Consider the following 57,044-nt stretch of genomic DNA (forward strand, 5'->3'; position numbering starts at 1 on the left):
CGACAGCACGCGCAAGATGTCGTTTTCGCCGGATAGCGGCACGAAAGTACGCGACTTGCGATCGTGGAGCAGATAGCCGAGGATGTGCCGATCACCCTCCCCGGACGGGAGAACGTGCAGGGTCAGCACCTCCAGCGAGGAAAGGGCCTGCGGGAGATCGGGCAGCGACGCGAAGGCGCCGAGCGTCGTCGAGGATACCTGGACCCGTTCCACGTCCAGATCGTGAGGCCAATGGAGCAGCACGCGCGCGGCCAGTCCCGGACGGCGTTCGCGAAAATCACTCCAGTGCATCGGTCCGGCGGCGTCGCGGTGTTGTCCGGTCAATTGGCCCACCCGATCCTGACAGCAATATACCTTGAGCTTGGCAACAGGATAGCTGCAAAACTCTGCCGTGTCATCCACGATACCTGTGAGAACGACACTTCATCGCTTCACCGGACGGTCTATTGTTCCTCGCTGCAACCGTGAGGTTGCGTCGAGATGCCGTGCCCTCCGGCGGATCATTCCTGCAAACTGCCTCTTGAGCCGGACCATGCGTCATACCTTACAAGGGTTTGCGTGAGGAGAACGTCGATGAGCGAACACGGTGAAGATGTCTGGCTGACCGCCGCCGAATGCGCCGGCCGCATGGGGCTGACGGTGCGCGCCCTGCGTCTCTACGAGCGTCTCGGCCTGCTTGCGCCGCGGCGCACGCAGAAGAACTGGCGGCTTTACGGCCCGGCGGATATCGCGCGGCTGGGCGAGATCGTCGCGCTCAAGCGGCTCGGGCTCAGTCTGTCGCGGATCGCGGCGCTGCTGTCCGGCCGGGACGCCGATCTCGGCGGCCTGCTGGCGATGCAGCACCAGATGCTGCTCGATCTGCGCGAGCGCACCGAACGCGGCTTGCGACACGTCGAGACCATGCGCGCCAAGATCGCCGCCGGCGCTCTCCTTTCCACGGATGAACTCTTGCAACTTGCGAAGGAGACGGACATGACCGATGCAGCACAGGACGCCGCCGCGTGGCGGCGCTACGAGCAGATGAGGCCGCGCGTCGAGGCGCGGATCAATCCCGCGCTCCTTTCGGATTACGCGGGCCACTACGAGTTGCCCGACGGCTCGGGCCTCGTCGTGGCGCACAGGGGCGAACGCCTGTTCGTGCAGGTGACGGGGCAGCCGGAGGTAGAGGCGTTCACGGAAGCCGAGGACAAGCTTTTCCTCAGGGTCGTGCCGGCGCAGCTCACCTTCACGCGGGACGCGAAAGGCGCGGTAACAGGCCTCGTCCTCCATCAGAACGGCTTCGAACAAGCGGCCCCGCGTGTCGACGAAGCCGTCACGCAACGTGCCGAGGAAACGCTTGCCGAGCGCGTCAGAAACCGGTCCCCGTTCCCGGACAGCGAGAACCTGCTTCGGCGCGCCATCGCGGACTATCAGCGGGGAGAACCGGACTACGGGCACATGACGTCGCCGCTGGCGGATGTCGCGCGCGCGCAGACGGAAGCCATCCGCGACGAGCTCGCCCGGCTGGGCGCGTTGCGCGCCATCGCCTTCCGGGGCGTGAACCCGCAGGGTTGGGACGTCTATGAGGTGACGTTCGAAAACGGCAAGCAGGAATGGGCCTTCACGCTGGCGGCCGACGGCCGGTTCAGCGGCCTTTATGCCCGGCCGACGCTGTAGACGCGGCACTCCGGGGTTCCTGCGAAAGAATTTCAGTGGTACTGGCCTTCCGGCGAGATTACCGCCGCCGGGCGACGACATGTCGTCCGGCCATTCTTCCGCATAACCGGAGTATCGTCCATGCCCAACGCGACCGGCTCCAAAGCGCACGGCATCGAGCCTGACGGCATCGACGCGACCGGCGCACGAACGATCGCCATCGTCGGCGGCGGGTTCACGGGCGCGGCCGTCGCGCTTCATCTCGCCGCCGCAGCCCACCCAGGCGGGCGCCGGATCGTCGTCTTCGAGCCGCGCGCGAAGCCGGGAGCCGGGCTTGCCTACGACACGCGGGAGCCGACGCACAGGATCAACGTACCGGCCGGCAACATGAGCCTTTACCCGGACGATCCCGAAAGTTTCCTGCGTTACGCGGAGGAAAGGGTCACGCCCGCAACCGACCCGGACGCCGGCAACGCCGCCGGGCAGCTCTTTCCGCAACGTTCGGTTTTCGGCGATTACGTCGCCCATGAACTCGCGCCGCATCTCGCATCGGGCGCCGTCGAGCACCGGCGGGCGCTTGTCACCGCCATCGTCCGGCGCGGACGCGGCTGGCAGGTGGAAACCGAAAGCGGCGCGCTCCTTCATGCCGATATCGTGGTGATCGCCGTCAGCCATCCCGCGCCCGCCCTGCCTCGCGTGCTGGCGGGACTGGCCGGACACGGCGGCCTGATCCCGGAGGGCGCGCGCACGGAAAAACTCGACACCATCCGCCGCGACGACCGCGTGCTGATCGTCGGCAACGGGCTGACCGCTGCCGACGTGATCGCGACGCTCGACCGGCGCGGACACAAAGGGCCGATCCTCGCCATCTCGCGGCGCGGCCTGCGCTCGCAGGGACATGCGCGCGTCGTTCAGGACCCATACGGCGATTTCGTTTCACCCGCCCCGGAGGAGCGCGCGTCGCAACTGCTGCGGCGCATCCGCGCCACGCTGCGCGAGGCGGCCGCGCAGGGCATCGGCTGGCATGCGGTTTTCGACGCCGTGCGCAAGCAGGGACAGGACATCTGGCGCGCGCTGCCGGTGGCCGAAAGGCGGCGGCTGATCCGCCATCTGCGCCCCTATTGGGACGTGCATCGTTTTCGCATCGCGCCGCAAGTGGAACAGGTGCTCGACCGCGCCATCGCCGAGGGGCGGCTGACCATCCTCGCCGCCAGCCTGCGCGACGCTTGCGCCGACGCCGACGGCATCCATGTCACGCTCAGGCGGAAGGGCCGGGCCGGAACCGTGGAGAAGGTCGTCGACGCGGTTGTCGTCACCACCGGGCCGGCCCACGGCGGCATTCTCGATTCGCAGCCCTTTCTCCGCCGCCAGCGCGACGACGGCCATCTGCGGCTCTGCGACTCCGGGCTCGGGATCGCCTGCGACCGCCGGTCCCGCGCGCTCGACGCCGCCGGCGCGCCGCAGGACGATCTTTTCATCGCCGGCCCGCTGGCGCGCGGCACCTTCGGCGAGCTGATGGGCCTTCCGCAAGTCAGCGAGCACGCTTTGGCCGTGGCCGGCGAGGTGGCGGCCGTTCTCGCGGCAGCCGGCGACGATCCCGCTCCCCGATCCGGCGCATGATGAGAAAACCGCCGATTTGCGCCGGATAAAGCGCCGGGCTCGGGTCAGAAGTAGATCGTATGATCTATGCCGAACGCCTCGATCTTGCGATACAGGGTCGAACGGGCGATCCCGAGCGCCGCGGCGGCCTTGTTCGCCTTGCGATGGAACTTGAGCGCGGCGATGATGCGCTCCCGCTCTCCCGCTTCGCCGTCATCCTGCCAGGCGGACAGCCCGTCGTCCGGCGCCGCCCGTATGTCGTCGGGAAGGTGCTCCGGGCCGACGACGTCCTCGCTGCTCAACGCAGCGAATTCGATGGTGTTGCGCAACTCGCGCACATTCCCCGGCCAGCCGTAGCTTTCGAGCAGCCGCAGGGTTTCCGGCGCGAGCGTCATGGGGCCGAAACCGTGGCGCACCGCCGCATTGTCGAGAAACAGCCGCCCCAGCAGGGCAATGTCCTCCCGGCGCTCGCGCAGCGGCGGAACCTCGAGCCGCACCACGTTGAGCCGATAGTAGAGGTCCCTGCGGAATTTCCCGTCAGCCACTTCCCTGAGAAGATCGCGGTTCGTGGCCGCGATGATCCGGCAATGCGCGCGCCGGGTCTCATGCGAGCCGACACGGTGAAAGGTGCCGTCCTCGAGAACCCGCAGCAACGCCGCCTGAATGTCGAAGGGCAGTTCGCCGACCTCGTCGAGGAACAGCGTGCCCGCCCCCGCGGCCTCGAAGTAACCGCGCCGGCCCTTGGGATCCGCGCCCGAGAACGCGCCGCCGACATAGCCGAAAAACGTGCTCTCCAGAAGACTGCGGCTGATGGCGCCGCAATTGACCGCGATGTAGGGCTCCGCGCGGCGCGGACTGATGTCATGAATATGACGTGCCAGCAGTTCCTTGCCGGTGCCGGTTTCGCCCGTCACCAGCAGATTCACGTCCAGGCCGGCGAAACGCGGCAGCCCCTGAAGCAGCTTGACCGTCGTGGGGTCGGCGCTGACGAATTTGCCGAAGCGCCCGCTTTCGTCGCCATCCGCCTGCCCCGGCCGGTTCGACGCGCGCCCGCGCCCGTCCCCGCGCAGGACGACGATCGTGCCGACCGGCACGCCGTCCGGCCCCACGGCCTCGATTTCGGCGGCGACCAGCTCCGGCGCCGGGCGTCCGCTGCCGGATGCCGGTTTGGCGGGCGACGGCTCGTCCGCGTCGCCGCCGGCAAGCGGCTTTCCCCGCGCATCGAGCGCAATGAGCCTGTCATGCGGATATTTCTTCAGACACTCGTTGAGAAACGCCGACAGCGCGCTTCTCTCCAGTTCGCGGTGAAGGGCGATCTGCGCCTGGATCGTCGTCGCCAGCGACGCCGCAAGCGCCAGCGCCTGGTCGCGATAATCGACGGCGACGGTGGTGAAGTCGACGACGCCGAGCAGTTCCTCCCCGCCCGGTTCGAGAATGGGCGACGCCGCGCAGGTCCACAGGTGCCAACCCTCGCAGAAATGTTCCGACGAGAAGACATGCACGGGCTGCCGCAGGGCAAGCGCGGAACCGATGCCGTTGGAGCCGGCAACCTGCTCCTGCCACACGGAGCCCTCGATGATGCCGGAGCGCGAGGCGGCCATTTCCTGCACGTCGGCGTCGCCTTCGATATGCAGGATCGTGCCTGTGCATTCGGTCAGGATGAGAATGCCCGGAACATCCCGCAGATATTCCCCGACGCCGCGCAGGATAGGTTGCGACTTTCTCATCAGCAACGCGCCCGCCTTGCGGCGGCGCTCATACTCGGCGTCGCTCAGGCGCAATCCGCGGTTCAGGGCGACATCCACCCCGAGCGCGGAACACCGCTGCCACTCGCGCACCAGCAGTCTCTGGTACGGGTCCCGCAGCCCTTCGATGTCCAGCACGCCGGCGTTGTACCGTTCCCATAGTTCCGTCGTGCAGCGGTTGTCCTTCTTGTACCCGATATACGGGTTTATCGAGGCCATACCGTCTCCTCCCAGAAAACGGAATTTTTAACGATAACAAACCTTATCGCGAAACACCATGGCAATACGACCAAGGTGCCGTTTCCGCGCCGGCCTCCGGCCGCGTTCCCGCGGGAGCGACGGGACGTAATTGTTTCTCCGTTCGGACATTTCAGTCCCGCCGGCTCGCCCGGCCTTGCGGGCGGCGGTGACGGAACGGACCTGAATTTCGTTCATGATCAATCGGATAACCATTCTGCGGGGCGGCCGGCGGCGTCTGGCACGTCCCTTGCTGACTGTTTCCGCACCGGCTGCCTGCCGGCAAGAGGGACCGCCGGCGAAAGCGCGTCCCGATAAACGAACACAGGAGGAAACAATGGGTAACAGCAGCGACACCGCCGCCCGGCCGACGGAAACGGGCGCGACCCGCAGTCTCGACGCGCTCATCATCGGCGCCGGCGTGGCCGGGCTCTATCAGCTCCACCAGCTCCGCGAGCTGGGCCTTGACGTGTGCGCCTGCGACGCCGCCACCGACGTCGGCGGCACGTGGTACTGGAACCGCTATCCCGGCGCGCGTTTCGATTCCGAGGCCTACATCTATCAATACCTGTTCTCGGAAGACCTCTACAAGGGATGGAGCTGGAGCGAGAGGTTTCCCGCCCAGCCGGAAATCGAACGCTGGCTGCATTACATCGCGGACCGGCTGGATCTGCGCCGCAGCATCCGGTTCTCCACCGCGATCGTCGAGGCGGTCTACGATGAGAGCGCGCGCCGCTGGCGGGTTCGCACGGATAGCGGCGAGATCATCGACACCCGGTTCCTGATCACCTGCTGCGGCATGCTTTCCGCCCCGCTGTCGAACGTGTTCGAGGGGCAGGAGACGTTCGGCGGGCGCATCTTCCATACCGCCCGCTGGCCGAAGGAACCGGTCGACTTCGCCGGCAAGCGCGTCGGGGTGGTCGGCATCGGCGCGACCGGCATCCAGGTGATCCAGACGATTGCCGACAAGGTCGGCGAACTCAAGGTTTTCGTGCGCACGCCGCAATATGTGCTGCCGATGAAAAACCCGAAATACGGCCCCGAAGACGTGGCCGCCTACAAGGGCCGGTTCGAGGAATTGAAGGCGACCCTGCCCCATACCTTCACGGGGTTCGAATACGATTTCGAGCACAGGTGGGCGGAGCTCGATCCCGCGCAGCGCCGGCAGGCGCTGGAGAACATCCACGACAACGGATCGCTCAAGCTCTGGCTCGCCGGCTTCGCCGAGATGTTTTTCGACGAGGAGGTGAGCGAGGCCGTGTCGGAATTCGTGCGCGAGAAGATGCGCGCCCGGCTGAAGGACGACAGGCTGCGCGATATTCTCATTCCGAAGGAATACGGCTTCGGTACGCATCGCGTGCCCCTCGAGACGAACTATCTCGAAGTCTATCATCGCCCCAACGTCGAAGCCGTGCCGGTGAAGGACAACCCGATCCGCCGGATCGTGCCGGAGGGCGTCGAACTGGCCGACGGGAGCCTCTACGCCCTGGACGTCATCATACTCGCCACCGGCTTCGACGCCGGCACGGGCGCGCTGACGCGGATCGACATCCGCGGCCGCGGCGGGCGGTCGCTGAAGGAAGACTGGGGCCGCGACATCCGCACGACGATGGGCCTGCAAGTGCACGGCTATCCCAACATGTTCACCACCGGCGTGCCGCTGGCGCCATCGGCCGCGCTGTGCAACATGACCACCTGTCTGCAACAGCAGACCGAGTGGATCACGCAATGCATCCGCCATCTGCGCGACACCGGCCGCACGGAGATCGAGCCCACCGCCGCGGCGGAGAACGCATGGGTCGCCCACCATGACGAGGTAGCGGCCGCCAATCTGATCTCGCGCACCAATTCCTGGTATCTCGGCTCGAACGTGCCCGGCAAACCCCGGCGCGTGCTCTCCTACACCGGAGGCGTCGGGCCATACCGGCAGAAGTGCAGCGAAGCCGCCGCCGGGGGATATGCCGGTTTCTCCATACGATGAGCCGGCGCCCGCCGGAGCGGAAGGCCGCCGGCGGGATCGCCGTCATCGCGCATCATGCACTTCGGAGGAGGAAACAATGATGGATCTGTCCCCAATCGACGACATCCTGAAAGGTGTCGAGACATCCGGCCCGCGCGTGCCGGGCGTCGTCGCCATGATCACCGACCGCGATCGCAACATTTATGAAGGCGCCGCGGGCGTGCGGAGCATCGCCGCCGGCGCGCCGGTCAAGACGGATACCGTCTTCGCTCTTTTCTCGACCACCAAGGCGATCACCGCGACGGCGGTACTCCAGCTCGTCGAGGAAGGCAAACTCGATCTTGACGCGCCGGCGGCGCGCCACGCGCCCGGGATCGGGAAGCTCAAGGTCATCGACGGCTTCGACGCCGCCGGCGAACCGGTGCTCCGCGCCCCCCGGCGGGAGATCACCACGCGGATGCTGCTGCTCCACACGGCGGGCTTCGGCTACGATTTCTTCAACGAAACCTACAGCCGCCTCGCCGGCGAAAAACGGCAGCCCAGCGTGATCACTTCATCGCGCGCCGCGCTGACCACGCCGCTGCTGTTCGATCCCGGCGACAGATGGGAATACGGCACCAGCATCGACTGGGCCGGCCAGGTCGTCGAGGGGATCACCGGCAGGCGGCTGGGCGAGGTGTTCAGGAGCCGCATATTCGATCCGCTCGGCATCGCCGACATGACCTTCGGGCTGGGCGACGGTCAGCGCGCCCGCCTCGCCGCCATGCACGCGCGCGGGGCGGACGGCGCGCTGACCGCGCTCGACTTCGAGCTGCCGCCGGACCCGGAGGTGCACATGGGCGGCCATGGCCTCTACGGCACCGTGGGAGACTACATGCGCTTCATTCGCATGTGGCTGAACGACGGGCTGGGGCCGCACGGGCGCGTGCTCAGGCCGGAAACCGTGGCGCTGGCGGAAAGAAACCACCTTGGAGACCTGAAGATCTCGCCTTTGCCGGGCGTCATCCCGTCGCTGTCCAACGATGCCGAATTCTTCCCCGGGCTGTCCAAATCCTGGGCCTTCAGCTTCATGGTCAACGACGAGGAAGCGCCCACGGGCCGCCCCGCCGGCGCGCTGGGCTGGGCGGGCCTTGCAAACCTGTTCTACTGGATAGACCGGAAGAACGGTTACGGCGGTTACTGGGCGACACAGATCCTTCCGTTCGGCGATCCGGTATCCTTCACGGGATATCTGGACTTCGAAACGGCGTTCTACACGCAGCTCGCAAACCGGAAGCGCGCCTGAACGCCACCGCACGCGGCGGCGCGCGGCCGCCGCGTGCGGACACACCGGGAGCGCTTTCCGATCCATGTCTCACGTTTTTCCGACGATGCGGCACGCGAATCAAACGGGCAAGCGTCTTTCGGCGCGATGATCCGGCATATCCCGCCCCGCGACCTTGGTCGTATGTCGTTCCTGGCCTGCCGGGTCTATCGTTTCGGCCGGGAGTGTCGGCGGCGAAAAAGAACCGGCGGCGGAGAATCCGGCTCCTCAAGCAATCCTCGCGAAGGCGAACGCCGCTTTCGCGTCCGAAATTGCGGCAATACGATGATATAACGCGTCGCTTCGTTTCAGCGAAACGGGGAAACGCTCCGGGGGAAATGGCCGATGGGGGGAAAACTGGCGAAACCGCTGGTTGCGGCGGCATTCGCGTTGTGGGCCGCCGTCTCGTGCGCGCTTGCCGCGCCGCTGTCGCGGGAAGCGCTGGAGCCGCTGATCGTGCCGCCCTACGCGCTCGGCGAACCGGTGAACGACAGCGGCGTGTGGAGCCTGCTGAACTCGGGCGGCGCCGGGGCCGGTTACGTGTTCCGGACCGGGCCGCTCGCGCCGCTGCCGGGCTTTTCCGGCGCGCCCATCGACATGCTGGTGATGCTCGACCTCGGCGGCCGATTTCTCGACGTGCGGCTCATCGCCCACAACGAGCCGATCTTCGTATCCGGGCTGGGGGAAGCGCCGTTCCGCGCCTTTCTGGAGCAGTATCGGGGCCGTTCCATCCGGGAGCCGCTCGTCGTCGGCACGCCCTACGGCACCGGCGGGAGCGGCTCGGAACAGGTCCATCTCGACGGCGTGACCAAAGCCACAGCCTCGGTGCGCATCGCGCACGATTCGATCATGGCCGCCGCCTTCGCCGTCGCCCGCGAAAAGATGACCGGCATCGGCAACGCCACACCCGTGCGCCCCGACCCGGCGGCGGACGAGGCGCTCGACTGGCGGATGCTGGTGGAACAGGGGCTTGCCCGGAATCTGCGCGTGACCAACGGCGAAGTCGACGCCGCTTTCGCCGGCACGGTCTGGGCCGACGACGACCCCGAGGCGTCGGCAGACCCCGACGCGCTCTATCTCGATCTGTGGGCCGTGGATCTCGGCCCGCCCGCCATCGCCCGCGCGGTGCTGGACGACGCCGGCCTCGCCGAGCTGCGGCGCTTCCTCGACGTCGCGGGCGAGGACGAGCCGCTGCTGTTGATCGACGCCGGTCGCCACGGCCTCGTCTCCGAAGACTTCGTGCGCAACACGGAGCCCGACCGGCTGCTGGCGGAACAGGGCGGGCTGCCGCTTGCGCTGCGCGACGCCGATCTCCCGGTCTCGACGCGCCCCGGCGTTCCAGAAGGCACGGCGATGATCCTGCGCATCGACCGCCGCCTGGGGTTCGACCCGACGCGCGACTGGACGCTTTACGCGCAGGCCGTGCGCGCCCACGGCATGCTCCGGCCCGAGACCGGCACGATGCGCTTCGGGCTCGTCCTGCGCACCGACGAGCGCTTCTACACGCGCATCGAGGCGGCGCGGACGCTGCCCCCCTGGCGGGAGGCGATACGCAACCGCCAGTACGATCTCGCCGCGCTCGCCCTCCTCCTGCTGCCGCTGCTGGCCACGCTCGGCCCCGCGATGCGCGGCCTCGCCGGCCTGCGGCATTTCACGCCGGTGCGGCTCGCGGTGCTGGCGCTGGTGATCTGCCTTGTCGGCTGGTGGGGACAGGGACAGCTCTCCATCGTCACCGTGCTCGCGACGCTGCGGGCCGCCACCGGCGGCGGCTCCCTCGCGGTGCTGCTTTACGATCCTTTCTCGTTGATGGTATGGGCCGCGGCGATGCTCGGTTTCGTGCTCTGGGGCCGGGGGCTGTTCTGCGGCTGGCTCTGCCCCTTCGGCGCGATGCAGGAATTCGCCCACCACGCCGGGCGGCTGCTCCGCCTGCCGGAATACAATCCTCCGCCCCATTGGGACAGGCGGCTGAAGGCCGGCAAATATGCGGCGCTGGCAGGGCTGATCGCCGTCGCCTTCCTGCTGCCCGGCGAGGCGGAAAAGGCCGCCGAGATCGAGCCGTTCAAGACGGCCGTCACCACCGGCTTTCAGCGCGAATGGTACTATGTCGCCTATGCGGCGGCCTGGCTCGCGCTCGGCCTGGTGACGTTCAAGGGTTTCTGCCGCTATGTCTGCCCGCTCGGCGCATTGATGGCGATCGGCGGCCTGTTGCGGCTGCGCGACTGGATTCCCCGCCGGGCCGAATGCGGCTCGCCCTGCCAGCTCTGCAAGGTGCGCTGCCGCTACGGCGCCATCGGGAAATCGGGAAAGATCGCCTATTCCGAATGTTTCCAGTGCCTCGACTGCGTGGCGATCCATGACGACGCAACCCGCTGCGTGCCGCTGGTGCTGGCCGCCAGAAAACGCACGACGGAGAAGCACAGGGAGCCTTCGATGCGGGAGCCTTCGATGCAAACGCGGGACGCCACGACATGAATCGCCGACGCTTCATGGCCGTTTGCGCCGCTTTCGCCGCCGCCCCCGCCAGTGCGGAAACCCACCGCTGGCAGGCCCCCGCGCTCGGCGGCGTCGTGAGCGTCGACCTGCGCGGTCCCCGCGCGCTGGCGGCGGAAACGGCGCGGGCGATTGCCGCCGCCATCGCGGAGGTGGAAGCGGCGGCGAGCCTCTTCCGGCCCGATTCCGCCCTCTCGCGGCTCAACCGCACCGGCCGCCTCGACGATCCGCCGAAGGCGCTGCGCGATCTGCTGGCGCTCGCGGGGCAGTTGCATGTCGCGACGGACGGCGCGTTCGATGCAACCGTCCAGCCGCTCTGGCGCGCGCTGGCCGAAGGCGCGGACCCCGCCGCCGCCCGCGCCCGCGTCGGCTGGAGCCACGTGCATGCCGGCGCAGCCGCCGTTCTCGGCCCCGGCCAGGCGCTGACGCTGAACGGCATCGCGCAGGGCTATGCCGCGGATCGGGTGCGCGCGATATTGCGGTTGGCGGGCTATGAGCGGGTGCTTGTCGACATGGGCGAATACGCCGCGCTCTCCGGCCCGTTCCGCATCGGCGTCGAGGACCCGGAACTCGGCCGGATCGCCATCCGCGACCTGCTCGGCGACGCCATCGCGACATCGAGCCCCGGCGCGATGCGGATCGGCGCGGATTTCCACATTCTCGGCCCGCACGGGCAGCGGCCGGTGTGGTCCACCGTCTCGGTGCAGGCCGCGAGCGCGGCGATGGCGGACGGGCTTTCCACCGCCTTCTGCCTGATGGAAATGCCGGCGATCCGCGCCGCGACGGCGCGGCTGACGGAAGTGTCGGCCGTCACGCTCGCCGGTTTCTCGGGCGACGTGACGACCTTGCAGATCGCTTCCGCTTTTCAATGAAACGGAGGAAACGGGATATCAGCGCGTCGGCGGCTCGAAGGTGAGGCCGTTCTTCGCGAAGATCGCGGCGATGCGCCCGTCCGCGAGCGCGGCCTCGATGGCCGCGTCGACCGCATAGGCGAGGTCGCGATGCTGGAAGTTCACGCCCACGCCGATGGTCCAGCGGCCTCGGGAGAAGCCCACGAACGGCGGTTCATGAATCCTGATTCCGGCGTCGGCGTGCAGCGCGGCCCCCGCCTGCAACTCGCCGCGCGGCCCCATCGCCGCCTTCGTTTCGCCGGCGGCGAGCGCATCGACGGCAAGCAGCGTGCTGCGGAAGCGGTGGATCTTGTCCACCGGGCCGATCAGCGACGTCAGGTAGAAATCCGAAATCGAATCGTTCTCCACCGCCACCGGATCGAAGCGGAAGAACGGCGCTGTCGGCCCCTTCTCGGGATAGGCATCGGCGCGATAGGCGATCGCGATGGCCTCGGTCGCGTACTGGCCGGTAAACACGACCTGCTCTATCCGGCAGGTCAGCAGGCTGTCGTAGGGAACGTGCAGCATCACGTCGCTGACGCGCCCGCCGACGACCGCGCCCTTCCAGACGTAATTCAGCAGATCGGCGTCGAGATTCTCGCCCGCCTGCACCAGCCGGAATCGGGGCTCGACGCCAAGTTCCGCGGCGATGACGCGGCCGATCTCGACATCGACCCCCTGCGCCTTGCCGCGCTCTTCCCAGGACCACGGACGGAAATCCGCGTAGACGGCGAACTCGATCCATCCGTCATCGACGATGCGGTCGAAGGTGCGCCCCACATCCTGCGGAAACGTGTTCTGCGGTTTGGGCTGCGGCGCGAAATCCTCGCACCGCGCGAGGGCGCCGCCGTGAAAGGCCGTGCCGACCGCCAGCGCCAGAACGGCCGCCGACAACAGGGACGCAAACCCCGCCATGCCTCACTCCATGTCCGGAGCATTCGCTTTTCGTCAAGGCGCAGAATGCTCCAACTTCCCGTCCCGACGCAATGCCGGACGCCGGAGCGGCAGGCGCTTCCGCCGCAGGCGCTCCGGCCGCGCGCCTCACTCCGTCGCCGACAGACCGACGGTCAGGATTTCGCCGGCCCTCTTCCAGCTATCGGGCGCATCCGACAGAACGCGCGCCGCCTCATAGGCGATGCTGTCGGCCACGGGCGCGCCGGAGGCGGTCTTGACTTCGCCGGCAATGCTTTCCAGCTCCGTCTTCAGCGCCGCCGGGTCCGCCACCGTGCCGGAAGCAAGCTCGTTGCGGATGGCGTGCAGGCGGTCCGCGTGATCATCGAGCGCGCCGTCTTCCGGGCGGCTCTCGATGTAGGTGCGGATCGCCCAGGCCGCCTTCTGGCCCAGAATATCGCCGAAAGCCGGCATCTTGGTGACGCCGTCCTGCGTGTAGCCCTGACGGAAGCGCTCGACGTACCACTCGTCGCCGACCTCCTCGGCCTCGATGAAGCGCAAGTCCGGCGCGAGGCCGCCCGAAACCGCGCCCAGCCCATGGCAGCGGGCGCAGTTCTGCGTGTAGCCGGAAGCCCCGATCTCGACGGCCTTGAGCCAGACGTCGTGTCCCGCCTTGGCTTCGCGGTAGGGGTTCTCGGTCAGCCATTCCTCGCCCGTGTCGGGCAGGGCGTCCGTGTTCATCGGCTGCGGCGCCACGTCGCCATGCGCGATCGCCGCCGTGGCCGCCGCCAGAAAAGCCAGCGCGGCGAGGCCGCCGCGAATGCGGTTCCTGGACATCCTTCCTCCTCATGCACCGTATTCTTGTGTTGCCGTTTTTACTTGCTCAAAAATGTAGAGCCGCTCCCCTTGCGCGCGATATGCGACCTTGGTCGCGATCAGCATAGGACCTTGGTCGTATTTCGGCCGGCGGCGCTCCAACCCTATTCTTTCGTCAGGGGGAGGAAACAATCATGCGGAAAGCGTGCAGGCGGGGGGCCGCAAAGGCTTCCCTGATCGCGGCGTTGTGGGTCGCGGCGTTCGGAACCGGCGCATATGCCGGGACCGTCGTTCCCATGACCTATCTCCGGCAGGAGGTGGAGGCGCCGCCCGTTCTGTCGAACCTCGACCCCATCCCCGACGATCTGGGCATCGCCGGCGCCGAGGTGGCGCTGGCGGACACGAAAACCACCGGCCGCTTTCTCGGCCATGCCTACAGTCTGGAGGTGGTCTCGGTGGAGCCGGGCGGCGACCTGACAGCGGCGGCCAGGGCGGCGCTCGCGGCCTCGCCCGTGCTGTTCGTCGACGCGCCGGCCGGCGACATCCTCACCATCGCCGATCTGCCGGAGGCCGCGGGCAAGCTCCTCTTCAACGTCGCCTCGGGCGAGCGGCGGCTGCGCGACGCCGACTGCCGGGCGAACCTGCTGCACACGATCCCCGAGGACGCGATGCGCGCGGACGCGCTGATGCAGGTGCTGAAGGCCCGGCGCTGGACGCGGACGGCGCTGATCGTGGGGCCGAAACCGCAGGACGAAGCCTTCGCCGCCGTCCTGCGCACCTCGGCCGCGAAGTTCGGCGTGGAGATAGCGGCCGAAAGAAAATGGACGTTCGACACCGACCTGCGCCGGGCGGCGGGACAGGAAATTCCGCTGTTCACGCAAGGTTTTCCCGATCACCATGTGCTGCTCGTCGCGGATGAGGCCGACGATTTCGCCCGCTATGTGGAACACAACACATGGTTGCCGCGTCCGGTGGCGGGTTCCGACGGGCTGCGCGGCGAGGGCTGGGCGCCGGTGCTGGAGCAATGGGCCGCCGTGCAGCTCCAGAACCGCTTCGAGAAAACCGCGAAACGGGAGATGCGCAGCCGCGACTATGCCGCGTGGACGGCGCTGCGCACCATCGGCGAGGCGGTGACCCGCACGAACTCCGCCGATCCGGCCGCCTTGCGCGGCTACATCCTGTCGGACGCCTTCGCGCTCGACGGCTTCAAGGGCCGGTCGCTGACATACCGCAACTGGAACGGGCAATTGCGGCAGCCGATGGCGGTGGTGAACGCCCGCGCGCTGGTCGAGCTCACGCCGCTCGACGGCTTCCTGCACCAGAACAACGAGATGGACACGCTCGGCCTCGACCGGCCGGAAAGTGCCTGCAAGGCCTTCGGAGGATGACATGAAAACCAGCACCGGCCTCGCCGCAATCCTCATGATCGCCGCATTGCCGATGGCGGCGAGCGCCGGCGAAATCTGGATCACCAACGAAAAGGACGACACGATATCGGTGATCGACACCGAGAAGCTGGAGGTGTTGCGCACGATCGAGACGGGCGAGCGCCCGCGCGGCATCACCTTCAACTCCGACCACAGCCGCGTCTACATCTGCGCCTCCGACAGCGACACCGTGCAGGTGATGGATCCGGTCACGGGCAAGATCCTGCACGACCTGCCCTCGGGCGAGGACCCCGAGCAATTCGTGCTCGCGCCCGACGACCGGCATCTGTGGATCGCCAACGAGGACAACGCGGTGACGACGGTCGTCGACGTCGAGACGCGTCAGGTCGTGGCGCAGATCGATGTCGGCATCGAGCCGGAGGGCATGGCGATCTCTCCCGACGGCAGGATCGCCATCACCACTTCCGAAACGACGAACATGGCCCACTGGATCGACACGGCCACCCACAAGGTTTTCGCCAATACGCTCGTCGACAGCCGGCCCCGCCACGCGGAGTTCACCAAGCGCGGCGGCGAGCTGTGGGTGTCGGCGGAGATCGGCGGCACCGTCACCGTCTTCAACGTCGCCGACCAGAGCGAGAAGGCGAAGATCCGCTTCGCCATCAAGGGCGTCAATCCCGATCTCATCCAGCCGGTCGGCTTCGAGTTCACGCCCGACGAAAAGACAGCCTTCGTGGCGCTCGGCCCGGCGAACCACGTCGCCGTCGTCAATGCGGAAACCTTCGAGGTCGAGGACTACATCCTCGTCGGACGCCGGGTCTGGCATCTCGCCTTCTCGCCCGATCACCGCAGGCTTTTCACGACGAACGGCGTTTCCGGCGACGTGACGGTGATCGACGTCGCGACGCGCCAGCCGCTGAAATCGATCAAGGTCGGCCGCTTTCCGTGGGGCGCGGCGACACGGCCCTGATATCGCCTTCAAACGGAGCGGATGCCGCTTTGCGTGGATAAAGCAGGTTGAATCAATAAGACAGAGCATTGCGGCGTTTCAACGGAATGCTCTTGCGGCGGAATTCATGACACAAGGGAGGACCGGATGAAACGCATGATCATATTCGCGACGGCGCTGCTGGCGATGGCGCCGCTCGTGACAACGCCGCTCTCGGGCGCGCTGGCGAACGACGACGGCAAGGACGGGGCGAAGGGCAAGCTCGGGCTCGCGGGCCTTCTCTCCGCGCAGAACCGCGAGACCCTGCCGAAACTGACCCTTTCCGCCGGGACGCCTCTCGCCGCCGCGCCGCTGACGCTGAAGTCCGGCAGATATTACAAGCTGTCGATAGAAGCCGACGGCAGTCAGGAGCTGGCGCTCGAGGGACCCGGCTTCTTCCGCGCGATCTGGGTCAACGAGATCGTCATCGAGGGCATCGAGATCCGCCCGCTCGGCGTCGACTCGCTGGAGTTCGACGAGGCCGGCGAGGCCGAGATCAGCTTCATCGCCATCAAGCCGGGCAGCTACCATCTGAAGGTGCCGGGCACGACGGGAGAATTGCAGACCGTCGCCATCACCATCGAATAGGCCGCAACATGCGAACGGGCGGCGACCCGGCCGGGCTGAGGGCCGAGGGGCTGACGCATGACTGGGGCGGCAAACGCGCCCTGCACGATGTCGGCTTTTCCGTGGAGCCGGGCCGGTTCTGCGCGCTGCTCGGGCCGAACGGCGCGGGAAAATCCACGCTGTTCGGCCTGCTCACGCGGCTGTTCACGCCCCGCGCCGGCCGCATCGTCATCGACGGCCGCGACCTGGCGCGCGAGCCGCTCGCCGCGCTCGCGCGCATCGGCGTCGTCTTCCAGCAATCGACGCTCGACCTCGACCTGACCGTGCGGCGCAACCTGCTCTACTTCGCCGCGCTGCACGGGCTTGCGGGGCGTGAGGCCGAAGCGCGCGTCACGGCGGCGCTCGAGCGGCTGGGAATGGCTGAGCGGGCCGGCGAGCGCGCCGGCGCGCTCAACGGCGGCCACCGGCGGCGCATGGAGATCGCGCGCGCCCTGATCCACCGGCCTTCCGTGCTGCTGCTCGACGAGCCGACCGTGGGCCTGGACGCCGCCTCCCGCCGGGCGATCACCGACCATGTTCACGCGCTCGCCCGCGACGGGGGCCTCACCGTGCTCTGGGCCACGCATCTCGTCGACGAGGTGGCGGCGGGCGACCGGCTGGTGATCCTGCATCGCGGCCGCATCCTCGCCGATGGCGAGGCGGGCGAGATCGGCGGCCGGGATCTCACGGCCCGGTTTCTCGCCCTCACCGACGGAGTATCGGCATGACGTTTTCTCCACCGGACGCCGCCGCGCGAAAAACCGCGCGCCATGCGCTCGTCGCGCTCGGCGCCATCCTGCACCGCGAGGCGCTGCGCTTCCTCGGCCAGCGCGGGCGGCTCGTCGCCGCGCTGGTGCGGCCGCTCGTGTGGCTCGTCGTCTTCGCCTCGGGTTTCCGCGCGGCGCTGGGGCTGTCGATCACGCCGCCCTACCAGACCTACATCACCTACGAAATCTACATCGTTCCCGGCCTCGTCGGCATGATCCTGCTCTTCAACGGCATGCAGTCGTCGCTGAGCCTCGTCTACGACCGGGAGATGGGCTCGATGCGCCTGCTGCTGACCGCGCCGCTGCCGCGCTGGTGGCTGCTGTTCTGCAAGCTGGTCGCGGGCAGCCTGATCTCCGTCCTGCAAGCCTATGCCTTCCTCGCCGTCGCCGGCGCGTGGGGGGTGCGCTTCGCGTGGCCGGGCTATCTGTGGGCCCTGCCGGCGATCTTCGCGGCCGCCCTCATGCTGGGAGCGCTCGGGCTGCTGCTGTCCTCGCTGATCCGGCAACTCGAAAACTTCGCCGGAGTGATGAACTTCGTCATCTTTCCGATGTTCTTCATGTCCTCGGCGCTTTATCCGCTGTGGAAGATGGCCGAGGCATCGGCGCTGCTGCATGACGTCTGCGCGGCCAATCCCTTCACCCATGCGGTGGAGCTGATCCGCTTCGCGCTCTACGGACAGGCGAACTGGCTTGCCGGCGCGGTCACGCTGGGCGCGCTCTGCCTGTTCGGGGCGGGTGCGATATGGGGCTACGATCCGGCGCGCGGGCTGGCCGCCCGCAAGGCGTGACGCGGCGTCGAAGGCGCGCGGCGCGGGGCAGCGCAAATCCGTGACGGTTCCATTTTTCGGTGTATTCTGAACAGGGCGCCGCGGCGGCATCGCTCGCCGGAAAACGCGGCCATGGCCGGAAGTTACGACCAAGGTGCAATATACCGCCGGGCGGCGCAAACCAATAATGAAGGAAATGGCCTGCGACCTCCGGTGGAATCCGGCGGTCAGCGCCATGATCCGAGGGAGGAAACACAATGAAACGTTTCATGCTGGCCGCGGTCGCGGCCGCGGCGTGCGTCGGGCTGGCGCAGGCGCAGGTGACGGAAGAAGACCTGGCGAGAGACGCAGAAACCGTGGGCGACGTCCTGACGAACGGCCTCGGCCGGGGGCAACAACGCTATTCGCCGTTGCAGACCCTCAACAAGACCAACATCAAGAAGCTCGTGCCGGCTTGGGCCTTCAGCCTCGGCGGGGAGAAGCAGCGCGGGCAGGAAAGCCAGCCGCTCGTCTATGACGGCGTCATGTACGTCACCGGCTCATACAGCCGCATCTTCGCCATCGACATCGCGACCGGCAAGGAACTCTGGCAGTACGACGCCCGCCTGCCGGAGGGCATCCTGCCCTGCTGCGACGTGGTGAACCGGGGCGCGGCGATCTACGGCGACAACGTCTATTTCGGCACGCTCGACGCGCGCCTCATCGCCCTGAACCGCAAGACGGGCCGCGTCGTGTGGAACAAGAAGCTCGCCGAATACAAGGAAGGCTACTCCTACACGGCCGCCCCGCTGATCGTGAAGGGCCTCGTCATCACCGGCAACTCCGGCGGCGAGTTCGGCGTCGTGGGCGAGGTGCAGGCGCGCGACGCCAATACGGGCGAGCTGGTGTGGTCCCGCCCGACGATCGAAGGCCACAAGGGCACCTTCCAGGGCAAGGAATCGAGCACGACCGGAACGCTGAACGCCACATGGCCGGGGGACGCGTGGAAGACCGGCGGCGGAGCGACTTGGCTCGGCGGCTCCTATGACGCGGATACGGATACGCTGGTCTTCGGCGCCGGCAACCCCTCGCCGTGGAACAGCCACCTGCGCGGCGCGGGCACGCCGCTGGAAGGCAACAAGGGCGACAATCTCTATGCCGCCAGCCGGCTCGGCATCGACCCCGCCAACGGCGAGATCAAATGGTACTTCCAGACCACGCCGCGCGAGGGCTGGGATTTCGACGGCGTCAACGAGGTCGTGCCCTTCGTCGCCGCCGACGGGTCGAAGCGCTTCGCCACCGCCGACCGGAACGGCTATTTCTACATCCTCAACCGCGCGGACGGCAAATTCGTCAGCGCCTCGCCGTTCGTGAAGAACATCAACTGGGCGAAGGGCATCGACAAGGACGGCCGCCCGATCTTCGTCGAGGAGAACCGCCCCGGCAACCCCGCCGCGGCGGCCGACGGCGCCAAGGGCCAGCAGGTGTTCGCCGTGCCGTCCTTCCTCGGCGGCAAGAACTGGATGCCCATGGCCTACAGCCGGAAGACGGGGCTGTTCTACGTGCCCTCGAACGAATGGGGCATGGACATCTGGAACGAGCCGATCAACTTCAAGAAGGGCGCAGCTTTTCTTGGCGCGGGCTTCACCATCAAGCCGCTGTTCGACGATTACATCGGCAGCCTGAAGGCGATCGACCCGAACACCGGCGAAATCAAGTGGGAATACAAGAACGGCGCGCCGCTGTGGGCGGGCGTGATGACCACCGCCGGCGGGCTCGTGTTCACCGGCAACCCGGAAGGCGAGCTCCTCGCGCTGGACGATGAAAGCGGCGAGGTGCTGTGGAAGTTCCAGACGGGCTCGGGGATCGTCGGCCAGCCCGTCACCTGGGAGCAGGACGGCGAGCAATACGTCTCGGTCATCTCCGGCTGGGGCGGCGCGGTGCCGCTGTGGGGCGGCGAGGTGGCGAAGAAGGTCAACTACCTCAACCAGGGCGGCATGATCTGGACCTTCCGCCTGCCCAGGGAAGTGGCCGCCGCCAACTGACGCCCCGGCGAAGGGGCGGGCCGCCCTGCCCCCGCCTCCTTCGTTCCTTCGATCAGGCCGGGACCGACCGGAGTATGCAAGATGTCCGGCATTTACGGATCTTTCCGGGAAGCGCACGCGCCGCCCCGCACGGAACCGATGCCCGTCGTATCCGACCTGCGCTCGGTGCTCATCATCGACGATCATCCGCTGTTCTGCGACGCTCTGGCCATGACGCTGACGCGCCTCGTCGGCATCGAGACCGTGGAAGCCGTCGGCACGCTGGAGATGGCGCTGCTGCGGCTGGAGGCCGGCGCGCCGCCGGATGTCGTGGTGCTCGACCTCAACCTGCCCGACGTGAGCGGGCTCGACGGCGTGGTGCGCCTGCGCAAGGCGATTCCCGCCACGCCGATCGTCGTCGTGTCGTCGCTCGACGAGCTGCGCGTGACGCGCGCCGCGCTGCGGGCGGGGGTCAACGCCTTCGTGCCCAAGCATGCCGATCGCGAGGAATTCCGCGCGGCCTTCGCGGCGATCACCCGCGGCGACATCCATGCCGCGCGCATGGCGCTGGAGGTTTCCGCGCCGTCGCCGTCGGAACAGGTGCTCTCCCGCCTGGCGTTGCTGACGAGGCAACAGGCGAAAATCCTGGAGATGGTCTGCGCGGGCCTCATGAACAAGCAGATCGCCTATGAGCTGTCCATCGCCGAAACGACGGTGAAGGCCCATCTGACGGCGATCATGCGCAAGCTCGGCGTGCAGACGCGGATGCAGGCCGTGCTGTTCGTGCGGGAGGCGAGCTTCGCCGCCATAACGCCGGAAGGGTGAGCCATACCCGTCCGCGCCGGACCGGTTTCCCGTGAGCATCACGCATTGGAAATCGGCGAGGCCCGTGCAACTCTCCCGCGACGATCACCGGCGGCCGGTCGCCGGCCGGAGACGCCGCCATAACGGGTTTCAGGGGAGAAACAGCAGATGACACTGGCCGGTCGGCATGCAGATGCGCATGCGTCGCTCGTCCGGCGCGCCTCCGTGCCGGCAAGGAAGCCGCGCGCCGCCGCGGAACTCGCCGACCGTCTCGGGCCGGGGCCGTTCGCGCTCGTCATGCTTTTCGCCTCTCCCGAAGCCGATCTCCCGCGGCTCGGGGAACAGGCGGCGCAGATGTTCGCCGGGGCGCGGATCGTGGGCTGCACGACGGCGGGGGAGATTTCCGGCGCCGGCTACGACGAGGACAGCATCGTCGCCGTGGCGCTGCCCGCCTCGCATTTCGGCGCGGAAACCCTGACCATTCCCGACCTGTCGCGGCTGGAGCCGCGCGACCTGACGACGGCCGTGGTGCGGGCGCGCGAGGCGCTGACGCACGACCATCCCGCCTTCGCCCACGAATTCGCCATGCTGCTCGTCGACGGGCTTTCGGTGAAGGAGGACGAGCTTACTTCGGCGCTGGCGGCGGGGCTCGGCCCCATGCCGCTTCTCGGCGGCTCCGCGGGCGACGGGACGCGCTTCCGGCAGACGCTGGTGATGGACGGCAACCGGCTGCTGCGGAACGCCGCAGTGCTGACCTTCGTGCGCAGCTTCTGCCCGATACGGATCTTCAACCTCGATCATCTCGTTCCCACCGCCCGGCGCATGGTGGTGACGCTGGCCGAACCGCGGCGGCGCATCGTGCGGCGCATCAACGACGAGCCGGCGGCGCAGGAATACGCGCGCCTTCTGGGCAAGGACCCGCGCCAGCTCACGCCCTTCAATTTCGCGGCGCATCCGCTGGCCGTGCGCATGGGGAGCCGGCACCACGTGCGCGCCGTTCAGCAGGTGGCGGAAAACGGCGATCTGGTGTTCTTCTCGGCCATCGACGAGGGCGTCGTGCTGACGCTCGCCGAGCCGCAGGATCTCGCGGCGCATCTCGAACGCGAACTCGACCGGCTCGGCGATCCGGCCCGGCCGGCGGCCATCCTCGCCTTCGACTGCGTGCTGCGCCGGCTGGAGGCGCAGGAAAAGCAGCTCACCGGCCGCGTGTCCGACATCCTGCGCCGGCACGGCGTGACCGGCTTCTCGACCTATGGCGAGCAGTTCGGCGCGATGCACGTCAACCACACGATGACGGGCATCGCCTTCTATCCGCCGGGCACGGCGCTGCCGGAGGAGGAGTGATGACGCGCATCTCCGAATGGCTGATCGACCCCGCCGACACGCCCGAACGCACCATCGAGAAGCTCCTGACCATCACCGAGGTGCTGATGCGCCAGGTCGAGCAGGCCTCGGGCGAACGGGGCGCGGCCTACGAGCAGTTCCGCCGCGCGGCCATGCTCGAGGACCGCGTGCGCCAGCGGACGCGGGATCTGGAATACGCCCTGCGGCTTCTGGGCGAGACCAACAGCCGCCTCACCGCCGCGAAGCGGACCGCCGAACGGGCGCAGCGCGATCTCGCCAACGCCATCGACGCCGTGCAGGAAGGCTTCGCGCTGTTCGACGAGGCGGACACGCTGGTGCTCTACAATTCCCGCTTCTGCCGCGACATGCCGGATGTCCGCCAGCATCTGCGCGCGGGCATGGCGTTTTCCGAATATGTGAAACTCGTCAGCCTGTCGACGGCGCTTTCCCCGCCGGCGGGCCAGACGCGGCAGGAATGGATGGCCGCGCGGATGCAGCGCCACCACGACCGGCAGGTATTCAACGTGGCGCTCTCGGGCGACCGCTGGTTGCAGGTCAGCGCCCAGCACATCGACGGCGGCGGCACGGTGATGTTCCAGACCGACGTGACGGACATCATCCGGCTGGAGCGGATCGAGCGCGGCAAGATGCTCGACGATCAGGCGCAGCTCATCCGCGCCACGCTGGAGCACATCAATCAGGGCGTGTGCATCTTCGACGCCGATCTGCGGCTCGTGGGCTGGAACGGACGCCTCGGCCAGCTTCTCGACATGCCGGTTTCCTGGCTGCGCCACGGCGCGAGCTTCGACGGGCTGCATCCCCGCTTTCGCCACGACAGCATCTATGGCGAGCACCTGTCGTTCGAGGTGCTGGTCGACTGGGCGCATCAGACGCCGCCGCGCCCGCCGCTGTCCTTCGAGATACACCGCACCTCCGGCGTCATCCTGGACGGCTTCGCCCGTGAAACCCCCGAAGGCGGCTTCGTGATCTCGTTCAGCGACGTCACGCGCGAGCGGCTCGCCGTGCAGGCGATGCTGCGCGCCAACGCCTCGCTGGAGGCGCGGGTGGCGGCGCGCACGCTCGATCTGGAGGCGGCGCTGGAGGAAGCGGAGCGGGCGAACGCCTCCCGCGTGCGCTTCGTCGCGGCGGCGGGCCACGACCTCCTGCAACCGCTCTCGGCGGCGAAGCTCTTCATCGCCTCCGTGCGCGACGACGCCGATAACCGGCAGGCGCGCGCCACGCTCGAAAAGGCCCTCAACGCGCTGGTCAGCGTGGAAGGGATCTTGCAGGCGCTCCTCGATATCTCCCGGCTGGAAGCGGGCGAATCCGCCGTCGAGATAGCGCCGGTGAGACTGGAGCCGCTGCTCGCGCAGCTCACGGACGAATTCGCGCCCGTCGCGGCCGGCAAGGGACTGCGGCTGACGATCCTGCCCTGCCGCCTCACGGTGGCGAGCGACCCCGCCTACCTGCGGCGCATATTGCAGAATCTGATCGGCAACGCGATCCGCTACACCCGTGCCGGGCGGGTGCTGGTCGGCGTGCGGCGCGCGGGCGGAAGGATTCGGATAGAGGTGCACGATACGGGCCCCGGCATCGCCCCGGAAAACCAGCAGGAGATATTCCGCGAGTTTCACCGCCTCAACGGCTCGGCCTCCGCCTCGGAAGGAATGGGGCTTGGCCTCGCCATCGTCGAACGCGCCTGCTCCCTGCTCAACCACCGGCTGAGACTGACCTCGGAGCCGGGGCGCGGCACGTCGTTCTCGGTCGAGATGGCCCTCGCCGGCGCCGTCTCCCTGCCGCCCTGCGCCGGCCTGATCGCAGCCGCGGAAGACGAACCGCAAGAGGACGGCGGCCGGATCGCGCTTCTGGTCGGCAGCGCCCCCGAGGTGCGGCGGGACATCGGGCGGCGGCTGGAGAAGCGCAACATCGCCGTCTGGGAAGTCGGCGGCAGCGAGGAAGCGCTGGCGCTGCTGGGGGAAATCGGCATCGTGCCCGATTTCTATCTCGTGGATCACGAACCCGGCGAGACGCTGGGTTGCATCGGCACCGTGCTGGCGCTACGCGCGAACCATGGCGAGCGGCCGACACGGGTGCTGACGGAAGACCCCGATTGCGGCGCCTGGGCCGCGGCCGGCCTCGACTGCATGCGCAAGCCCGTCGACGACGCCGCGCTCGACGCCTTCATCGCCGGTGTCTCCCCGGCACCGTGACTACGACCAAATCGCGACCAAGGTCGCATTGTTTGCAACCCCGTTTCAATGTCCTCTGTCAGCAACGAATAATTGACGGAGGAAGGAATGCGCGCAAGTCTGGGGATCGTGCTCGCCGCCTGGCTGGTGGCCGGCGGGGCGGCGGCGGCGGAACACGAGGTGAAGATGCTCAATACGGGCAAGGAAGGCGCCATGGTGTTCGAACCCGCCGCCGTGAGAGCCGAACCGGGCGACACCGTCCGCTTCGTTCCCACCGACAAGAGCCACAATGTCGAGAGCATCAAGGGAATGTTGCCGGAAGGCGTGGCGCCCTTCAAGAGCAAGATCAACGAGGAATTCGTGCTGACGCTGACGCAGCCCGGCATCTACGGCGTGAAATGCACGCCGCACTTCGCGATGGGCATGGTCGCCCTGATCCAGGCCGGCGAAGCCCCCGCGAACCTCGACGCGGCGAAAGCGGTGAAGCTGCCGAAGAAGGCGGCCGAACGCATGGAAGCGGCCTTCGGCACGCTGCCCTGACGTCCGATACGGATACATCCCTCCCAACCGATGCACGGATGAAGTCAACCGGCGCAACAGCGCAGTCTATCACAGTCAAGCCAAGCTTAATAGAACTGCTTTACAATGCCGGAACGAAGATATATGGTAATGTCATCGCCCGGAAAAGGGTTGGTGAAAAGCATAAACCATCAACAACAAGGAGGAAGAACATGACCTGGAATACGCCTTACATCGTTGAAATCTGCGTCGGCCTCGAGGTCAACGCCTATTTTCCGGCCGACATCGAAGTCTGACGGAAACCCGGAACGGGGCGGGCGGTGACGATGCCTGAAGGATCCTTCGGCCTGCGGCTCGTGGTGCTCGGCTCGGCGGCCGGCGGCGGCTTTCCCCAGTGGAACTGCCGTTGCCCGGTCTGCTCTCTCGCCTGGGACGGCGACCCGCGCGTGCGCAGGCGAACCCAGACATCGGTGGCGGTGAGCGCGGACGGCGAGCGATGGGCGCTGGTGAACGCCGCGCCTGAAATCCTGTCCCAGATTCAGGCCGTGCCGGCCTTGCATCCGCGGGGAAGCGGGCGGCATACGCCGGTGGCTTCAGTGCTGTTGACCAATGCCGACATCGATCATGTCGCGGGATTGTTGAGCCTGCGGGAAGCGCAGCCGTTCTCCCTGCACGCGACGCCGGCCATCCATGACGTGATCGGCGCGAACGGCGTGTTCGACGTTCTCGCGCGCGGCATCGTCGACAGGCTGCCCGTGGCGCCGGGAGCGCCCTTTCCGCTGGTGGACGGCGTCGCCGCCGAGATTTTTCCGGTGCCGGGCAAGATCGCGCTCTATCTGGAACGCGGAGAGGTCGAGACCGCCGTGGAGGGTGAGCAGACCGTCGGGGTCGAGCTTCGCGACGGCAGGCGCCGCATCCTGTTCATTCCGGGCTGCGCGCTGATGACCGATGCCCTGCGCGCGCGCATCGACGGCGCGGATGCGGTGCTTTTCGACGGCACGGTCTGGCGTGACGACGAGATGATCGCCGCCGGCGTCGGCGCGAAGACCGGGCGGCGCATGGGCCACATGGCGATGTCGGGCGCGGACGGCTCGATGGCGGCGTTCGAGGGCCTACGCGTCGGCCGCAAGGTCTATCTGCATATCAACAACACCAATCCGGTGCTCATCGACGGGTCGCCGGAGCGCCGCGCGGCGGAACGCGCGGGATGGGAAATCGCCGAAGACGGCATGGAAATCGGGACGGAATGGAGCTTGCAGGATGACCGGATCGCTCTCCCCGCAGGAACTTGAGGCGACGCTGCGCGATGTCGGCGCGCGGCGCTATCACAATCTGCACCCGTTTCACCGGCTGCTGCATGGCGGCAAGCTCGATCTCGGGCAGGTCCGGGCCTGGGCGCTCAACCGCTATTATTATCAGGCGATGATTCCGGTAAAGGATTCCTCCATCCTCGCCCGCATGGAAGAGCCGGAACTGCGGCGCAACTGGCGCCAGCGCATCATCGACCACGACGGAGAGCGCGAGGGCGAAGGCGGCATCGCCCGCTGGCTGAAGCTCACGGACGGGCTCGGGCTCGATCGCGACTACGTCACCTCGCTGCGCGGCCTGCTGCCGGCCTCCCGCTTCGCGGTGGAAGCCTATGTGCATTTCGTGCGCGAGAAAAGCCTTCTCGAAGCCATCGCCTCCTCGCTGACGGAGATGTTCTCGCCCAACATCATCGAGGAACGCGTCGCCGGCATGCTGAAGAACTACGATTTCATTGCCCCGGAAACGCTGGCCTACTTCGACAACCGGTTGACACAAGCGCCCCGCGACGCCGATTTCGCGCTGGACTACGTGAAGACCCACGCGCGCACGCCCGAGCAACAGCAGGCCGCGATCCGTGCGCTGGAGTTCAAGTGCGATGTGCTCTGGGTGCAGCTCGACGCGCTCTACTTCGCTTATGTCGACCCGAAGGCGGGTTATCCCGGTGCTTTCGCGCCATAGAGCAGTTTGCGTTCAAGTGTGGAATGTGGAGCGGGGCGGCGATTCAACCTGATCGCATCCCGCTCCGGAGACTCCCGGGAGGAACAATGAGCGCTCCGTTGTCGTCCACTGACATTCCGAAACTCGCGCGCGGCGTGCGCCTGCGCCACGACGAGGCGCGCGGGCTGTGGGTGCTGCTCGCGCCGGAGCGCGTGCTTCAGCCCGATCCGGTCGGGGTCGCGATTCTCGGCAAGGTCGACGGCGTGCGCTCCCTCGCGACCATCGTCGACGAACTGGCGGACAGCTTCGCCGCCGACCGCGCCCGCATCGCGACCGATGTCGGCGCCTTCCTCGCCGGCCTCGTCGAAAAGGGACTGGTCGAGATCGGCGCGCCTTCGTCGGCACGGGCTGCGCCGTGAGCGCCGTCGCGGACAGCGCGGCGCGGGAAAACGCGCCCGTCAGCCCCCCATTGCCCGTTCCCTACGGCATGCTGGCGGAATTGACCCATCGCTGTCCGCTGCAATGCCCCTATTGTTCCAATCCCGTGGAGCTGGAACGGCGCGGCAACGAACTCGACACCGAAACGTGGCTGCGCGTGTTCTCCGAGGCGGCGAAGCTCGGCGTGTTGCAGGTCCATCTCTCCGGCGGCGAACCGACGGCGCGGCGGGATCTCGAACCGATGATCCGGCATTGCGTCGAGGTCGGGCTTTACACCAATCTCATCACCGCCGGCGTCGGCGTCACGCCGGAGCGCCTGCGGGCGATATCGGACGCGGGCGTCGACCACGTTCAGCTTTCCTTCCAGGGCGCGGACGCACCGACGACCGACCGCGTTTCCAACTTTTCCGGCGCGCATGAGCGCAAGCTCGCCGTCGCCCGCGAGGTGCGCCGGCTCGGCCTGCCGCTGACCGTCAACGCGGTGGTGCACCGGGCCAACATCCACCAGATCCCGACCTTCATCGAGCTGGCGCTGGCGCTCGACGCACGGCGCATCGAGATCGCCCACGCCCAATATTACGGCTGGGCGCTGCGCAACCGTGGCGCGCTCATGCCGACGCGCGCTCAGGTGTTCGAGGCGCTGGCGGTGGTCGAGGAAGCGCGGGATCGCCTGAAAGGGCGGCTCTCCATCGATGCCGTGGTGCCGGATTACTACGCGAAATATCCCAAGCCCTGCATGAACGGCTGGGGCCGGCAATCGCTCAACGTCACGCCATCCGGCAAGGTATTGCCCTGTCACGCGGCGGAAACCGTTCCGAACCTCGATTTCTGGAACGTGCGCGAGCACGATCTGCGGGAGATATGGGCCTTGTCGCCGGCCTTCAACGCCTTTCGCGGCACGGCGTGGATGCCGCATCCCTGCCGCGGCTGCGAGCGGCGTGAAATCGACTGGGGCGGCTGCCGCTGTCAGGCGATGGCGATCGCCGGGGACGCCGCCGCCACCGATCCGGCCTGCCACAAGTCGCCGCTCCACGCCCGCATGCTCGCGCTGGCCGAGACGGACGCCGCCGCGACGAGCGCCTACGACTACCGGCGTTACGGCTGATACGCGAAAAGCCGCCGCCGCGAACCCGGATCGACATGCCATCAAGCCGAAAAGCGTATGCACTCTTCGGCACGATACCCTATCGCCGCTCGCTCCGGAGCAATCCGCCGGCCGAACGCGAAGGCGCGCCGGCCGCATCGGAAGATGGCCGCGACGGCGCGGCTCTGCCCACGCGGGAGAGCACGACGACAGGCAATATGCCGATCACCACGATCAGCAGGGCGGCGATCGATGCCTCCTCATAGGTGCCCCGCGCCGCCTCGCCGTAAAGATGCGTTGCCAGCGTCTCGAAATTCAGCGGGCGCAGCAACAGCGTCACGGGCAGTTCCTTCATGCAGTCGACGAACACCAGAAGGCCCGCGGAAACGAGCGCCGGCCGCGACAGCGGCAGATGCACGTGCCGGAACACGCCCGAGGACGTCCGCCCCAGCGTGCGCGCGGCGTGATCCAGCGAGGGCGAAATGCGGCTGAACCCCGCCTCGATGCCGCCGGTGGCGATGGCCATGAAACGCGCGCAATACGCAAGAACGATGGCCGCGCCGGAACCGAGCAGCACGAGACCGACGGACAGGCCGAGGAATGTTTCGGCGCCCCCCGAAAGCATGCGGTCGAACGCGCCGATCGGCATGAGCAGGCCGAGCGCCAGCACGGTGCCGGGGATCGCGTAGCCGAGAGTCGATACCCGGACGGCAACGGCGGTGAGACGCCCCGGATAGGTGCGCGCGGCATAAGCCACGACAAGCCCGCAAAGCAACACCAGCACGGTCGCGGTGAAGGCGACGGAGACCGTGTTGACGACCTCGCCGAGCAATCGCTGCGAAAGCCCCGCGAAACGGTAACGCTTGTAGGCTTCGACGCACAGATAGATGGCGGGCGCGATGAAACCCAACGCCACGGGAAGGAAGCAGATCGTGAAGGCTCCCGCCGCACGCAGGCCGGCCAGCGGCGCGGGGCTCATCGCCCGCGGCCGCTGGGCGGCCGCCGTGTAACGCTGGTTGCGGCGCGCATGGCGCTCGATCAGCACGAGCCCCACCACCATCACGAGCATGGCGAGAGAAATCTGGGCGGCGCCGGGCATGTCCGACCGGCTGACCCAGGTGGTGTAGACGGAAACCGTCAGCGTGCGGACGCCGAGAAACTCCGACGCGCCGATATCGTTCAGGGTTTCCATCAGCGCAAGGCTCACGCCGACCGCGATGGCGGGGCGCGCGAGCGGCAGCGCCACCCGGCGGAACACGTCGCCCCGGCTGCTGCCCAGCGTGCGCGAGACCTCGACGAGACTTGCAGCCTGCGTCAGGAACATCGAGCGCGTCGTCAGGTAGACATAGGGATAGAGCACCAGCCCGAGCAACAGGATGCAGCCCCACATCGACCGGATGTCCGGCAGGCGGAACGCGCGGGGGCTGGTGTAGCCGAGCAAATACCGCAACGCGCCCTGCACGGAACCGACGGGATGAAGAATGTCGAGATAGGCGAACGCGATGATGTAGGTCGGCACCGCCAGCGGCAGCAACAGCCCCCATTCCAGGAAACGCCTGCCGGGAAACTCATAGGCCGTCACGATCCACGCCGTCGTGGTGCCGATCAGCGTGGTCAGGACGCCGACGCCGGCCAGCAGGACGATCGTATCGCGAAGCGCCGCCGGCAGCACATGGCGGATCATATGCGGCCACAATCCGGCGCTGCCCTCGAATGCGGTCAGGATCAGCGCAGCGACGGGAAGGCAGACGAATGCGGCGACGGCAAAGGCCGCAAGACGCCATCTCATCCCGGACAGGCGCCGCGATACGATATTCATGGGATTGAAAACCGGTGAGGTCACGGGTGAAGGAAGCGGCCGCCCGCAAAGGCGCCGGCGGCCGCAGCGCGCCGGGATCAGTTGTCGAAACCGACCTTTTCGGCAAGTTCGCTGGCCTTCTTCCGGAAGCCGACGCCCTTGACGAGATCGACCGTGTCGGGCTTGAGCGCACCGTATTCGGCGATCAGCGGGGCGACCGTGGCGCCCGCATTGACGGGGTACTCGAAATTCGCCTCGGCATAGATCTTCTGCGCGTCGTCGGACACGAGATATTCAAGCAGCTTGACGGCCTCGGCCCTGTTGGGCGCGTGGCGCGCGACCGCCGCGCCCGTGATGTTGACCTGCGTGCCGCCGTTCTCGAAAGTGGGCAGGATCATCCTGATCGCGTTCGCCCACTCCTGCTGCTCGGGGCCGCCCTTGCCGCTGCGCATCAGGCCGACGTAGTAGGAATTGGCCACGCCGATGTCGCACAGGCCGCCCATGATGTCGCGCGCCACATCGCGATCGCCGCCGCCGGCCTTGCGGGCCAGATTGGCCTTCAGGCCCTCGAGCCACTTCTCGGCCGCCTCCTCGCCGTGATGGGCGATGTAGGAGCCGATCAGCGCGACGTTATAGGGATGCTGGCCGGAGCGGATACAGATCTTGCCCTTCCACACCGGGTCTGCAAGCCGTTCGTAGGTGATTTCCCTCAGGTCCACGTCCTTGGCTGCATACAGCGCCCGCGCGCGCAACGACAGGGCGAACCAGTTGCCCTTCTCGTCGCGCAGGGAGGAGGGAATCGTGCGCGTCAGCACCGCGGAGTCGACGCTCTGCGTCAGGCCCTTCTCGACCAGATCGACGAGATTGCCGGCATCCACCGTCATCAGGATATCCGCCGGCGACTTGTCGCCCTCCGACGCGACGCGCTCGGCAAGGCCGTCCTTCAGGAAGATCGTGTTGACCTTGATATCCGTGGCCTTGGTGAAGGCATCGAGCAGCGGCTGGATCAGGCCCGGCTCGCGGGTCGTGTAAAGGTTGACCTCCGCCGCCGCGGCGCCGGACGTGCCGGCCAGAACCGCAAGAAACGAGCCCGCAAGCAATCCCTTCAACGTCGTTCGCATTTTCATGGTTGACTCCATCTCTGTCGGGGCTTATGTAGAATTATTATGAATCTAATCTGGTTCGTCGACCTGATTGACAGGCCGGATGAACGATGTGGCGCTGTAGCAGTAAACTGCTTTTTTGCGTCGCATGCGGACGGTTGCGTTCGTGTCCGCGATGACGATGCAAAACGGCGGTGCCTGCGACACCTCCCCCGTGACGCCCCGAAGGCGGCACTTTACCTCAAAAAATCAGGATTTGCTCCGGAGATATGGCCAGACGTGTCGAATCGCCTTTGCTGAGGCGGCTGCGGCGCGTGGACCGAATCCGCAGAGGCTCCGACAGCGCTGCTACGGCGACATGCATCTGCTCGATCTCGCCGAACAGCGCGCAATCCACGACCGTGCAGTCGACGCCTTCGGCATCGTTCACGCGCAGGCATTGCGGGCGAATGTAGACGGTCGCGTGCTCGCCCTCGGCGAAACCGGGCGCAGCGAAGCGTCCCAGCGGCGTCTCGGCGCAGCCGTTCCGGCACACCGTCCGTATCTTGTTGAAGGAACAGAAGAACTCCGCCGCATAAGGAGAGGCGGGATGCTCGTAGATCTCCGCGCCGCTCGCCGACTGAACGATCTTGCCGTTGCGCATGAGGACGATCACGTCGCCCGTGGAAAGAGCCTCTTCAGGATCGTGCGTGACCATGATCACGGTCGTGCCCAACTCCCGCAGGATATCGATCGTCTCGGTTCGAATGCCGTTGCGCAATTCCCGGTCGAGATTGGAGAAGGGCTCGTCCATCAGCACGATGTCGGGCTGGGGCGCGAGCGCGCGGGCCAGCGCCACCCTCTGCTGCTCGCCGCCCGAAAGCATGTGCGGGAAACGCCGCGCGAGATGGTCCAGCCCCAGCCGCGCGACGATTGCGGCGCACCGCTCGCGCGCGGCGCGGCGGCCGATCCGCCTGAGGCCGAACAGGATATTGTCGGTGACGTTCAAATGCGGAAACAGCGCGTAGTCCTGAAACATGAAGCCGATGTTGCGGTCCTCGGGCTCGACATGGCCGCCGGAGCCGGAAACCTCCCGGCCGTCCAGCAGCACACGGCCCTCGTCCGGCCGATCGATGCCCGCGACGATGCGCAACAGGGACGACTTGCCGCAGCCCGAATGCCCGACGAGACAAACGAGAGCCCCCCGCCCCACTCCCAGCGAAACGTCGTCGAGCGCCTTCACGTTGCCGAACCGGCGGGATATCCCCTCAAGCCGGAGATGACAGTCGTTGCCCGTTTGCCGATCGTGCATCATGTTTCATCCATATGATTTTTCTGGTACGCTGAAAGCTTGCGGGAGCGTGCCGCCTTGCGCAGGCGCTCAAGTTCCCCCAGCGTGAACACGGCCGTTCGCGAATCCGATGTCGCCAGCCCCAGCAGAAGCATTTCCAGGCACAGCACGGTCACGCCGTGCAGGGCGATGCGTTCGTCGCATCCGCGCGGCACGGTCAGCACGACATTCATGCGCCGGGCGAATTCCGTATCCCCGGCGTCGGTGAGCAGAATCACAGGCATACGCCGCCGCCGCGCTTCGGCCACCGCCAGTTCCGCCTCGACGTAAGGCTTGCCGTAGGCCAGCATGAACAGCGCGTCACCCGGCTCAAGAGCGAGCAACTGGTCGGCAAGCTCTGCGCCCGTCCGGTCGAGCACGGCCTGCCTCTTGCCTTTCCGCCGCAAGCGGGCAGCGAAATAGGCGGCGATATGGGCAGTCGGCCCGACGCCGAAAACCACAACCCGCCGCGCGGCATGCAGCGTGTCCAGCGCCGCCATCACATGCTGCCGGAAGGCGGTCGTTCTCAGGAAATCGAGACCCGTGACGAAAGTGTCGAGCACGCTGTCCAGCGCCGCCTCGACACTTTCCGACGTGTCGGCCAGCGTCCGCTGCAAGTTTTCGACGGGCGTATCGCGCTTGCCGTAGGATGCGGCGATTTCGTTCCTCAGGTCGTGAAGCCCGCCGAAGCCCAAAGCCTGCACCGCGCGAATGACGGTCGCATCCGACGTGCCGATCTCCCGCGCCAGATCGGCGGCCGAGGACGTCAGCACCGCCAGCCGGTTGGCGTCGATGAACGCGGCCACCCGCCTGTAGGACGGCGAGAGCATCTCGCGCCGGCGCGCGTAGCGGTCGCTGAAGACATCGCGTTTCCTGATCGGTGAAGCACCACCCGGTTCGGCCATGCGCGCCCTTGATAAGATAGCTGCCCCTTCTGTAGCACCTGTTACATTTCCTGACCCGAAAAGTAAATACTACGCCGCCCGGCGTCGCGCGCCTTATGTTAAATTTTTTCGATTGCATTTTATTGCAATGTAATTTACCTCTCCATTGCACGCCGGATGCGATGGAGAGAGCGTCAGTGGAACCTGTCACGATCAACGAACGTTTCGCCGTATGCGGGCAGATCGGCCCGAAGGACGTCCCGGAACTGGCGCGGGCGGGATACGCGACCATCGTCAACAACAGGCCCGACGGCGAGGCGCTCTTTCAGCCGGACGCCGCCGCGATCGCCGCCGCGGCGGCGCGGGCAGCGGTCGAGAGCGTCCATATTCCCGTATCCGGCCCGGACATCACGGAAGCGACGGTTCGCGCGTTCCAGCAAACGCTGGCGGAAAGCCGGGGGCCGGCGCTCGCCTTTTGCCGCTCCGGCTCGCGTTCCCTGATCCTGTGGGCCATCGGCGAGGTTCTGGATGGCCGCATGGCCAGGGAAGATCTCATCCCTTTCGGGTCCGAACGCGGTTTCGACCTTTCGCGCGCGGTCGATTGGCTGACCGAAAACGGCCGCTGATCCACCCGTCAAGACGACCCCGAAAAAAACAGCAGTCGAAAAGGAAGCATCCATGCCCGGAACACCCGAAGTCGCCGGCTTCTTCGACCCCCGCACCTGGTCGTTCCAGTATGTCGTCGCCGATCCCCGGACGAAGCAATGCGCCATTGTCGATCCGGTTCTTGATTTCGACGAGAAGTCGGGCCAGACGGCCACGACAAACGCCGATCGCATGCTGGACTTCATCCGGGAGAAGGGCTACGCGGTCGCGTGGATTCTCGACACGCATCCGCACGCCGACCATTTCTCGGCCGCTCGCTATCTCAAGGAGAAGACCGGCGCGCCGACTGCCATCGGCGAGAGGGTGACTGAGGTCCAGAAGCTCTGGAAAGGCTTCTACAACTGGCCGGACTTTCCCGCCGACGGCTCGCAGTGGGACAGGCTCTTCGCCGACGGCGATACCTTCAACGTCGGCAACATCGACGCGAGGGTGATGTTCTCGCCCGGTCACACGCTGGCCTCGATCACCTATGTGATCGGCGACGCCGCCTTCGTTCACGACACGCTGTTCATGCCCGACAGCGGCACGGCGCGGGCCGATTTTCCCGGCGGCGACGCGCGGGTGTTGTGGCGGTCGATCCAGGCGATCCTCGCCCTGCCCGACGAGACGCGCCTCTTCACCGGCCACGACTACCAGCCCGGCGGGCGCGAGCCCAGGTCGGAATCGACCGTCGCGCAGCAGAAGGCGGCGAACGTGCACCTGACGCGATACGGGACGGAAGAGGCGTTCGCCGCCGCGCGGGAGGCGCGCGACCGCACGCTGGCGATGCCGAAGCTCATCCTGCATGCGCTGCAAGTCAACATGAACGGCGGCCGTCTTCCCGCCCCCGAAGCCAACGGCCGGCGCTATCTCAAGATCCCGCTCGATCTGCTGGCCGGGGCGGCGTGGGACGAGATCGATCGGGACTGAACCATGACCGCATTCACCCCCCTCGCCTCGCTTCTCGGCGGCGCGCTCATCGGCCTCGCCGCCGTGATCCTCATGGCCACGCACGGGCGCATCGCCGGCATCTCGGGCATTCTGTCCGGCCTGCTGCCGCCCCGTGCGGCGGATTGGGCATGGCGCGCGGCTTTCTTCGCCGGCGCGATTGCCGCGCCGGCGCTGATCATGGCGTTCGCCGGCGACGCGGCCATCGCTTTCGAGAGCCCCGTTCCGGCTCCGTGGCTCATTGTCGGCGGCCTGATCGTCGGCGTCGGCGTCAGCTTCGGCTCCGGTTGCAGTTCGGGGCATGGCGTGTGCGGCATCGCGCGGCTGTCGGCTCGCTCCATCGCGGCGACCCTCGTCTTCATGGCGACGACCGCCGTGACGGTCTTCGTCATCCGGCATATCCTCGGAGGCTTCTGATGACGCGCGTTCTTTCCGCCCTCGTCGCCGGGCTCGTCTTCGGCGCGGGCATCGCCGTCTCCGGCATGATCAACCCGGCGAAGGTGCTCAACTTCTTCGATTTCGCCGGCGCGTGGGACCCCTCGCTCGCCTTCGTCATGGGCGGCGCCCTCGCCGTGACGGCTGTCGGCTACCGCCTCGCGCTGAAGCGCCCGCGACCGCTGCTGGACACGGCGTTCCATCTGCCGTCGAGGCGCGGGATCGACATGCCGCTGCTCGCGGGTTCCGCCCTGTTCGGCATCGGCTGGGGCATCGCCGGCTTCTGCCCCGGCGGCTCGATCCCGGCGCTCGGGCTGGGCAAGACCAGCGCCCTGATCTTCGTGGCCGCGATGATCGCCGGCATCGCTCTCGCGCGTCTGATGCGCAGGACCGCCGGCGCACCCTCGTCGCCGGCCTGATCGGGAGACGGGCGCGGACATGGCGAACGACGACATGGCGAACACAACCTCGGCGAACACAGCCTCGGCGAACACGGACATGGCCGGCGGCCCCGCACGCTTCCTGCCGATCCTCGCATGGGCGCGGACCTACGACCGCGCGACGTTCGCCAGCGATCTGGTGGCGGCCGTCATCGTGACCGTCATGCTGATTCCGCAATCGCTGGCCTATGCGATGCTGGCCGGCCTGCCGCCGGAAGTCGGCCTTTACGCCTCGATCCTGCCGCTCGTCGCCTACGCGCCGTTCGGCTCCAGCCGCACGCTCGCCGTCGGCCCCGTCGCCGTGGTGTCGCTGATGACGGCGGCCGCCGTCGGCGAGATCGCGGCGCGCGGCACCGCCGACTATCTCGCCGCGGCGATCCTGCTCGCCTTCCTGTCGGGCGCGATGCTGGTGCTGATGGGGCTTTTCCGGCTCGGCTTCCTGGCCGATTTCCTCAGCCATCCGGTGATTTCCGGCTTCATCACCGCCTCGGGCATCCTGATCGCCGCCAGTCAGTTGCACCACCTGCTCGGCGTTCCCGCCGGCGGCGACACGCTGCCCGGCATCGTCGCGGCGCTCGCCGCCGACGCGGCCGGGACCAACCCGATCACCCTCGCCATCGGCCTCGGCGTGCTTGCGTTCCTTCATGTCGCCCGCAGCCGGCTCAAACCGCTGCTCATCGGCCTCGGCCTCGCGAACCGGCCGGCGGACATCGCCACGCGGGCGGCGCCCATCCTCGCCGTGGCGGTGACGATCCTGCTGGCGAACCGCCTCGATCTGGGCGCGCAAGGCGTGGCGCTCGTCGGCGCGATCCCGCGGGGACTGCCGGCGCCGGCCCTGCCGCATGTCTCACTCGACATGCTTTCGGCCCTCGCCGTTCCGGCCTTTCTCATCAGCCTTGTCGGCTTCGTCGAATCCGTGTCCGTCGCCCGCACGCTGGCAGCGAAACGGCGGCAGCGGATCGCGCCGGATCAGGAACTGATCGGGCTGGGCTTCGCCAATATCGCCGCGGGCCTGTCGTCGGGCTATCCGGTAACGGGCGGCTTCGCCCGCTCCGTCGTCAACTTCGACGCCGGCGCCGAGACACCGGCCGCGGGCGCGTTCACCGCGCTGGGGATCGCGCTCGCCGCGCTTTTCCTGACGCCCCTGCTCGCCGATCTGCCGCGCGCGACGCTCGCCGCCACCATCATCGTCGCGGTGCTGTCGCTGGTGGACCTTCGGGCGATCCGCCGCGTCCTCGCCTATTCGAAGACGGATTTCGCCGCGATGGCCGCGACGATCCTCGTCACGCTGCTGTGGGGCGTGGAGCCGGGCGTCGTCGCCGGCGTGGGGCTGTCGCTTTTCCTGCACCTCTACCGCACGAGCCGGCCGCATGTGGCGGTCGTCGGCCGGGTGCCGGGAACGGAGCACTTCCGCAACGTCGCGCGCCACGCGGTCATCACCGAGCCTCACATCCTGTCGATCCGCGTGGACGAGAGCCTCTATTTCGCCAACAGCCGCTATCTGGAAGACAGGATCGCGGCGCTCGTCGCGGAACGGCCCGATATCCGCCATGTCATCCTGATGTGCCCGGCCGTCAACGAGATCGACGCCAGCGCGCTCGACAGCCTCGAAGAGATCAATCGTCGCCTCGCGGAAGCCGGGATCGCCCTTCATCTCTCCGAGGTGAAGGGGCCGGTCATGGATCGCCTCCGGCGAACGGATTTTCTCACCCGCCTCACCGGCCAGACCTTTCTCAGCCAGCATGCCGCCGTCACCACGCTCTGCGCGGCCACCGGCGGGCCGGCCTTCACCAGCACGGGAGCCCTGAAATGAAACCCGCCGATTTCGTCGCCACCATCTTCGACGGCAAGTCCAACCCGGCGAAAGTCACCGTCGCCTTCACCATGGCCGTCAACGCGCTGAACAAGGGGCACGGCGCCGTCGTCCTCCTGATGGTCGACGCCGTGGAACTCGGCCTGCCCGAAGCCACGGCGGGCATGGATATCGGCAAGCCCTTCGTCCCCGTGGCGGACCTGCTGGCCGATTTCCTCGCGCGGGGCGGGCGCATCGCGATCTGCGCCTCGTGCATGCTCCACAACGGCTTCACCGCCGAACAGATGGTCCCGGACTACGAAATCATCACCGCGCCGGATGTCGTCGATCTCCTGATGGCAGCCAGGGGCTCGCTGCAAATCACCTGAAGCCGCAGGCGGCGCTGCACGGCCAAATCCTGCCTGCGGAAAACACTTCAAATCAGGAAGTTACGGCATTTCCACGTTTCAACGAAGCATGGAAATGCTGTAGGAACGTCTTCTGAAACAAAAAGTCGGGCGCGCCTGCCGCAGCCCGTCCATCCGGAGGAACCGCCCATGACCACGCCCGCCGTCAGCCGCTTTCCCGTGCCCGACATCGCGAACCTGCCGGATGATATCCGCGAGCGCATCCTCGCCGTACAGGAAAAGTCGGGCTTCATACCGAATGTGTTCCTGGCGCTGGCGTACCGGCCCGACGAGTTCCGCGCCTTCTTCGCCTATCATGATGCGCTGATGGAGAAGACCGGCCCGATCACCAAGGCGGAACGCGAGATGATCGTGGTTGCGACCAGCAGCGCCAACCAATGCCTGTATTGCGTGGTCGCGCACAGCGCGATCCTGCGCATCCGCGCGAAGAGCCCGCATGTCGCCGACCAGATCGCCGTCAACTATCGCAAGGCGGACATCACGCCGCGCCAGATGGCGATGCTGGACTTCGCGATGAAAGTCGCCACGCGCGCCTTCGCGGTCGGCGAAACCGACATCGCGACGCTGAAGGAACACGGCTTCACCGAAGACGACGCGTGGGACATCGCCGCCATCGCAGCCTTCTTCGGCCTGTCGAACCGGCTGGCGAACGTCGCGAGCATCCGTCCGAATGAGGAATTCTACGCGATGGGACGATAAGGTGCGGATGCCCGATCCCGAATCGCGCGATAACCGGTCCGCCGGCCCGTCCCCGGCATCCGGCATGGAGGAAACCGCAATGAAAGCCGCCCTTCTCACGGCCGCGTTCCTGCCTCTCGCGGCGTGCGCCGCGCAGGAAGAACACGGCATCGGCCTGGCGAACCCCGCCTCCGTCTATTGCGAGAGCGTGGGCGGGCGCGTCGAGATTCGCAGGGAAGCGGCGGGCGACGCCGGCTACTGCCATCTGCCCGACGGCCGCGTCATCGAGGAATGGACGTTTTTCCGCGCGCAGAACAAAGGTTGATGCGGCCGCGCTCATCCGATTGTCTGACGCCACGCTTTTGAGTATGCTCCCCGTTCGGGGGGAAAAGCATCTTGACCATGGCGCGCAGCATCATCGGCCGGGAAGTCGGCATGGCATTTGCCGTGCTGGCGATCTGGCTGCTGTCGTTGCTTGCGCCGATGCATCAGGTCTCCCGCCTCGTGACGGATCTCGCCGAGGCGGGAATCGTCGCGCGCGTCGACTGGTCGATCTGCACGCAGGCCGCCGCGGATGACAACGGCGACAGCGCGCCGATAAAGATCTGCCCGGCGCACGGGATCGGCAAGAACGGCCTCGCGCCGCCGCCTTCTTCCACCATTCTCGCCATTTTAAGCCCGGTCGTGTTCACCGTCGGCTTCGCGCCGACGCCCGAGCGCTTCTGGTCCCGCATCCAGGCCGACACCGGCCAGCCGCGCGCGCCTCCCCTTCCGGCCTGACCAGCGCGCACCCGCGGACCTGACGCCGCGCGGGACGAAGCGTCACGGCCGGATTCAGCCTCATCCCGAGGGCTACCGGCGGATAGCGTTCCCCGACGTCTTCAAGCGGATCGTCGCGCGTCATCACGGGCGCGCGGGCGGCGGGGCGAGGCCATGCCGGCCCGCACCGCGCCCGGCGATCTCTCACGAACGCCGGAACAGCCATGCTTCAGGTAAGATACCGGGCCAGTCCGCATATCGGCGGCCGCAGGAACGGGCGCTTTCCCGCACGGCGGAGCGGAAGCGGCGCGATCCCGCGTATCGGGATGCGCGAGGCAGGGCTGGTTCTTGCCGTGCTGGCGATATGGCTCCAGTCGCTGCTGGCGCCGATGCACCAGATCTCGCGCACGGTCACGGAACTGCGGCTGTCCGGTCACGAGACGGGCGTCGGCTGGACCATTTGCACCGCGACGGGCGAGACCGACGACAAGGGCCGGCCCATCTATCTCTGTCCGGGAGCGTCGCTGTGCGGCGGCGGGCTGCTTCCCCCCGCCGCCCCGCCCTTCTCGACGGTATTGCGGCTTGCCGGAAAAATCGTGCCGGCGGCGCTATCCCAACTGCGCACGCATCGCACCGTGAAAGGCAACGGCCGGCCACGCGCACCCCCGGATTTCGATCGACAGGAACGCGCTCAAGATCAAAACCATGGAGGCTTCTCGCGTTTCGGCGAGATGCGGAAAGCTTCCGGGTGCGTATCGACCGAACCGGCGGGACAGGCCCGCCACTCCTTTCACGACAATCCGGAGATCGATTGATGATCCGCAAATTCACCGGTGCCGCCATTGCCGCCGCTCTTTTCGCATCCGCCGTCCCGGCGGCAGCCCATGTCACCTTCGAGCAGCGGGAGGCCGCCGTCGGCTCGACCTACCGCGCCGTCCTGCGCGTGCCGCACGGCTGCGCGGGCAAGGCCACACATACGGTTCACGTCCGGATCCCCGAGGGCTTCTTCAACGTGAAACCGATGCCCAAGGTCGGCTGGAAGCTGGAAACCCTCACCGGCCCATACAAGAACGCCTACGACAGCCACGGCAAGCAAGTGACCGAGGGCGTCAGGGAAATCGTCTGGTCCGGCGGCAACCTGCCCGATGAATGGTATGACGAGTTCATCTTCCGCGGCACCTTCGCCGGCGATCTGCCGGTCGACAAGGCGCTCCACTTCCCGGTGGTGCAGGAATGCGCCGGCGGCGAAGAGGCCTGGATCGACACCACGGGCGGCGAGGAGGCGGATTTCCCCGCTCCCGGCGTGACCCTGCGCGCGAAGAAACCGGCCCACTGATCGCCCGGTAGCGGCTGAAACGCGCCGCCGCTCCGTCGCATCAGGTTTTTCCGAGAAGCGCCCGCGCCTTTCGGCCTGATGCGCCGGGGCGGCATCGCGGCCCCGACTTCCCCGGCTTCGAGGACAGGAACGCCATGCCCGCCATTCTCAACCGTCCGCACTGGTTCCTTGTCGCCCTGCTGCTCATGCTGCCGCTGCCGGCCTTCGCCCATGCGGTGCTGACGGGCGTCTCTCCCGCGGAAAACGCGGTTCTCGATGTCGCCCCCGATGCCGCGCTCCTGAGCTTCAACGAGCCCGTCTCCCCGCTCTCCATCCGGCTGATCGGGCCGGACGGGTCCGACAGCGACCTGACGCGCGCCGTTTCCGGCGCGCGGGAACTGCGCATTCCCTTCGCCGCTCTTGCACGGGGCACCCATGTGCTGACATGGCGCGTCGCCTCCGACGACGGTCATCCGGTCGCGGGATCGCTCGTCTTTTCGATCGGCGTGGCGACGGGCGCGGCCGCCGTCGCCGCGAGCGATCCGCTGGTCGCCGGCCTGCTGTGGGCCGCCAGGTTCCTGATGTCCGCCGGCCTGCTGCTCGGCATCGGCGGCGCCCTCTTCGGCGCGCTTGCCGGCCTGCCGGCGGAGGCGAGGCGGCCCGTGCGCGGGCTCATCTGGCTGGGCCTGCTGACGACGCCTCTCGCGCTCGGTCTGCACGGCGCGGATGCGCTCGGAACGCCGGTCGCATCGCTCCTGACCCCCGCCCCGTGGGCGGCCGGCGCGGCAACGAGCTTCGGCCGGACGACCGCGCTGGCGATGATCGCGGCCGGCCTCGCCCTGACGGCTTCAAGGGTGAAGCGGCTGGCCTTCGCGGCCGTCGCCGTGCTGGCCGCCGCCTACGCGTCCAGCGGCCACGCCAGCGCGGCCGCGCCGCAATGGATGACGCGGCCGGCCGTGTTCCTGCATGTCGCCGCGCTTTCCTTCTGGCTCGGCGCGCTGCTGCCGCTGACGCTCTGGCTGCGGCGCAGGGACGGCGCTGCCGCCCTGAAGCGCTTTTCCGACATCATTCCCTTCGCGGTCGTGCCGCTCGCGGGCTCCGGCCTCGCGCTGGCGCTGGTCCAGCTCGGCCCCCGCCCGGACGGCTGGTCGACCGCCTACGGCGCGATCCTCGCCGCGAAACTCGCGCTTCTGGCGCTTCTCCTGACGCTTGCCGCCTGGAACCGATGGTTCCTGACCGCGCCAGCCCTTCGGGGAGCGGCGGTGGAAATCCGCCGGCTGCGGGTTGTCGTCGGCACTGAAATCGTGCTTGCCATCGCCATTCTCGGCCTGGCGGCGGGCTGGCGCTTCACCCCGCCGCCCCGTGCGCTCGCGCAGGCGGCGGCGCTGCCCGCGGCGGCGCATCTCCATATCCATACGTCCGAAGTCATGGCCGATATCACCGTCACGCCCGGAACCGCCGGACCGGCAACGGTGGAAATCGTCCTCTCGGATGGCGACATGCTGCCCCTGACGCCGCTGGGCGTCGTACTCGGCGCAAGCCGCCCCGACCGGGGCATCGAGCGCATGACGCATGAAGCGACGCTCGGTGCGGACGGCATCTGGCGGATCGACGATCTTGTCCTGCCCCTGCCGGGCGTATGGCGGATCGGCCTCGACGTCCGCCTCGGCCGCTTTTCGTTGGCGAAGCTGTCGGGCGAGATCGACATCAAGTGAGCTTGCCCCGAAAGCCCGCCGGCCCGTCGGTGCGGGCCGGCGGGCGGGACCGCATCACGTCCTACCAGTTGACGGGGCAGCCCCGGCAGTCCTTCATCCAGCTATCCTGAAAGATCGTGAACGTCTGGACGCTTCCCTCGAGCGTGGCCTGGGCCAGATTGGCGTTGTAGAGCTTGGTTTCCTGAAGGTTGGCGTCCGTCAGATCGGCGCCTTGCAGGTTGATCTTGCTGCCCTGGAGCATTTCGAGATCGGCGGCGGTGAGATCGGCGTGGGACCAGTCCGACCCCGCCGCGCGGGCGTGTTCGAAATTCGCGCCGCGCATGTCGGCCCGGCGCGCCGTACTGCCTTGCAGGAATGCGCGCTCCAGCTTCGCGGCCCTCATGTCGGCGCCGTCGAGGTTGGCGCCGCGCAGATTGGCGTCGGTGAGGTTGGCGCGGGTGAGCCGCGCGCCGCTCAGGTCCGAGCCCGCAAGGTTCTTGCCCCTGAGATCGGCGTGGCGCAGATCCGCGCCGGGACACCTGGTTCCGGGCTCGATGCGGCAGCCGTTGATCACCACCACGCCGTCGGGGCCGGGCTCCGGCCCGTCGTAACTCCAGAATTTTTCCTCGGCCGATGCGGCGAACGGCGCGAGCGCGACAACAAAGGCGATGACGAGCATTTTCATGATTGCCTCACAACGGCGGGGAAGGAAAGCGGAGCGTTTGGCCGTCACGAACGATCGGGAAACGCCCCGGCATCTCCGTTTGCTTCCGCATCTGTTTTCTTGCGCGTCCGTCTACTTCCGGGCCTGCTTGATATCGGACAGCTTGAACACCCAGAACGACCCGCCCTGACTCACGTTGCGCGTCATCTTGGCGAGGTCGCCGCCCCAGAGCGGCACCGCGCCGCCGTATCCCGAAGCGATGCCGATGTACTGCTCGCCGTCCATGTCCCAGGTGACGGGAGAGGAAACGATGCCCGAGCCCGTCTGGAACTTCCACAGTTCCTCGCCCGTCTCGGCGTGGAACGCCTTGAAGTAACCGTCCGAGGTGCCGGTGAACACCAGCCCGCCGGCGGTGGTCATCGTGCCGGCCCAGAGCGGCATCTCCTCCTTGTGCTCCCACTTCACTTCGCCCGTCGCGGGGTCCATGGCGCGCAGGATGCCAACGTGGTCCTCGAACTTCTTCTTGATGGTGAAACCCATGCCCAGATAGGCGGCGCCGGGCGTGTAGCTCACCTTCTCCGCCCAGAAATCCTCCTGCCAGTGGTTGGCGGGGATGTAGAAAAGGCCGGTCTCGGGGCTGTAGGACATCGGGTTCCAGTTCTTGCCGCCCAGGAACGGCGGCGAGATCTGCGCGACGGTTCCCTTGGTCTCGCCCTCGGCGGGCGGAGGCGGACGCTGACCCTCGACCTCGATCGGACGGCCGGTTTCAAGATCGATGCCCTTGGCCCACGTGATCCCGTCCACGAAGGGGAAGGCGTTCAGCAGCGCCGTGGGGCGGTTGATCTCGCCGCCGCGCTTCGACAGCGCGTCGACATCCGTCACGTAGAAGAAGCCGTTGCGGTCCGCGTGGGCGCCCGCCCTGAAGGTTTTGCCGTCCTTATCCTTGTAATCGAAAAGAATGATCTCGTTATTGCCGGAGAAATCCCACGTATCGTTCGGTGTATGCTGATAAAATCCGATCAGCTCGCCGTTCGAAGGATTGACATAAGCCTGCCCCGACGTGAACAGGCTGTCGCCCGGCCAGCGCGCCCAGCCGTTCCACGGGGCGGGATTGCCGGCGCCGACGACGATCGTGTTCGTTTCCTCGTCGAACGAGGCGGATTGCCACGGCGCGCCGCCGCCATGACTCCACGCCTCCACGAGTTGTCCGTTCTTGTCGCGCGGCCAGGACGGCGCGTCCGGGTTGCCGGTCGGCGTGCTGTCCTTGCCCATGTAGCGGCCCATGTGGCCCTCGACGAACGGCCGCATCCAGATTTCCTCGCCCGTCTCCGGGTCTCTGGCGAAAAGCTGGCCCACCACGCCGAACTCGTCGCCGGACGAGCCGTGGATCAGCAGGTCGCGGCCCGTTTCCCTGTCGCGGATGATCGTGGGAGCGCCGGTGATCGTGTAGCCGACCTTGTAGTCGCCGAAACGCTTGTGCCAGGCGACCTTGCCCGTCTTGCGGTCCAGGGCGACGATCGAGGCGTCGAGCAGCCCCATGTAAACCTTGTCGCCGTAGATCGCCGCGCCGCGGTTGATCACGTCGCAGCAGGGGCGAATTCCCTCCGGCAGGCGGGCGGTGTATTGCCACAGCTTGCGGCCGGTCTTCGCATCGAGAGCGAACATGCGGCTGTAGGAGGCCGTGACGTAGATCACGCCGTCCTTGACGATGGCCTGCGCCTCCTGACCGCGCTGGCGCTCGTCGCCGAAGGAGAACGACCACGCCGGGACAAGGCTCTTCACCGTCTCGACATTGACGGCGTCGAGCGGGCTGAAACGCTGCACCTTCGGCCCGAAGCCGTACATCAGCACGTCTTCCGTCGTCTCCGCATCATTGCGGATATCATTCCACCCGACATCCGCCATGGCGGGTGCCGCGAGCGCGAGCGCCAGAAAGCTGGCGGCCGCCACGAGCGTCGCTTTGCGCTTCATCGTTTTCCTCCCAGACATACGGACCGGTTTTCTCCGGTTCCAATGAAGGGAGGCTAGCACCCGGGCCTGAGAGCGGGCTGAGGCCCGTCTGAGAATTTCCTGAAACGAGGGGGGACCTTGGTCGTATGCCGCCCGCCGGCGACAGACGCGGAATCAATGGCCGACCGGCTCGTCGAGGATGTAGCCGTAGCCCCTCACCGTGCGAAGCCGTATGCCCGCGCCGCTGCGGGCGAGCTTCCGGCGGAGGTAGGAGACATAGACGTCCACGACATTGGGCGTATGGCAGTCGTCGTCGCCCCAGACGCGCCCGAGCAGGGTCTCGCGGGTGACGGCCCTGCCGGCGTGCTGCATGAAGAATTCGAGCAGCGCGAATTCCCTCGCCGTGAGCGGAATGACGTATTCGCCCACCGACACCTTCCGGCTTTTCTGATCGAGAACCACCGGCCCGGCGCGAAGCTGGCGCCCGCGCGCGAAGCCCGTGGCCCGCCTCACCAGCGCATCCACCCGCGCGGTCAACTGGGCGGTCGAAAAGGGCTTGGTCATGTAGTCGTCGGCGCCGAGGCGCAGGCCCCGCACGATGTCCTCGTCCCGGTCGCGGCAGGTCAGCATCAGGATCGGCGTCGTCACGCCCTGCTCACGCAGCCGCTGGCAGACCTCGAAGCCCGAATAGACGGGCAGGAGCACATCGAGCACGATGGCGTCGAACCTGTCGGCCGCCGCCCTGTCGAGACCTTCCTCGCCGCTGCCGCATCGCTCCACCTGCCAGCCGCCGCCCAGAAAGGCGTCCTCCACCACCTGCGCAATGCGAGGATCGTCCTCGATCACCAGTATGGTCATGCCGCGCTCTCCTCCGTTTCCTCGCCGACGCGCGGCAGCCGGATCAGCACCTCCGTGCCGCCAGCGCGACCCGACCCGATCGTCAGCGTCCCGCCAAGTCCCAGCACCAGCCCGCGCGCCATGGAAAGCCCGATGCCCGTGCCTCCCCTGCCGCTCACGTCGCGCTCGAAGACCCGCTCCAGCAAGGGTTCGGGAATGCCCCGGCCGCCGTCGCGAACGGCGATGCGGGCTTCCGGCCCGTCGGCCTCCAGCACGACATCGACGGGCGCATCCGGCCCGGCGTGGTCGAGCGCGTTCTCCAGCAGCGCATCGCACGCGCGCTGCAATTCCCGCCGATCGGCCCGGACCACCACCGGCTCGTCGCCGGCGTAGCGGAAGCGGACCCGCTCGCTTCCCGGCAAGGCGCGCAGCGACGCCAGCCTGTTGTCGAGAAAATCGTAAAGTTCCACCGGCTCCAGCACCCGGCAAAGGCGTCCGTCCTCCGCGCGCGCGAGCGTGAGCAATTCGGACACCCGCCCGGCCACTTCGTCGATGGCGTCGAGCGCGGCGTCGAGCGGCGCCGTTCCCCTGCCCTGCCGCTCCAGGCCCGTGCGGGCGTTCTCCACCGTGCCGCGCGCAACCGCGAGAGGCGTTTTCAGGGCGTGGCCGATATCCCCCAGAAAGCGCCGCCGGGTCGCGTCGACCTCGCGCAGCCGGGCGTTGGACAGTTCGAGTTCCGCACTCCGGCGCTCCAGTATCCCGGCCAGCCGGCGCTGTTCCTCATGCTGGCGCAAGGCGGCGCGCTCGAGCGATTCCGCCATGCCGTTCACCGCCCGCGAGACAACGCCGGCCTCGTCTTCCGGCACCGGAGAAACGCGGGTGTCGAGATGCCCGTCCCCCATCCGCGACACGGCGGCGCGCTGCTGCCGGAAACTCCGCCCCGCCCGGCGGGCGATCGACAGCCCCAGCGCCGACGCCGCCACGACCGCCGCCACGACGAGCGCGAGCGCGATCCACGCCAGCCTGTCCCGGAGCGCGGCACGGCCCGCGCGCGCCGTTTCGACTTCGCCGGCCTCGTCGGTCAGCGCTTCTTCCACCAGCCCGCGAAAATTCCGCCGCGCCCCTTCGAGTTCGGCAAGCGGCGCGCCCGCTTCCGCAGTCCCGGCGCCTGAGCGGCGAAGCTCCGCGATGCGGCCGAGCGATGCCGTCATACGGCGGATTCCCGCGCGCAGCGCGGCGGGGCGCTCACGCTCGCGCGCCTCCTCATCGCGCTCGTCGTCGCTCACAAAGGCGATTTCTTCCTCGGTAAGCTGGTCCAGCACGCCAAGATCCTGCATCGCGTCGAGCTCGGCCTCGGCCAGCGCGGCGCGCGCCGCCTCGGGATCGGGGGCGAGCAGCGTGTCGAGCGCCATCCGGTTGGCGTCCGCGAGCAGCCGCTCCAGCACGGCGATCTGCCGCGCGGCCTTTTCGATGCGGCTGTGGGTCCATTCCTCCGTGCGCAGCAGCAGCGATCCAACGCCCGCAAGGGCGACGAGCGCGACGAGCGGAACGCCGATTGCAAGAGCAAGGCGGGCGGCCAGCGTCATGGCGCGGTCTCCGCCACACGAACCCGCCAGCCGCCCGAGGCGTCGACCTGCACCCGGTAGCGTCCGGGTCCGGGGAGCCGGTAGCGCCCCTCGCCCTGCCCGCCGAGATGAAGATTTTGGACAAGCCTGCCCGCGTCGTCCTCAAGATAAAGGACGAGGATCACATCGTCGCTTTCGTAAATGAGAACGGCCGGACCGAAGGTCTCGAAAATGCCGGTCGCGCCGTTGCCGAAGCCGGAGAAGCTCACGCCCGCCCGATCACGCGCAAGCGCGTCGTAGCACGCCAGCCGGTCGCCGTCCGCCGGGATCGGCGCACATCCGGCAAGCGAGGGGCCATGCCCATCGGCCATTGCGACACGGGCGATTACCGGCGGAACAATCCACACCCACCGCATCCATGACAGGCAGGATCGCACGACGGCGTTTCCACGTTTCGTCGAACCACGATCGAACCCGCATTCCGCGTTGCGTGAAGCGCGATCCGGCATCCGGCCCCCCCTGCCCCGACAGCGCATAAGTTACAGAAGCAACCGCTCCATCAAACGCGCGGGGAAAAGATCGCGCAATGCGACCTTGGTCGGACTGATATCCGCAAGAAACGGGACCGGCGGAAGCGGCAATCCCGCACCTGCGGAGAGCGGCAAGCGCGAGATCGTCAGCACATCGTATAAAGAGCGGGAAAACCTCAGGCGACGTCGCTCTCCGCGGGCGCGTCTTTTTCCAGCACCGACAGGGCGTCGGCGATACGCTGGTGCGCCCGCCGGAGGTCGTTCAGGCTCGCGGCAAAGGACAGCCGCAGGAAAGGCGACTGCCCGTAGGCGTGACCGGGCACCAACGCCACGCCATTTTCAAGAATCCAGTCCGCGACATCCTGATCGTTCAGCAATTTCTTTCCATCGGGACGATATTTACCCAACGTGGCGGAGCAGTCGATCCACGCGAAGAAGGACCCGCGCGGGGGATGCACCGACAAGCCGTCAATGGCGTTGAAGTTGTCGACGACGAACGCGGCGCGCTCCCGATACGCCTGGCGGGACGAGTCGAGGAAATCGTCCGCCGCTCCCGAGAGAGCGGCAAGCGCCGCCGCCTGGCCGATGGAAGACGGCCCTGAGGAAACCTGCGACTGCACCGCCTCCATCGCCTTGATCAATCTGGCATGCGCAACCGCCCAACCGATCCGCCATCCGGTCATTGCATACGTTTTGGATACGCCGTTGGCGATCAGCGTGCGCGCGCGGAGGTCCGGCGCGACACCGAGAAGCCCGCGCGACCCGTCGGGATTGAAAGTGATGTGGTCGTAGATTTCATCTATCAGGATCAGAACGCGGGGGTGCCGGCGAAGGATATCGGCAAGCTCAAGCAATCGGGATTCGCCGTAGACCGCACCGGTCGGATTGTTCGGCGAATTGATGACGAGCCACTTCGTTCCGGAGGTTATGGCGCTTTCGAGCCGGGCTCCCGTTAACAGAAAATCCTCTTCCCGCGCGGTCGGCACCGCCACGACCTTTCCGCCGTTGAGGCGTATCGAACCGGAAAAAGTCGGCCAATACGGGCTTGGGAGGATCACTTCGTCGTCGGGGTCCAGCGTGGCCCTGAAAGCATTGTAGATGACCTGTTTGACTCCGTTGGAGACGATCACCCCGTCACTGGAGAAATCCAGCCCCAGTCTGCGCGCGTAATGATCCGCAATGGCCTGGCGAAGCGCTCCGGTGCCGCTGGTCGGGGTATATTTCGTCTTCCCCGACAGGATCGCATCGATCGCGGCGCGCTTGATCGCATCCGGGGTATCGAAATCCGGTTCTCCCGCTGTCAGGGTGATGACGTCACGTCCTTCGCCGATCAGTCTCGCCGCGCTTTGGCCGGCCTTGGCGATGGGAGAAAGCGAAACGTTTCGCACGGACGAAGAAAGCACATCCGGAAACTCCTGGGACGACGGCATGGTTTCAGAGCACCTTTCCGGGGTTGAAAAGACCTTCGGGATCGAGGGCGAGCTTGATTTTCTTCATCAGCTTCAACGCCACGGGATCCTTGTAACGCGGCAGAACATGTCGCTTGACCTGTCCGATCCCGTGCTCGGCGCTGATGGCCCCGCCATGCTGATGAACCGTGTCATAGGTAATTTCATGCAACGCTTCTTCGTGACGCAGCAGTTCCTCCGGGGATTGGCCCGGTGCGCGCGCCAGATTGAAGTGAAGATTGCCATCGCCCAGATGGCCGAACACCAACGGACGAATGCCGGGCGTATGCTCGTTCAGACGCCGGGCGCCGGCATCGAGAAAATCCGGGATGCGCGAGACGGGCAGCGCGATGTCGTGCTTGATGGTAGGGCCGTCTCTTCTCTGCGCCTCCCCGAGCGCTCCATGGCGAAGACGCCATAACGATCCGGTCTTGGCCGGGCTGTCCGCGACCACCGCGTCAAGCACCAGTTGCCGCTCGATCGCCGGACCGACAAGGGCCGCAAGACGTTCCCTGACCTGCTCCTCGCCGTCGACGCCCGAGATTTCCAGAAGCACGTACCAGTGCGCAGCGGATGCCGGCAGGGGCAGCGGCTGTTCCGGCACGTTGCTTTCCACCAGCTTGTAGAGGAGACCGGAAACAAGCTCGAATGCGGTCAGCGAGGGGCCGAGATGCGCCCGCGCGCGATCGAAGAAGCCGATCACGGCATGAATGCCTGCAAACGACAGGAATGCCGTCGTTTGTGAAGCCGGGCGGGGAAAGAGCTTCAGGGTCGCCGCGGTCACGACGCCGAGCGTGCCTTCGGCACCGATGAAAACATCCCGCAGGGAATAGCCGGTGTTGTCCTTGCGCAGACCGTTGAGGCCGTGCCAGATTTCGCCGTCGGCCGTCACCACCTCGAGCCCCAGCGTCAGGGCGCGCGTGTTGCCGTAGTGAAGCACCTGCGTTCCGCCCGCATTCGTGGACAGATTGCCCCCGATCGTGCAGCTTCCCTCGGAACCCAGGCTCAGCGGGAAAAGCCTGTCCGCGTCCAGCGCCGCCGCCTGAACCTGAGACAAGGTGCATCCCGCCTCCGCGATCAGCGTGTTGTCCTGCGCATCCACGTTCCGAATTCGATTGAGCCGCACCGTTGAGAGCACGACGGCGTTGCCAGTCTCGTCGGGCGTGGCGCCCCCCACCAATCCGGTGTTGCCTCCCTGCGGGACGACGGGAAAGCCGAACCGGCGCGCGAGGCGAACGAGCCCGGCGACTTCCTCCGTGCTTCCCGGACGCGCGACGCATACGGCGTTGCCGCGCAGGCGGCCGTGCCGATCCGTCAGATAGGCGGCCGCATCCTCCCCGACAAGCACCTGCTTTTCTCCCAGCAGGCCGATCAGGCCCTCGACAATCTGATGACTCATGGCACCTCGAACCCGCTCATCGGGCTTTCCAAAGCTTCGATTCAAAGCCCTTCTCCGTTTCATCGAAACACAGAAAAGCTGTATCCTTTTGAATTAACGTGTTTTCTTCATGCAATGCAGTATCCGCTTTGCTTGACGATGCTTCAGAGCGCCTTCCGATTGAACGATGCCATCTGGTCGCTCAGGATTCGCTCAGAACAAGGAATTCTGGACATGTCCCGTCCGGATTGAAACGGGACATGTTCCGGTGCCGCTCAAGCATACAGGGCCACCGGCCGGCTGTCGGCCTTCCGGGCGAGACGCCTTCCGGGGGCCGCGTCCAGCAACTCGCGCGTATAGGCTTCGGCAGGATGACCGAACACCTGCGCCGAGGGGCCCCGTTCGACCACACGGCCGTGGCGCAGAACCACGATGTGATGCGCCACCGAGGCAACCACCGCGAGGTCGTGCGAAACGAGCACGTAGCTCACCCCGAGTTCGCGTTGCAGTTCCCCCAGCAGTTCGAGAATCCGGGCCTGCACAGAGACGTCGAGCGCCGATACGGGTTCATCGAGAAACAACAATTCCGGCTTCAGCGCCAGTGCGCGGGCGATCGCCACCCGTTGGCGCTGGCCGCCGGAAAGCTCGCGCGGCAACCGGTTCAGCGCGGCGCGCGGCAACCGCACCTGATCGATCAGACGTCTCGCCTCGGTCTCCAGAGCCGGCCCCTTGAGAAGACCGAAAGCGCGCAAAGGCTCCACGATGCTTTCAAAGATGGTCAGGCGCGGGTCGAGGGAGGCATAGGGGTTTTGCTGCACGAGTTGCATGCGCTTGCGCAATGGCCGAAACGCCGACCAGCTCAGACGCGAGAGATCGGTTGCGCCGTCGAACACCACCCTGCCGGCGCTCGCCTGCTCCAGCCCCAGAGCGACGCGCAGCGACGTGGTCTTGCCCGAACCCGACTCGCCGACGATGGCCAATGTCTGCCCGGCCGCGACGCTGAAGGAGACCGAGTCCAGAGCCTGAAAACGCCGCGCCTCGCCGCGCCAGAACCGGCCGCGTGCGCCCGGCAGCTCGAACACCTTGCTCACCGCATCGAAGCGCAGTATCTCGCGCGGGGGCAAAACTTGCGAACCGGACGGGATCTGCGAATCGGACAGGGCTTGCGGAGCGGGTCGCCGCGGCACGCTCAGCACGGGCGCCGCCTGCAACAACGTGCGGGTATAATCGTGCGCCGGCGCGGCCAGCACGGCGGCAGGGTCCCCCTCCTCCACGATCCGCCCGGCCTGCATGACCAGCACGCGGTCGGCGCGATCGGCGGCAACACCCAGATCATGGGTGATGATGAGCATGGAAATGCCGTTGTGACGGACCAGCGTCTCCAGATGATCCAGAATGCGCCGCTGCACGGTGACATCGAGCGCCGATGTCGGCTCGTCCGCGATCAGCAGCCGCGGCCGCCCGGCCAGCGCGATGGCGATCAGCACCCGCTGGCGCTGACCGCCCGAAAGCTCGTGCGGATACTGGCGCGCCCGCAGCGCGGGCTGATCCAGGCCGACCTGTTCAAGCAATTCCAGCACGTCGGCGTCCAGCACCCGGCCTCGCGAGCCGCGAACGCGCTGCACGACCTCGCCGACCTGCCGGCCGATCCGCATGGTCGGGTTGAGCGCGACCATCGGATCCTGCGGAACCAGTCCGACGGTGCGGCCGCGCAGTTGTCGCCAGCGCGCTTCGGAGAAATGCGTGACATCGTCGCCCGCGATGCCGATATTCCCCTTGGTGATCCGTGCGTTGCTCGCCAGCAACCCCATGAACGCGCCGGCCAGCGTGGATTTGCCCGAGCCCGATTCACCCACGATGGCGACCGTCTCGCCGGGCCATATGGACAGGCTGACGCCCCTCACGGCCTCGACGTCCCGAAGGCGAACCCGATACCTGACATGGAGATCCTCTACCGCCACCAGCGGCCGGTCGGCGCGGCTCATCGCTGCAACTCCTCAAGGGTCTTGGCTATGTGGTTGAGACTGAACACCACCAGCGCGACGAACAGGCCGGGGAGCAGGGAAACCCACGGGGCGGTCATGAGATAACCGCGCCCCTCGGAAATCAGCGTGCCCCATTCGGCAGCCGGGGGCTGCGCGCCGAAACCGAGAAAGCTCAACGCCGCAACCGCAAGAACGGCGCCGCCGAATTCAAGAATGGCCAGCACGACGACAGGCCCGGAGGAATTCGGCAGAATATGCTTCCACACGATCATCCACCAACCGGTCCCGCAAAGCCGGGCGGCCTCCACGAAGGGAAGCGCCTTGACCTTCAAAACCTCCGAGCGCGTGGTCCGGGCGAATGCGGGGATGCTCCCCACGCCCACGGCGATCGCCACCTGAAGGGTGCCGAAGCCTATCGCGGTGACGATGGCGAGGGCCAGAAGAAGAGCGGGAATGGCCAGGGTCACGTCGACCACCCGCATCAGCACGGCATCGACCTTTCCCCCCGTAAAACCCGAAAGCACTCCCAGCAGCAGCCCGACGACAGCCGCGATCGCGATCGCGAGAACGGTCGCCTGAATCGTCAGTTTCGAGCCGTAAAGCACTCTGGTGAAGAGATCGCGCCCGACATGGTCCGTTCCGAAGAAATGGTCGAGCGAAGGCGGGCGTATCTTGTTGGCCGGCGAAGTGGCGAAGGGATCGTGGCTGGTGAACAGATGCGGGAAAGCCGCCGCGACGATGACGAAAAGAATGAACAGCACCGCAATGCCGAGTCCGGGACGCCGGATCAACAATCCCAGGGCATGGGCGAGCCTCGCCCCCCAGATTTCCGACCGTGTGGAATCGTCGTCCCAGTCATGGACGTCATCAACCAGCCGCGGACGTGAGTTTGCTTCAGCCATATTCAGGTGACTTTCTCGACATGGCGCACGCGGGGATCGACGACGAGATAGAGCAGGTCGACGATCAGATTCACCACGACAAAAGCGGCGGCCGCGATCACCACGATGGCCAGGACGACGGGAACGTCCTGCGCCAGCACGGCTTCCTGCGCCAGCCGCCCGATCCCCGCCCGCGAAAACACCGTCTCCGTGGTCACGGCCCCCGTAACGGTCGCGCCGACCAGAAGCCCCAGGATGGTGAGCGTCGGAAGGGCGGCGTTCTTGAGTGCATGCCGGGTGTAAACCGCGAAATGGGATATTCCCTTCGCCTTCGCCGTCTGGATGTAGGGCTCCCTGAGCGTATCGCTCAGGGAGCGGATCAACACCTGCGCCAGCATCGCCGCCGATGGCAGCGCCATCGTGATGCTGGGCAGGATCAAGGTCTGCCAGCCTTTCGAGCCGCTCGACGGAAGCCACCCCAAACCGAACGCCACAACCTGGATCAGCAGAAGACCGACCCAGAACGAGGGCAGCGAAACGCCGAGGACCGGCAGGCGGCTCAGCAAAACCCGCAAAGGCTTCCACTGGACATAAGTCGCCGCAATCGCGACGGTCAGCCCGATGACCAGGGCGAAGACGACGGAAACCGCGCCGAGCAACGCGGTGCTCGGCAACCGCGAGAACACGATCTCGTTGACCGACTGGCTTTTGGTTGCCGAGGTGCCGAAATCTCCCTGAAGGATACCCGTCAAGTTCGACAAATATTGCTCGACGGGTCCTTTATCCAGCCCGTAGTATTCCTTGACCTTCTGCAACTCCTCAGCGGATAGCGCGTCTATCTGGGTGTCGTTGGTGGCAAGCAGATAGACCAACGTGTCGCCCGGCAACACGTAAAGTATGATATAGGATACCGTGTAAGCGAGCCACAGCACGAATATCGCCTGAATGATCCGGCTGAAGATATAGCCAAGCATTACTTTTCGATCCAGATGTCATTGACGTGGAGAAAAGTTTCTCCGCTGAACTTGACTCCGTGAATCCTGGCGCCGACGGCAGCCTGCTGGGTGCGCGCGAAGACCGGGAAATACGCGCCTTCCTTCAGGATGAAGTCCTGCGCCTCCTCGTAGATGGCCTTGCGCGCCGCCGGATCGGCTTCGGCCAGCCCCTTGTCCAGCAGTTCCTGTAATTTAAGCTGCGATTCCGCGGTAAAACGATTTTTTCGTGACGGCAGATCCCGAATAACGCACGTCCGAATGGGACTGGATCACGGCAGGATCGCCGCGCGTCAGAACGCCCCGCTGCAAATCATAATTGCCGGAAACATAGCGGGCATTGGCATCGCCGGCCGTCACGGGCAGCAAGATCAGCTCAAATCCCGCTTGCTTGACCTGATCCTGGATCAGAACGTCACCGGGCTTTTCCTCGGTAATCGGATAGACAACCGTCAGCTTCTTCCCGTCCCGATAGCGATATCCGTCGTTTCCGGGCAGCCAGCCCGCATTCTCAAGTATTCTGGCGGCGCCCTCCGGGTCATGAGCCAAACCCTCGGACTGGGACTTGTAATATAGAGTCGAAGGCTCGATCACGCCTTCGGCGACAGGAAAATGCTTGCCGTAAATCGTCGCGGCATAGCTCTTCCGATCAATGGCTTTCTGGAATGCCTGGCGAACCTCGGCGCTCGAGAACGGGCGGTCGTAGTTTACATTCGGATATATGCTCTCGGTTATGCCCGGAATGGAGCGCTGAATTATGCTCAACCCTTTTCCGATGATGTAGTTGTAATCCTCATTGGTAAAGGGGTCTCTCGGCCAGGCAATGTCGACCTCGCCCGCGATCACGCTTCCGACCCTGTTGCTGCTCTCCGGGATATAACTTACGATAATTTCATCCAGATACGCTTCACCTTTATTTTCGCCGACCTTGGATGGCCATGCGTAGCCCGCGCGCCTTTTCAGAACGATCCTCTCCTCCGGGGAATATTCCTCAAGGGTGAAGGGGCCGGAACCGATTATCTTTCCCAGATTCCGGTCCCGGATCGTGCTGCTTTTATACGAAGCGGGAGCCAGAATTCCGAGATTCGTCGTAGAGGTCGCCTGCAAGAAGGCCGCGTTTGGAACGCTGAAATTGACCCGCACCGTGTATTCATCGATCACTTCCGACGACTTGTAACCGTCGATGTAGGATTTTCCGAAAGCGGTCGGAAGCTCCTTGAGCAGCGCGATGTTCGAGTCGAACGAAAGCTTCACGGCCTCGGCGTTGAACTTTTCACCATTGCTGAACGTCACGTCGTCACGCAGATAAAAAGTGTACTGCGTGGCGTCGTCGTTCAGTTCCCACCGCGTGGCCAGCCAGGGAATAATCTCTCCGGTTTCCGGGTCCTGATCGGTAAGCTGATCGACCACGGCCCGCAACACCGAACGATGCTCGATCCAGTAGACCTGAAACGGATCGAGGCTGACCAGGCCGGTGTTGTCGCTGCGGAAGGCGATCTTCAAGGCCCCGCCGCGCTGGATATCGGCCGGCTGCGCCTGCGCCGGAAGAGACAGGCCGCCCGCGACCACAGAGGCCAGGATGACGCCGGAAAGGCGGTTGAAACCGCGTCGGGTGAAATTCATTGTCCGCTCCTGTCGTGTCGGATGTCAAACGCCCTGCCGATGTCAGGCATCTGCGATCCAGCCGCCGGCAGCAGCGCGCAAGTCGCCCGGCTCACGAAAACGTGGCGCGGAACTCGAACTGCCGAAGTGTCACAAAGCCCCATGGAAGACCTTTCTTTGCCGCCGGGTCGGCAAGCGTCATCAATTTGCATAAAATCTATAGACTTTGCAAGGTGCATTGAACCCGAATGGACCTGCATGGAAAAATTTCGCACCGCCTCAGGTGGCCGCCACATCGGGACATGACGGCTTCTCGGCTTTCCGTTGAAATGCCGGAAAGATGTAAGATTTTGATTTTATGCATTTTCTTTACGCAAAGCGGCATTCGCTTCGCTTGAAAGCGCTTTATCCGGCAGTTTGAGGAAAGTCTTTTTCGCAGGGGCCTACGCCACCACGGCGACGCTTCGCGGCGATGAGCCGATGCCCGGACCGGCGGCCGTCCTGCGCGGAATCAGGTTGTGCGTGAACTTGCGTTCAATTCGATGGACCGACTTGA

51 protein-coding genes and 1 pseudogene (1 of these 52 running past the window's edge) are annotated in these 57,044 nt (G+C 66.7%); 33 read left to right on the top strand and 19 right to left on the bottom strand.

Features of this window, described 5'->3' with window-relative positions; all coding sequences use genetic code 11:
- Positions 1-324, bottom strand: the 5' portion of a protein-coding gene (locus ACOYJQ_RS12125; RefSeq protein WP_433458745.1) for a hypothetical protein. 1,404 nt of this gene lie to the left of the window's left edge; the window shows 324 of its 1,728 coding nt (coding positions 1-324); the start codon lies at positions 322-324; the stop codon falls past the left edge of the window.
- Positions 325-573: 249 nt separating this feature from the next.
- Between ACOYJQ_RS12125 and ACOYJQ_RS12130 the strand changes: the two genes are divergently transcribed.
- Both ACOYJQ_RS12130 and ACOYJQ_RS12135 read left to right on the top strand, forming a co-directional pair.
- Complete coding sequence (locus tag ACOYJQ_RS12130; RefSeq protein WP_433458746.1) at positions 574-1,656, top strand: MerR family transcriptional regulator; 1,083 nt, start codon at positions 574-576, stop codon at positions 1,654-1,656.
- Between the two features lie 120 nt (positions 1,657-1,776).
- Positions 1,777-3,255 carry an FAD/NAD(P)-binding protein gene (locus ACOYJQ_RS12135; protein ID WP_433458747.1) on the top strand — a complete coding sequence of 493 codons (1,479 nt, stop codon included), beginning with the start codon at positions 1,777-1,779 and terminating at the stop codon, positions 3,253-3,255.
- A gap of 44 nt (positions 3,256-3,299) precedes the next feature.
- Here ACOYJQ_RS12135 and ACOYJQ_RS12140 read toward each other — a convergent pair whose 3' ends face one another.
- Positions 3,300-5,198, bottom strand: a complete 1,899-nt coding sequence (locus ACOYJQ_RS12140; protein ID WP_433458748.1) for a sigma-54-dependent Fis family transcriptional regulator — start codon at positions 5,196-5,198, stop codon at positions 3,300-3,302.
- 355 nt (positions 5,199-5,553) lie between these two features.
- Between ACOYJQ_RS12140 and ACOYJQ_RS12145 the strand changes: the two genes are divergently transcribed.
- From ACOYJQ_RS12145 to ACOYJQ_RS12160, 4 genes are all read left to right on the top strand, one after another.
- On the top strand, positions 5,554-7,197 hold the full coding sequence (locus ACOYJQ_RS12145; RefSeq protein WP_433458749.1) for a flavin-containing monooxygenase: 1,644 nt from the start codon (positions 5,554-5,556) through the stop codon (positions 7,195-7,197).
- Between the two features lie 79 nt (positions 7,198-7,276).
- Positions 7,277-8,461, top strand: a complete 1,185-nt coding sequence (locus tag ACOYJQ_RS12150) for a serine hydrolase domain-containing protein (protein ID WP_433458750.1) — start codon at positions 7,277-7,279, stop codon at positions 8,459-8,461.
- 363 nt (positions 8,462-8,824) lie between these two features.
- Positions 8,825-10,951, top strand: coding sequence for a 4Fe-4S binding protein (locus tag ACOYJQ_RS12155; RefSeq protein WP_433458752.1), 2,127 nt, complete (start codon positions 8,825-8,827; stop codon positions 10,949-10,951).
- Positions 10,948-11,841, top strand: coding sequence for an FAD:protein FMN transferase (locus ACOYJQ_RS12160; protein ID WP_433458754.1), 894 nt, complete (start codon positions 10,948-10,950; stop codon positions 11,839-11,841). Before ACOYJQ_RS12155 ends, ACOYJQ_RS12160 begins: the two co-directional genes overlap by 4 nt.
- Before the next feature lie 18 nt (positions 11,842-11,859).
- Here ACOYJQ_RS12160 and ACOYJQ_RS12165 read toward each other — a convergent pair whose 3' ends face one another.
- A complete protein-coding gene (locus tag ACOYJQ_RS12165; RefSeq protein ID WP_433458756.1) occupies positions 11,860-12,774 on the bottom strand; it encodes a substrate-binding periplasmic protein in 915 nt (304 codons plus the stop codon).
- A 126-nt stretch (positions 12,775-12,900) separates the two neighbouring features.
- Positions 12,901-13,587, bottom strand: coding sequence for a cytochrome c-550 PedF (pedF, locus tag ACOYJQ_RS12170; RefSeq protein ID WP_433458757.1), 687 nt, complete (start codon positions 13,585-13,587; stop codon positions 12,901-12,903).
- A gap of 275 nt (positions 13,588-13,862) precedes the next feature.
- Between pedF and ACOYJQ_RS12175 the strand changes: the two genes are divergently transcribed.
- The 14 genes and pseudogenes from ACOYJQ_RS12175 (at position 13,863) to pqqE (ending at position 28,449) form a co-directional block, all read left to right on the top strand.
- Complete coding sequence (locus ACOYJQ_RS12175; protein WP_433458759.1) at positions 13,863-14,954, top strand: ABC transporter substrate-binding protein; 1,092 nt, start codon at positions 13,863-13,865, stop codon at positions 14,952-14,954.
- Position 14,955: 1 nt separating this feature from the next.
- Positions 14,956-15,924 carry a YVTN family beta-propeller repeat protein gene (locus tag ACOYJQ_RS12180; RefSeq protein ID WP_433458760.1) on the top strand — a complete coding sequence of 323 codons (969 nt, stop codon included), beginning with the start codon at positions 14,956-14,958 and terminating at the stop codon, positions 15,922-15,924.
- 126 nt (positions 15,925-16,050) lie between these two features.
- Positions 16,051-16,530: a hypothetical protein gene (locus ACOYJQ_RS12185; RefSeq protein WP_433458761.1), complete on the top strand. Its 480-nt coding sequence runs from the start codon at positions 16,051-16,053 to the stop codon at positions 16,528-16,530.
- 8 nt (positions 16,531-16,538) lie between these two features.
- Complete coding sequence (locus ACOYJQ_RS12190; protein WP_433458763.1) at positions 16,539-17,276, top strand: ABC transporter ATP-binding protein; 738 nt, start codon at positions 16,539-16,541, stop codon at positions 17,274-17,276.
- Positions 17,273-18,103, top strand: coding sequence for an ABC transporter permease (locus ACOYJQ_RS12195; protein WP_433458765.1), 831 nt, complete (start codon positions 17,273-17,275; stop codon positions 18,101-18,103). The genes ACOYJQ_RS12190 and ACOYJQ_RS12195 overlap by 4 nt, the downstream gene beginning before the upstream one ends.
- 236 nt (positions 18,104-18,339) lie before the next feature.
- The gene (locus tag ACOYJQ_RS12200; protein WP_433458766.1) at positions 18,340-20,106 is read left to right on the top strand and encodes a PQQ-dependent methanol/ethanol family dehydrogenase; all 1,767 of its coding nucleotides are present in this window, start codon (positions 18,340-18,342) and stop codon (positions 20,104-20,106) included.
- Positions 20,107-20,244: 138 nt separating this feature from the next.
- On the top strand, positions 20,245-20,910 hold the full coding sequence (locus ACOYJQ_RS12205; RefSeq protein WP_433458768.1) for a response regulator transcription factor: 666 nt from the start codon (positions 20,245-20,247) through the stop codon (positions 20,908-20,910).
- A gap of 147 nt (positions 20,911-21,057) precedes the next feature.
- Positions 21,058-22,233, top strand: a complete 1,176-nt coding sequence (locus tag ACOYJQ_RS12210) for an FIST signal transduction protein (protein ID WP_433458769.1) — start codon at positions 21,058-21,060, stop codon at positions 22,231-22,233.
- On the top strand, positions 22,233-24,443 hold the full coding sequence (locus ACOYJQ_RS12215) for a PAS-domain containing protein (RefSeq protein ID WP_433458770.1): 2,211 nt from the start codon (positions 22,233-22,235) through the stop codon (positions 24,441-24,443). The genes ACOYJQ_RS12210 and ACOYJQ_RS12215 overlap by 1 nt, the downstream gene beginning before the upstream one ends.
- A gap of 87 nt (positions 24,444-24,530) precedes the next feature.
- Positions 24,531-24,962, top strand: coding sequence for a pseudoazurin (locus ACOYJQ_RS12220; protein WP_433458772.1), 432 nt, complete (start codon positions 24,531-24,533; stop codon positions 24,960-24,962).
- Between the two features lie 38 nt (positions 24,963-25,000).
- Positions 25,001-25,237: a pyrroloquinoline quinone precursor peptide PqqA gene (pqqA, locus tag ACOYJQ_RS12225; RefSeq protein WP_433458774.1), complete on the top strand. Its 237-nt coding sequence runs from the start codon at positions 25,001-25,003 to the stop codon at positions 25,235-25,237.
- Between the two features lie 51 nt (positions 25,238-25,288).
- Positions 25,289-26,233, top strand: coding sequence for a pyrroloquinoline quinone biosynthesis protein PqqB (gene pqqB / locus ACOYJQ_RS12230; protein WP_433458855.1), 945 nt, complete (start codon positions 25,289-25,291; stop codon positions 26,231-26,233).
- Positions 26,202-27,325: pseudogene (gene pqqC, locus ACOYJQ_RS12235) on the top strand (pyrroloquinoline-quinone synthase PqqC). The gene pqqB and the pseudogene pqqC overlap by 32 nt, the downstream one beginning before the upstream one ends.
- A 68-nt stretch (positions 27,326-27,393) precedes the next feature.
- Positions 27,394-28,449 (top strand): pyrroloquinoline quinone biosynthesis protein PqqE, encoded by a 1,056-nt coding sequence (pqqE, locus tag ACOYJQ_RS12240; protein WP_433458857.1) that lies wholly within the window; start codon positions 27,394-27,396, stop codon positions 28,447-28,449.
- Between the two features lie 79 nt (positions 28,450-28,528).
- On the opposite strand, the gene ACOYJQ_RS12245 is transcribed toward pqqE, so the two are convergent.
- The 4 genes from ACOYJQ_RS12245 to ACOYJQ_RS12260 form a co-directional block, all read right to left on the bottom strand.
- A complete protein-coding gene (locus ACOYJQ_RS12245; RefSeq protein ID WP_433458775.1) occupies positions 28,529-30,217 on the bottom strand; it encodes an ABC transporter permease in 1,689 nt (562 codons plus the stop codon).
- Between the two features lie 107 nt (positions 30,218-30,324).
- Positions 30,325-31,347, bottom strand: coding sequence for an extracellular solute-binding protein (locus ACOYJQ_RS12250; RefSeq protein ID WP_433458859.1), 1,023 nt, complete (start codon positions 31,345-31,347; stop codon positions 30,325-30,327).
- A gap of 223 nt (positions 31,348-31,570) precedes the next feature.
- Positions 31,571-32,623 carry an ABC transporter ATP-binding protein gene (locus tag ACOYJQ_RS12255; RefSeq protein WP_433458776.1) on the bottom strand — a complete coding sequence of 351 codons (1,053 nt, stop codon included), beginning with the start codon at positions 32,621-32,623 and terminating at the stop codon, positions 31,571-31,573.
- Positions 32,620-33,543 (bottom strand): MurR/RpiR family transcriptional regulator, encoded by a 924-nt coding sequence (locus ACOYJQ_RS12260; RefSeq protein WP_433458777.1) that lies wholly within the window; start codon positions 33,541-33,543, stop codon positions 32,620-32,622. The genes ACOYJQ_RS12255 and ACOYJQ_RS12260 overlap by 4 nt, the downstream gene beginning before the upstream one ends.
- A gap of 176 nt (positions 33,544-33,719) precedes the next feature.
- Between ACOYJQ_RS12260 and ACOYJQ_RS12265 the strand changes: the two genes are divergently transcribed.
- The 12 genes from ACOYJQ_RS12265 (at position 33,720) to ACOYJQ_RS12320 (ending at position 42,677) form a co-directional block, all read left to right on the top strand.
- Positions 33,720-34,148 (top strand): TIGR01244 family sulfur transferase, encoded by a 429-nt coding sequence (locus tag ACOYJQ_RS12265; RefSeq protein ID WP_433458778.1) that lies wholly within the window; start codon positions 33,720-33,722, stop codon positions 34,146-34,148.
- A gap of 52 nt (positions 34,149-34,200) precedes the next feature.
- A complete protein-coding gene (locus ACOYJQ_RS12270) occupies positions 34,201-35,097 on the top strand; it encodes an MBL fold metallo-hydrolase (protein ID WP_433458779.1) in 897 nt (298 codons plus the stop codon).
- A 3-nt stretch (positions 35,098-35,100) separates the two neighbouring features.
- Positions 35,101-35,532 (top strand): YeeE/YedE family protein, encoded by a 432-nt coding sequence (locus ACOYJQ_RS12275; RefSeq protein WP_433458780.1) that lies wholly within the window; start codon positions 35,101-35,103, stop codon positions 35,530-35,532.
- The gene (locus tag ACOYJQ_RS12280; protein WP_433458781.1) at positions 35,532-35,969 is read left to right on the top strand and encodes a DUF6691 family protein; all 438 of its coding nucleotides are present in this window, start codon (positions 35,532-35,534) and stop codon (positions 35,967-35,969) included. The genes ACOYJQ_RS12275 and ACOYJQ_RS12280 overlap by 1 nt, the downstream gene beginning before the upstream one ends.
- 79 nt (positions 35,970-36,048) lie before the next feature.
- Positions 36,049-37,803, top strand: a complete 1,755-nt coding sequence (locus tag ACOYJQ_RS12285; RefSeq protein ID WP_433458860.1) for a SulP family inorganic anion transporter — start codon at positions 36,049-36,051, stop codon at positions 37,801-37,803.
- Positions 37,800-38,171 (top strand): DsrE family protein, encoded by a 372-nt coding sequence (locus tag ACOYJQ_RS12290; RefSeq protein ID WP_433458782.1) that lies wholly within the window; start codon positions 37,800-37,802, stop codon positions 38,169-38,171. Before ACOYJQ_RS12285 ends, ACOYJQ_RS12290 begins: the two co-directional genes overlap by 4 nt.
- A gap of 168 nt (positions 38,172-38,339) precedes the next feature.
- Positions 38,340-38,909 carry a peroxidase-related enzyme gene (locus ACOYJQ_RS12295; RefSeq protein ID WP_433458783.1) on the top strand — a complete coding sequence of 190 codons (570 nt, stop codon included), beginning with the start codon at positions 38,340-38,342 and terminating at the stop codon, positions 38,907-38,909.
- Positions 38,910-38,988: 79 nt separating this feature from the next.
- Positions 38,989-39,213, top strand: coding sequence for a putative hemolysin (locus tag ACOYJQ_RS12300; protein WP_433458784.1), 225 nt, complete (start codon positions 38,989-38,991; stop codon positions 39,211-39,213).
- A 71-nt stretch (positions 39,214-39,284) separates the two neighbouring features.
- A complete protein-coding gene (locus ACOYJQ_RS12305; protein ID WP_433458785.1) occupies positions 39,285-39,668 on the top strand; it encodes a hypothetical protein in 384 nt (127 codons plus the stop codon).
- Positions 39,669-39,871: 203 nt separating this feature from the next.
- Positions 39,872-40,462 carry a hypothetical protein gene (locus tag ACOYJQ_RS12310; RefSeq protein WP_433458786.1) on the top strand — a complete coding sequence of 197 codons (591 nt, stop codon included), beginning with the start codon at positions 39,872-39,874 and terminating at the stop codon, positions 40,460-40,462.
- Positions 40,462-40,983: a YcnI family copper-binding membrane protein gene (locus ACOYJQ_RS12315; protein ID WP_433458787.1), complete on the top strand. Its 522-nt coding sequence runs from the start codon at positions 40,462-40,464 to the stop codon at positions 40,981-40,983. The genes ACOYJQ_RS12310 and ACOYJQ_RS12315 overlap by 1 nt, the downstream gene beginning before the upstream one ends.
- A 134-nt stretch (positions 40,984-41,117) precedes the next feature.
- Entirely contained in the window at positions 41,118-42,677 is a 1,560-nt protein-coding gene (locus tag ACOYJQ_RS12320) for a copper resistance protein CopC (RefSeq protein WP_433458789.1), read from the top strand.
- A gap of 61 nt (positions 42,678-42,738) precedes the next feature.
- Here the strand turns inward: ACOYJQ_RS12320 and ACOYJQ_RS12325 are convergent, their stop codons facing one another.
- From ACOYJQ_RS12325 to ACOYJQ_RS12370, 10 genes are all read right to left on the bottom strand, one after another.
- Positions 42,739-43,341 (bottom strand): pentapeptide repeat-containing protein, encoded by a 603-nt coding sequence (locus tag ACOYJQ_RS12325; protein ID WP_433458790.1) that lies wholly within the window; start codon positions 43,339-43,341, stop codon positions 42,739-42,741.
- 111 nt (positions 43,342-43,452) lie between these two features.
- Complete coding sequence (locus ACOYJQ_RS12330) at positions 43,453-45,291, bottom strand: methanol/ethanol family PQQ-dependent dehydrogenase (protein ID WP_433458792.1); 1,839 nt, start codon at positions 45,289-45,291, stop codon at positions 43,453-43,455.
- Between the two features lie 153 nt (positions 45,292-45,444).
- Positions 45,445-46,128 (bottom strand): response regulator transcription factor, encoded by a 684-nt coding sequence (locus ACOYJQ_RS12335; protein ID WP_433458793.1) that lies wholly within the window; start codon positions 46,126-46,128, stop codon positions 45,445-45,447.
- Entirely contained in the window at positions 46,125-47,693 is a 1,569-nt protein-coding gene (locus ACOYJQ_RS12340; RefSeq protein WP_433458795.1) for an ATP-binding protein, read from the bottom strand. Before ACOYJQ_RS12340 ends, ACOYJQ_RS12335 begins: the two co-directional genes overlap by 4 nt.
- Positions 47,690-48,079, bottom strand: coding sequence for a hypothetical protein (locus tag ACOYJQ_RS12345; RefSeq protein ID WP_433458796.1), 390 nt, complete (start codon positions 48,077-48,079; stop codon positions 47,690-47,692). Before ACOYJQ_RS12345 ends, ACOYJQ_RS12340 begins: the two co-directional genes overlap by 4 nt.
- Positions 48,080-48,378: 299 nt before the next feature.
- Positions 48,379-49,632: a pyridoxal phosphate-dependent aminotransferase gene (locus ACOYJQ_RS12350; RefSeq protein ID WP_433458797.1), complete on the bottom strand. Its 1,254-nt coding sequence runs from the start codon at positions 49,630-49,632 to the stop codon at positions 48,379-48,381.
- A gap of 4 nt (positions 49,633-49,636) precedes the next feature.
- Positions 49,637-51,049, bottom strand: a complete 1,413-nt coding sequence (locus ACOYJQ_RS12355; protein ID WP_433458798.1) for an FAD-binding oxidoreductase — start codon at positions 51,047-51,049, stop codon at positions 49,637-49,639.
- Between the two features lie 254 nt (positions 51,050-51,303).
- Positions 51,304-53,013, bottom strand: coding sequence for a dipeptide ABC transporter ATP-binding protein (locus tag ACOYJQ_RS12360; protein WP_433458799.1), 1,710 nt, complete (start codon positions 53,011-53,013; stop codon positions 51,304-51,306).
- Entirely contained in the window at positions 53,010-53,915 is a 906-nt protein-coding gene (locus ACOYJQ_RS12365) for an ABC transporter permease (RefSeq protein ID WP_433458801.1), read from the bottom strand. Before ACOYJQ_RS12365 ends, ACOYJQ_RS12360 begins: the two co-directional genes overlap by 4 nt.
- 2 nt (positions 53,916-53,917) lie before the next feature.
- Entirely contained in the window at positions 53,918-54,868 is a 951-nt protein-coding gene (locus tag ACOYJQ_RS12370) for an ABC transporter permease (protein ID WP_433458802.1), read from the bottom strand.
- A gap of 59 nt (positions 54,869-54,927) precedes the next feature.
- Between ACOYJQ_RS12370 and ACOYJQ_RS12375 the strand changes: the two genes are divergently transcribed.
- Positions 54,928-55,080, top strand: a complete 153-nt coding sequence (locus ACOYJQ_RS12375; RefSeq protein ID WP_433458803.1) for a hypothetical protein — start codon at positions 54,928-54,930, stop codon at positions 55,078-55,080.
- A gap of 1 nt (position 55,081) precedes the next feature.
- Here the strand turns inward: ACOYJQ_RS12375 and ACOYJQ_RS12380 are convergent, their stop codons facing one another.
- The gene (locus tag ACOYJQ_RS12380) at positions 55,082-56,509 is read right to left on the bottom strand and encodes an ABC transporter substrate-binding protein (RefSeq protein WP_433458805.1); all 1,428 of its coding nucleotides are present in this window, start codon (positions 56,507-56,509) and stop codon (positions 55,082-55,084) included.
- Between the last annotated feature and the right edge of the window lie 535 nt (positions 56,510-57,044).

This window comes from Pseudochelatococcus sp., assembly GCF_050946405.1.
In the GTDB taxonomy this organism is placed as follows: Bacteria; Pseudomonadota; Alphaproteobacteria; order Rhizobiales; family Beijerinckiaceae; genus Pseudochelatococcus.

Bases quoted from the DNA above. Each gene is read 5' to 3' on its own strand.
- ACOYJQ_RS12290 (WP_433458782.1), top strand. From the start codon at position 37,800: ATGAAACCCGCCGATTTCGTCGCCACCATCTTCGACGGCAAGTCCAAC.
- ACOYJQ_RS12245 (WP_433458775.1), bottom strand. From the start codon at position 30,217: ATGAGATGGCGTCTTGCGGCCTTTGCCGTCGCCGCATTCGTCTGCCTT.
- ACOYJQ_RS12260 (WP_433458777.1), bottom strand. From the start codon at position 33,543: ATGGCCGAACCGGGTGGTGCTTCACCGATCAGGAAACGCGATGTCTTC.
- ACOYJQ_RS12350 (WP_433458797.1), bottom strand. From the start codon at position 49,632: ATGCCGTCGTCCCAGGAGTTTCCGGATGTGCTTTCTTCGTCCGTGCGA.
- ACOYJQ_RS12370 (WP_433458802.1), bottom strand. From the start codon at position 54,868: ATGCTTGGCTATATCTTCAGCCGGATCATTCAGGCGATATTCGTGCTG.
- ACOYJQ_RS12325 (WP_433458790.1), bottom strand. From the start codon at position 43,341: ATGAAAATGCTCGTCATCGCCTTTGTTGTCGCGCTCGCGCCGTTCGCC.
- ACOYJQ_RS12340 (WP_433458795.1), bottom strand. From the start codon at position 47,693: ATGACGCTGGCCGCCCGCCTTGCTCTTGCAATCGGCGTTCCGCTCGTC.
- ACOYJQ_RS12200 (WP_433458766.1), top strand. From the start codon at position 18,340: ATGAAACGTTTCATGCTGGCCGCGGTCGCGGCCGCGGCGTGCGTCGGG.
- ACOYJQ_RS12335 (WP_433458793.1), bottom strand. From the start codon at position 46,128: ATGACCATACTGGTGATCGAGGACGATCCTCGCATTGCGCAGGTGGTG.
- ACOYJQ_RS12160 (WP_433458754.1), top strand. From the start codon at position 10,948: ATGAATCGCCGACGCTTCATGGCCGTTTGCGCCGCTTTCGCCGCCGCC.
- ACOYJQ_RS12145 (WP_433458749.1), top strand. From the start codon at position 5,554: ATGGGTAACAGCAGCGACACCGCCGCCCGGCCGACGGAAACGGGCGCG.
- ACOYJQ_RS12140 (WP_433458748.1), bottom strand. From the start codon at position 5,198: ATGGCCTCGATAAACCCGTATATCGGGTACAAGAAGGACAACCGCTGC.
- pqqE (WP_433458857.1), top strand. From the start codon at position 27,394: ATGCTGGCGGAATTGACCCATCGCTGTCCGCTGCAATGCCCCTATTGT.
- ACOYJQ_RS12135 (WP_433458747.1), top strand. From the start codon at position 1,777: ATGCCCAACGCGACCGGCTCCAAAGCGCACGGCATCGAGCCTGACGGC.
- ACOYJQ_RS12165 (WP_433458756.1), bottom strand. From the start codon at position 12,774: ATGGCGGGGTTTGCGTCCCTGTTGTCGGCGGCCGTTCTGGCGCTGGCG.
- ACOYJQ_RS12130 (WP_433458746.1), top strand. From the start codon at position 574: ATGAGCGAACACGGTGAAGATGTCTGGCTGACCGCCGCCGAATGCGCC.
- ACOYJQ_RS12190 (WP_433458763.1), top strand. From the start codon at position 16,539: ATGCGAACGGGCGGCGACCCGGCCGGGCTGAGGGCCGAGGGGCTGACG.
- ACOYJQ_RS12255 (WP_433458776.1), bottom strand. From the start codon at position 32,623: ATGATGCACGATCGGCAAACGGGCAACGACTGTCATCTCCGGCTTGAG.
- pedF (WP_433458757.1), bottom strand. From the start codon at position 13,587: ATGTCCAGGAACCGCATTCGCGGCGGCCTCGCCGCGCTGGCTTTTCTG.
- ACOYJQ_RS12205 (WP_433458768.1), top strand. From the start codon at position 20,245: ATGCCCGTCGTATCCGACCTGCGCTCGGTGCTCATCATCGACGATCAT.
- ACOYJQ_RS12285 (WP_433458860.1), top strand. From the start codon at position 36,049: ATGGCCGGCGGCCCCGCACGCTTCCTGCCGATCCTCGCATGGGCGCGG.
- ACOYJQ_RS12210 (WP_433458769.1), top strand. From the start codon at position 21,058: ATGACACTGGCCGGTCGGCATGCAGATGCGCATGCGTCGCTCGTCCGG.
- ACOYJQ_RS12310 (WP_433458786.1), top strand. From the start codon at position 39,872: ATGCTTCAGGTAAGATACCGGGCCAGTCCGCATATCGGCGGCCGCAGG.
- ACOYJQ_RS12330 (WP_433458792.1), bottom strand. From the start codon at position 45,291: ATGAAGCGCAAAGCGACGCTCGTGGCGGCCGCCAGCTTTCTGGCGCTC.
- ACOYJQ_RS12275 (WP_433458780.1), top strand. From the start codon at position 35,101: ATGACCGCATTCACCCCCCTCGCCTCGCTTCTCGGCGGCGCGCTCATC.
- ACOYJQ_RS12150 (WP_433458750.1), top strand. From the start codon at position 7,277: ATGGATCTGTCCCCAATCGACGACATCCTGAAAGGTGTCGAGACATCC.
- ACOYJQ_RS12355 (WP_433458798.1), bottom strand. From the start codon at position 51,049: ATGAGTCATCAGATTGTCGAGGGCCTGATCGGCCTGCTGGGAGAAAAG.
- ACOYJQ_RS12295 (WP_433458783.1), top strand. From the start codon at position 38,340: ATGACCACGCCCGCCGTCAGCCGCTTTCCCGTGCCCGACATCGCGAAC.
- pqqA (WP_433458774.1), top strand. From the start codon at position 25,001: ATGAAGTCAACCGGCGCAACAGCGCAGTCTATCACAGTCAAGCCAAGC.
- ACOYJQ_RS12195 (WP_433458765.1), top strand. From the start codon at position 17,273: ATGACGTTTTCTCCACCGGACGCCGCCGCGCGAAAAACCGCGCGCCAT.
- ACOYJQ_RS12250 (WP_433458859.1), bottom strand. From the start codon at position 31,347: ATGCGAACGACGTTGAAGGGATTGCTTGCGGGCTCGTTTCTTGCGGTT.
- ACOYJQ_RS12175 (WP_433458759.1), top strand. From the start codon at position 13,863: ATGACCTATCTCCGGCAGGAGGTGGAGGCGCCGCCCGTTCTGTCGAAC.
- ACOYJQ_RS12180 (WP_433458760.1), top strand. From the start codon at position 14,956: ATGAAAACCAGCACCGGCCTCGCCGCAATCCTCATGATCGCCGCATTG.
- ACOYJQ_RS12315 (WP_433458787.1), top strand. From the start codon at position 40,462: ATGATCCGCAAATTCACCGGTGCCGCCATTGCCGCCGCTCTTTTCGCA.
- ACOYJQ_RS12215 (WP_433458770.1), top strand. From the start codon at position 22,233: ATGACGCGCATCTCCGAATGGCTGATCGACCCCGCCGACACGCCCGAA.
- ACOYJQ_RS12280 (WP_433458781.1), top strand. From the start codon at position 35,532: ATGACGCGCGTTCTTTCCGCCCTCGTCGCCGGGCTCGTCTTCGGCGCG.
- ACOYJQ_RS12365 (WP_433458801.1), bottom strand. From the start codon at position 53,915: ATGGCTGAAGCAAACTCACGTCCGCGGCTGGTTGATGACGTCCATGAC.
- ACOYJQ_RS12220 (WP_433458772.1), top strand. From the start codon at position 24,531: ATGCGCGCAAGTCTGGGGATCGTGCTCGCCGCCTGGCTGGTGGCCGGC.
- ACOYJQ_RS12320 (WP_433458789.1), top strand. From the start codon at position 41,118: ATGCCCGCCATTCTCAACCGTCCGCACTGGTTCCTTGTCGCCCTGCTG.
- ACOYJQ_RS12300 (WP_433458784.1), top strand. From the start codon at position 38,989: ATGAAAGCCGCCCTTCTCACGGCCGCGTTCCTGCCTCTCGCGGCGTGC.
- ACOYJQ_RS12185 (WP_433458761.1), top strand. From the start codon at position 16,051: ATGAAACGCATGATCATATTCGCGACGGCGCTGCTGGCGATGGCGCCG.
- ACOYJQ_RS12380 (WP_433458805.1), bottom strand. From the start codon at position 56,509: ATGAATTTCACCCGACGCGGTTTCAACCGCCTTTCCGGCGTCATCCTG.
- ACOYJQ_RS12360 (WP_433458799.1), bottom strand. From the start codon at position 53,013: ATGAGCCGCGCCGACCGGCCGCTGGTGGCGGTAGAGGATCTCCATGTC.
- ACOYJQ_RS12155 (WP_433458752.1), top strand. From the start codon at position 8,825: ATGGGGGGAAAACTGGCGAAACCGCTGGTTGCGGCGGCATTCGCGTTG.
- ACOYJQ_RS12270 (WP_433458779.1), top strand. From the start codon at position 34,201: ATGCCCGGAACACCCGAAGTCGCCGGCTTCTTCGACCCCCGCACCTGG.